The following is a 57671-nucleotide window of genomic DNA, read 5'->3' as shown; positions in this document are numbered from 1 at the left end:
TACAGAGCGTGCTATTGATAGTTTAAAAGAACATTCTTGGCCGGGTAATATTCGTGAGCTCGCTAACTTAGTTGAGCGTATGGTTATTATGTTCCCAGACAAGGTGGTGGATGTTCCTGACTTACCTAATAAATACCGCTACATTGAAGTTGAAGCCTATGAGCCACAGTACCCAGAAGAACTGATGGAGCGTGATGCATTTAATGATATTTTTAGCGGCGGATTTAGTGAAGATGAAATAGATCTAGAAGATGACTTTGCTCAGGCCGCACCTGGTTTATTGCCCGATGAAGGTATTGAGCTTAAAGAGTACTTAGCTGAGCTTGAAATTAACTTAATCACACAGGCATTAGAGCGCTTTGATTACGTTGTCGCCCGTGCTGCCGAGGTGCTTGGCGTAAGGCGAACCACTCTGGTCGAAAAAATGAAAAAATATAACCTATCGAGAGATTGAGAGCTAAGGGCAGGTTTCAGGTATTAGGTTAGAAAAACTAAACACCGCGTTTAATGCAAACTCGGCGCTATACTTGTCAGCGGGTTAACCCCGCGTCTCGTAACCCGTAACCCCCACCTAGCCTAGCTTTTTAACTTCTTCTTTTCTAAAGCAATTATTACTATGATCGTTAACCATTCCACACGCCTGCATGTAGGCATACACTGTGGTTGGGCCTAAAAACTTAAAACCGCGCTTTTTTAAATCTTTTGCAAATAACGTTGATGCTTCAGTAACTGCAGGGTAATCCGCAAGCGTCTCTAAATCGTTTACCTGAGGTTTATTGCCAACAAACCGCCACTGGTAATCACTAAAGCTGCCAAACTCTTTTTGAATAGCAATGAAGCACTTTGCATTATTAATTTTTGCGGCTATTTTTAAGCGGTTGCGAACAATTCCCTCATTTTGCATTAATGTTTCTAGGTCCTGCTCAGTAAAGGCCGCTACTTTATTTACATCAAAGTTTGCAAAGGCGTTTTTATAATTAGCGCGCTTTTTTAATATGGTGTACCAACTTAACCCTGCTTGTGCCGATTCTAACGTTAAAAACTCAAAAAGTAGGTGATCGTCATACACAGGTACGCCCCATTCATGGTCATGGTAATCCACGTAGTCGGGTTTTGAAGTATCTAACCATGGACAGCGACACTGAGCTTCTTCTTTCATGCTTATTCCTTAGCGCGTCATTTTTACGGCACGTATTTTAACTATTTAAATTGTTGATATTATTATGAAATAATTTTGGTACATATTGTGCATTAGCCACTACATCTACATTAATTTAGAGAGTTGATTATGGCCCTTGCAAGTGTGCTAAAACCCCAGTTTATTTCTGCTAATCAGTATAACCCATGTTTACTGCAAGAGGAGTATGTTGGTGAGTTGAGTGATTTGCGTCAACAAGCAAGTTGGCTCTCTCATCTGGTTGATACCATGCCTGCGGGCGTGATTGTACTCGATGGTAAAGGAATGATCGCCAAAGCGAATCAAATTGCCATAGATATGCTCGGCGAGCCATTAGAAGGAGAGAAGTGGTTTAGCGTTATTCAGCGCTCATTTCGTCCTCATCAAGATGATGGTCATGAAGTGTCGTTAAAAGATGGACGCTTAATTAAGCTCGATATTACTGCACTCGCGCCTGAGCCTGGGCAACTTATACTAATGACCGATTTAACCGAAACCCGACGCTTACAAAAGCGAGTCGCGCATATGCAGCGTTTAAGTGCCTTAGGTAAAATGGTTGCGTCTTTAGCTCATCAAGTACGCACACCGTTATCAGCGGCTATGTTGTATGCCGCAAATTTAGGCTCAAAACGCTTACCCGAAGCGTCTCGCGGCAGTTTTCATACTAAATTAATGTCACGTTTAAAAGATTTAGAAACCCAAGTAAACGACATGCTGTTATTTGCTAAAAGTGGTGATCAGCAAGTTGTTGAGCAAGTGTCGATGCAACAGCTACTAAGTGAAGTTAAAGCCGGTGCCGATGCTATGGTAGCGCTCAATGATAGCGAATTAAATGTGAGCTTACCTGAACCCGATATTGAAATTATGGGTAACAAAACAGCATTGGCAAGCGCAATTCAAAACCTAATTCATAATAGTATTCAAGTCATTGGCAGTGGTGCACAAGTACATCTTAGTGCTTTGCGTGATACGCAAGACCCTGATTATGTCCGCATTAGTGTTAGTGATAATGGCCCTGGGCTTGATTTAGCACAAACTGAAAAAATATTTGAACCCTTTTATACCACTAAAAGCCAAGGTACTGGTTTAGGACTTGCCGTTGTAAGTTCAGTGGCCAGTGCACATCAGGGACGTGTTGAAGCAAACAACAACCCACAAGGGGGAGCAATTTTTAGTATGTTGCTACCTATTAGTGTCACATCTAAATTAGGGGAGTCACAATGAGTAACACTATTTTAGTTGTAGAAGATGACGCCGGACTTCGTGAAGCATTAATTGATACGCTTGAAATGTCAGGTATAGCCTGTATGGCCGCCAATAGTGCCGAGCAAGCCATGGTGCTACTAAAAAAAGAAGCATTTTCATTGGTGGTCAGTGATGTACAAATGGGCGCAATGAGCGGCTTGGATTTATTACGTAGTATTAAATTAAATTACCCTGATTTACCCGTACTAATGATGACGGCCTACGCCACTATTGATGATGCTGTAGAGGCTATGCGTTTAGGCGCGATTGATTATATGGCCAAGCCATTTGCACCAGAAGTGCTATTGAATATGGTGAGTCGTTACTTACCAGAAAAAGAAAAAGAAACAGACGGGCCCATTGTCGCCGACCCTAGTAGTATTCAATTACTCGAACTTGCTAATAAAGTTGCTCGATCAGATGCCAGTGTGATGGTGCTTGGGCCAAGTGGCTCTGGTAAAGAAGTACTGGCGCGTTATATTCATGACAAATCAAAACGCTGTAATGAACCATTTGTAGCAATTAACTGTGCTGCTATTCCAGAAAACATGCTCGAAGCTACTCTATTTGGCTACGAAAAAGGTGCGTTTACCGGTGCGATTCAGGCCTGCCCAGGTAAGTTTGAGCAAGCACAGGGGGGAACCATTTTACTTGATGAAATCACCGAAATGGATTTAGGCTTGCAAGCCAAACTATTGCGGGTATTACAAGAGCGCGAAGTTGAGCGTTTAGGTGGTCGAAAAACTATTTCGCTAGATGTGCGTGTGCTTGCAACCAGTAACCGCGAATTAAAAGAGGCTGTTGCTGATAATCAGTTCCGCGAAGATTTATATTATCGACTCAATGTATTCCCTTTGCTGTGGCGACCACTGTGTGAGCGCCCAGGGGACATTATTGTGTTGGCTAAGCATTTGATTGAACGTCACTTAAGTAAAAGCAAAGAGCCAATGGCGTATTTAGATAGCAGTGCAGAGCAAAAACTGCTTAGCCATAGCTGGCCCGGTAACGTACGCGAACTAGATAACGTTATCCAGCGAGCATTAATTTTACGCAGTGGAAATAGTATTGATGAGCATGCTATTTTTATCGAAAATCTAGCCCCAACGCATTTTGTGGCAGAAACTAAAGCTGACATTGAGCCTGTAAAAAGTAGTCTCAGTAACGCTTATTATGATGAAAAAGCAGCGCCTGCAGATGAGCAAAAAAATGATTTGTTAGCCGTCGATACTGGTAGTTACAAAGATGAGCTTAAAGATAAAGAACATCGTATTATTTTAGAAACCTTGGCACGCTGCCAAGGAAAACGCAAAGAGGTCGCCGAAACCTTAGGTATTAGCCCGCGTACTTTACGCTACAAATTAGCACAAATGCGTGATTTAGGTATTTCCCTCCCAGCATAACCCCCATAAGCCCTAAGTTCAATCACTTGAATTTAGGGCTGTCAAAACTCTGACTGCTCAATTATTTTACTTAAGTCTTTGTTTTAATTGACTTTAATTTTTGGCATGTTTTGTGCTTTATTCTCTTTAAGAGTTTACTGCATTATCAGAGACAATTATGAAAATTCAAAACAGTGCTTTATTTCAAGAAATGCAATCAATGGCTGCAGAGGCCACACGTAGTAATCAAGTTAATAACTTGCCAACGCAAGTGCAATCAACCTCTACAGCACAGTTTGGTGACATGTTGAGTAATGCCCTTAATACAGTGCATGAACTTCAGCAAGACACAGGACAAAAAGTAAAAGCGGTAGAGAATGGCGACAGAAGCGTATCACTTGCTGAGGCTATGATTGCTTCGCAAAAGTCTTCTGTGGCATTTGAAGCTACGGTACAGGTTCGTAATAAGCTTGTTGAGTCTTATAAAGAAATTATGAACATGCCTGTTTAACTAGGTAGTGGAGAATTATTGTGGCGCAATCTAATCAATCTACAGATCTGGCACTTGCTGATGGCATGATGGAGCAAAGTGAAAACGAAGATCAACAAGAGCAAAAATCAGGCTATTTCAGTGCCCTTGGTGGTGTTGATGTTTTACGTCAAATTACCCTGATTGTTGCATTAGCTATTTGTTTAGCCATTGCTATTTTCGTTATTATTTGGGCTCGTCAGCCAGATATGCGCCCTTTAGGTAAAATGCAAACTGAAGAGTTAATAGAAACACTCGACTTTTTAGATGCACAAAAAATTGACTACCAACTTGATGGCAATGTGGTCTCGGTGGATGAAACTGAATATCAAAATATCAAGTTATTGATGACCCGTGAAGGTTTAGATCAAGGGCCTACATCAGGTAGCGACATTATTATGCAAGACATGGGGTTTGGGGTAAGCCAACGTTTAGAGCGTGAGCGCCTTAAACATGGCCGTGAGCAACAACTTGCCCGTACTATAGAAGAGCTAAATAATGTTACTCGCGCCAAAGTATTGTTAGCGATTCCCAAAGAAAATGTGTTTGCCCGTAGAGAGAAAAAACCCTCTGCAACTGTTGTACTTACTCTTAAACGCGGTCGCTCTCTAGATGGCGAAGAAGTTGACTCGGTTGTTGATATGATAGCTTCAGCGGTACAAGGGCTTGAGCCTTCGCGCGTTACTGTGACCGATCAAAATGGTCGTTTATTAAATTCAGGCTCGCAAACCTCTTTAGCTGCACGCTCACGTAAAGAATACGATATAGAACGTAAACGTGAGCAAGAATACCTAGAAAAAATCGACAGTATTCTGATCCCCGTGGTTGGATTAGGTAATTACACCGCACAAGTAGATTTAAGTATGGACTTTAGTGCGGTAGAAGAAACACAAAAACGTTACAACCCAGATTTACCTGCGGTAAGAAGTGAAACGACCTTTGAAGAAAATAATATTGGTGGCCTAGCGGTTGGTATTCCAGGCGCGCTTACTAATCAGCCACCAGTTAACTCAACTATTCCTGAAGATGCGATGGCGGGCGGTGCAGGCACTGCAACCTCACCGAGTAGAACTCACAAAGAAGCCACTCGTAACTATGAACTCGATACCACTATTTCACATAAGCGTCAGCAAACTGGAGTGATCCGCAGAATAAGCGTCTCTGTTGCGGTTGATTACCTGCCTACGGTGGGTGAAAATGGTGAAACAACTATGACGCCACGCTCGGTTGAAGCCCTGTCAAATATTCGTCGCTTGTTACAAGGTGGCGTAGGCTTTGATATGCAACGTGGCGATGCACTTGAAGTAGTGACCGTACCATTTGTTCGTGAAGACTCAGCGCTTGATTTTGAGTTGCCTTTATGGGAACAAGATTGGTTTATGAAAATGATGCGCTTAGTATTAGGTGCACTGGTTATTATTGTACTGATTTTAGCTGTCGTTAAACCTATGCTTAAACGCTTAATCTACCCAGATAATACACTTGAAGAATACGATGAAGATTCTCTTAGTTCAGGTGTTGATCTTGGTGACAGCACATTAGATATGCTAAATAATGACTTTGATTCTGCTTCTGTTGGCTTCTCAAGCGATGGTACACTACGCTTACCAGACCTACACGGCGACGAAGACTTACTCAAAGCGGTTCGTGCCCTTGTAGCCAATGAACCAGAACTATCATCACAAGTAGTGAAAGCGTGGTTAACAGAAGATGACTGATCAAGAACAAAAACAACTACCTCAAGCGTTTGATGTTGATAAACTTGATGGTGTAGATAAAGCCGCAATATTATTGCTGAGCTTAACTGAAGAAGATGCAGCGCAAATCCTCAAGCACTTAGAGCCAAAACAAGTGCAAAAGGTCGGTATGGCTATGGCGGCAATCGATGATTTGTCGCAAGCTAAAATTAGCGCGGTTCATAATTTGTTTATTGAACAAATTCAAAGCTTTAGTACGATTGGTTTTCAGTCTGAAGACTTCATCAAAAAAGCACTTACAGCCGCATTAGGTGAAGATAAAGCCGCCAGCTTGATAGACCAAATAGTGATGGGCTCAGGCGCTAAAGGTCTTGATTCATTAAAATGGATGGACTCTAAACAGGTGGCTAACATTATTCGTAATGAGCATCCACAAATTCAAACAATTGTTCTCTCTTACCTAGAGCCTGAACAGTCGGCTGAAATTTTAGCGCAATTTCCTGAAAAAGTGCGCCTCGATTTAACCATGCGTATTGCTAATTTAGAAGAAGTACAACCGGCAGCATTGCAAGAATTGAATGAAATTATGGAAAAACAATTTGCCGGTCAAGCGGGTGCACAAGCTGCGAAAATGGGTGGCTTAAAAGCTGCGGCAGATATCATGAACTACCTCGATACCAATGTTGAAGGGCAGTTAATGGATTCAATCCGTGAGCATGACGAAGAAATGTCGCAACAAATTCAAGACTTAATGTTTGTCTTCGAAAACTTAATGGATGTAGACGACAGAGGCATTCAAGCAATCCTGCGTGAAGTGCCGCAAGATGTATTAATGAAAGCCATTAAAGGAACCGATGATGCCCTTAAAGAGAAAATTTTGGGTAACATGTCAAAACGTGCCGCTGAAATGCTCGCTGATGATTTAGAAGCTATGGCTCCTGTGCGCATTAGTGAAGTAGAAGCGGCGCAAAAAGAAATTTTATCAACAGCACGTCGCCTTTCTGATTCAGGTGAAATTATGCTTGGTGGTGGCGGTGGTGAGGAGTTCTTATAACCTATGAGTCACTCTAAAGGTCGCCCATTACATGCAGATGAAGCTGATGAGTTATTAAAAAATTGGCCAATTCCTGATGTTGCTCCCGATGAGCGAAGCTTTCGCAATCGCTCTACGGCTTATGGCACACCCTTAGCCGAGCTATACCGTAAAGAAATAGCAAAAGAACAAGTAGAAGAACCGGAAGAACCAGAGCTGCCTTCATTAACTATGGTAGAGCTGGAGCGTATTCGCCAAGATGCCTACGAAGAAGGCCTTAAACAAGGGCACGAACAAGGCTATATAGATGGCTTTGACAAAGGCGTAACCGAGGGTAAAGAGGCGGGTTACAAAGAAGGTGTAGAGCTGGGTAAAACACAAGGCCAAGAAGACGTTAAACCATTAATTGATGAGCAGTTGACCAGTCTGCGTGGTTTACTAGATAGTTTAAGCGACCCGCTTAAAAAAGTGGACGAGCAAGCAGAAAAACAGCTGGTACAGCTAGCCACTATGCTCAGTGAAGCGATTATTTATCAAGAAGTAAAAACATCACCTGATATTATTTTACATACTTTGAAAAAAAGCATTGATGCACTTAATGCAGAACAAGAAAAAGTTCGAATTCATCTTCATCCAGATGACTTATCGCTGATAAAAGCCAGTTATGGCGAACAAGCTATTGAAGATAATCATTGGCAATTAATTGCAGAACCCACTCTAGAGCGGGGCGGTTGTGAAGTTAAAACAACGTTATCATCTTTAGATATGACCTTGAAAACCCGTGTCAAAGAAACGTTGGATAGCTTTTTGCATAACAGTGGTATCTAACTTTTTTATTGGCGTGTCATGTCTGTGAGCGATACTTCATTAAGCGAACGCTTATCTCAATACCAACGGCATATTAAAATTCCAGCGCCTGCAGTCGCGGGAGTTTTAACGCGTGTGGTTGGTTTAACACTGGAAGCCAAAGGTTTGCGCGCTCCGGTAGGCAGCCAATGTAAAATTGAAACAATGAACGGCTTTGTTGACGCTGAAATTGTTGGATTTAACGATCAAACTTTGTATTTAATGCCTAACGACCACATTTCAGGCGTACTTCCTGGTGCGCGAGTTATCCCCCAAGTTAATGACACAGGTTTGCCTGTTGGCATGAGCTTACTTGGTCGAGTGGTAGACGGCTTAGGCAGACCTTTAGATGGCTTAGGTAAAATTAATGCAGAACATACACTCAAATTTGCTCAAAATGCAATAAACCCTCTTGCAAGACGCCCCATTAGTAAGCCTATGGATGTGGGGGTACGTGCTATTAACTCGGTGATTACTGTCGGCCAAGGCCAGCGCATGGGCTTATTTGCAGGCTCTGGTGTGGGTAAATCAGTATTATTAGGCATGATGACCCGAGGCAGTGAAGCCGATGTGATTGTAGTGGGTTTAGTCGGTGAGCGTGGTCGAGAAGTAAAAGAATTTATTGAAGAAATACTGGGTGTTGAAGGGCGTAAACGTTCAGTTGTTGTTGCAGCCCCCGCTGATGCCTCACCATTAATGCGATTAAAAGGCTGCGAAAGTGCGGTAACCATTGCAGAGTATTTTCGAGATCAAGGTTTAAACGTATTGTTATTACTCGACTCGGTGACGCGTTATGCTATGGCACAGCGTGAAATCGCGCTGGCTGTGGGTGAGCCCCCTGCAACAAAAGGCTACCCACCTTCAGTATTTGCTAAATTACCTGCGCTGGTGGAAAGAGCGGGTAACGGCGGGGAAGGACAAGGCTCTATTACTGCCTTTTTTACCGTACTGAGTGAAGGCGATGACATGCAAGACCCGATTGCTGATGCTGCACGTGCCATACTTGACGGACATATTGTTTTATCGCGTGATTTAGCCGACAGCGGCCATTATCCTGCCATTGACATAGAAAAATCGATTTCTCGAGTTATGCCTCAAGTGGTGTCTGAGTCGCACATGCAACAAGCTCGGGTGCTTAAGCAAGTGTATTCAATGTATCAACAGAACAAAGATATGATCACCTTGGGCGCTTATCAAAAAGGCAGTGATCAAATGCTCGATCAGGCAATAAACATGATGCCACGAGTGAACGCATTTTTACAACAAGGGATGCGTGATGTGATTAGCTATGATGATGGCCTTCAAGGGCTAGCGCAATTATTAGGACAAGCATAATGGCAAAAAATAAACTGCATTTGTTGCTCAGGCTTGAAAACGAAAAAGAAGAAACGTTACGCATGAGCTACTTGCAAGCTAATCAAAATTTGCAAGTAAATCAGCAAAAGCTGCAGGGCTTAAATGACTTTCGACTTGAATACACGCAGCAACTTCATATTAAGGGGCAGTCGGGTTTATCAAGTGCCGGATTTAGTCAGTATCATGCATTCATTGCTAAGATTGAAGAAGCGATACGTCAACAAGCAAGCACTGTTAACACTGCAAAGCAGGTGGTTAGCCAGCGTAAAACCTTGTGGTTAAAGCAACAAGTAAAAGCGAAAGCGGTTGCTAAGTTAATTGAAAAACAACAGATAAAAGCGGATATGTTGGCCGCTAAAAGTGAGCAAAAAATGCTCGATGAATTTTCCTCTAATCAGTTTTATCAAAGGCATAAAGCACTATAAGGTAGGCATGCTAATTGCTTAGATTCTACAAGAGCAATGATTTTTAGGATTGTGCGGTGGGCTGTTGCCGCTTTTATTAGGTGATTTATGGCGATAAATGATATTTCAATGTTAGCGGTATCTGAGCAAGACTCATACTTAGTTAAAAAAGACAGTGATAAAACAAAGCTAGATAGCAGTAATGATGCTGGCTTTTTTGATCAATTAGCCCTTGCTAACCAAGCTTCTGAAACACACAGTACGCAAGCTAAAGCGCCAAACAAACAATCAGCAGATGAACAATCCGATCTAAAAGAGCAAAGTAGCGAAGAAAAGCCTTTGAGCGGTGAAGATATGCTGGCGCAAATTAATGCGGCACAAGTCATCGATACCTCAGTAAAAAATAACCCCCATGGTGGTGCGCAGTTAATAGACAAAGACGCTGTTAAAATAAACGCTAAGCCTGAAGATAAGCTGGCACCTATTGTTATTAATTTACCAAGTGATGAAATTGTTGATGATACGGCCATTGTGCAGTCACAAAAGACTGTAGGTTCTGAATCAGCAAGCAAAGCTGCAGCTGAGTCTTCACAGCTTGACACGAAACCTTTAGCTACAGCTGCCCCAACCGGACAGTATGAGGCTGTTACAAATGAACTCGCGGCTGCTAAACCATCGGATAAGCCGACCGAGACTATGAACATTAAAGCATCGCTAGATGCTTCCGTTTTGGCGCTGTTATCAAAAGATGATAATGCCATTAAAGCAGATAAATTACTGGCAAATTTAACACCTGCTCAGCAAGGTGAATTAGCCACTGAGCTTAATGCGATGAGCAAGCCAATTAATAAAGATAACTTAGCGGATTTAAAGCAATTACTCAGTAAGTATGTGAGTGAAAGTGAGAAGCCGCAAACATCTCAGCAGACCATTAATGCGCAAATAAGTACGTTAACTACCTCAGAAAAACAGGCCTTACTCAATCAGTTGCAGGGTTACGTTAAAAATGAATCTTTATCAACGAAAGAACTTACCTCGCTAAAAGGAGTAATCAGTGATTTAGAGACCGCGATTAACGCGGACAGCTTGTTTAGCGCCAAAGATAAGCCACTATTTTCAAATAATGCTTTGGCGGGAGCAATAGCGCCAAAAGCACAGGCTGGTACTGAATCAGCCAATGTAAAACCTGAGCTAAAATTAGAGAGTTCAAAATCGGTAGCTGATAACCCTGAAGAGCTTGCCAAACAGTTAGACGCATTACAAAAAGAGAGCATGCGCGGCACTAATGCTGAGCAAATGCCACCGCGTGCAGCACAAATTTTCTCTCAGATCATTAATATATTTGACAAACAGTCGCTTAGTAGTCTCGCTAAATACGATACTTTAGGGTACGAACAAGCTATTATTGAAGCGCAAAGCTTGCAAGCAGGACAGTTACAAAGTACAGCACAAGCGAAACAAGTAAGCATTGATCCTGCCACGTTACAGGCTTTAAACATTATTAAAAGTGATGCGGCAAAAATGCTACAAGAGCGGGTTAGCTCAATGTTAAGTATTAATAATAAAGAAGCTGAAATTCGCCTAGATCCGCCAGAAATGGGCAGCATGCAAATTCGTATTAGAAGTGATGCTGAGCAAGCACAAATCAACTTTGTAGTGCAAAACCAGCAAGCCAAAGAAGCGCTGGAGCAGTCTTTACCTAGGCTTAGAGAAATGCTGATGCAGCAAGGTTTAGAACTAGGTGAAAGCAGTATTTCTTACGGTGATTCCTCAGGTGAGCAAGCACAGCAACAAGAAGGTGATGCACAAGGGCAAATGGCCAATAATCGCTCTACAGATGAGACAAATAGTGAGCAACCAGATAAGCAAATACAGGGTTCTGGACAACAAACGTCATCATCAATAGATTACTATGCCTAAGTCCTGCTATTATAATAGTTAAAACAAGCAAATACCTTTGCAAATAAAGGAAATACAATGGCTGAAGATACTAATTTAGAAATAGAAGAAGTAAGTAAAAGTAAAAGCAAACTCATAATAATTATTGCCGCTGTATTACTTATTGTTGGCGCTGTGGCAGGGTACTTTTTATTATCAGGTGGTGATGAGCCAGTAGAAACCCTTGCAGATGATGCTGCCAATGGTGAGGTAGCTGCTGCGCCAACAAGTTCTTCGGCAACGGTTGGCAGTGCTTTATATGTTGCGATGCCTAGACCGTTTATTTTTAATGTGCCAGGGGCTAGTCGCGATAGAATTGTACAGATTAAAGTGCAATTATTAGTGCGCGGCGATGGTAATGAAGAAACGGCTAAAAAACACATTCCACTGATTGAAGGCACACTCCTGAGTGTATTTTCCATGACAACGGCTGATGAACTTAGCACCAGTGTAGGCAAAGAAACACTGCGTTTTACTGCACTTGATAAAGTACAGGCCGCTATGATGGATGTTGAAGGGAATAAAGTAATTGAGCGGGTACTATTTACCGGCTTTGTGATGCAATAAGGGGCCAGTGTGAGCGATTTATTATCCCAAGACGAAATTGATGCGCTATTACATGGTGTCGATGAAGTCGAAGAGGAAGATATACACGACGGTGAAGATGGTGAGGGAAGTACATTACAGTACGACTTTTCTTCGCAAGATCGCATCGTGCGTGGTCGCATGCCGACACTTGAAATTGTTAACGAGCGATTTGCCCGTCATATGCGAATTAGCTTATTTAACATGATGCGCCGCACCGCTGAGGTGTCAATTAACGGCGTGCAAATGATCAAGTTTGGTGAGTACATACATACCTTGTTTGTACCAACGAGTTTGAATATGGTGCGTTTTCGCCCACTAAAAGGCACCGGCCTTATTACCATGGAAGCACGCTTAGTATTTATACTGGTAGACAACTTCTTTGGTGGCGATGGCCGTTATCATGCCAAAATTGAAGGACGTGAATTTACCCCAACAGAACGCCGAATCGTGCAAATGCTGCTGAAAATAATCTTTGAAGATTACAAAGAAGCATGGGCACCAGTGATGGATGTGTCGTTCGAGTACCTCGATTCTGAGGTAAACCCTGCGATGGCTAATATTGTTAGCCCAACCGAAGTGGTGGTTATTAGCTCTTTTCATATTGAGCTGGATGGTGGCGGGGGAGACTTCCATATTGCGCTACCTTATTCAATGCTCGAACCGATCAGAGAGCTATTGGATGCGGGTGTTCAGTCTGATACTGAAGATACCGATTTACGTTGGAGTAAGGCGCTTCGTGACGAAATAATGGACGTAGAAGTCGATTTATCGACCCAGCTACTTGAAGTTGATTTAAGCTTAAAACAAATAATGGAGCTCAAGGCGGGGGATATAATTCCAGTTGAAATGCCTGAGCATATTACCGTATTTGTGGAAGAACTCCCTACATTTAGAGCTAAAATGGGTCGTTCACGTGATAACGTTGCGCTACAAATTAGTGAAAAAATTAAACGCCCTGATTCAGTTAAATCTGAGCTGCATGTCTTTACCAAAGGCGGCAAAAAAATTGATTCAGATGCAGAATTAGCAGAACTAGAAGATGATTTACACCTTTCAAACGGTGTAGACTTAGACTGGTAATTGATTAAAAGGTTAAAAGTATGAGCGATGATCAAGATACAATGGACGAATGGGCAGCAGCACTTGCTGAAGCTGAAGGCACTGACGATAGTCCTGAGGTCAAAGTAACCGAGCTTGATGAGCTTGATGATTCAAAGCATGAACTCAGCGGTGAAGAAAAACGTAAACTCGATACTATTTTAGACATTCCCGTTACTATTTCTATGGAAGTAGGGCGTTCTAAAATTAATATTCGTAATTTATTACAACTTAACCAAGGTTCGGTCGTTGAGCTTGACAGGGTTGCTGGCGAACCGCTTGATGTATTAGTTAATGGTACTTTGATTGCGCATGGCGAAGTGGTTGTAGTAAACGATAAGTTCGGTATTCGTTTAACGGATGTAATTAGCCAGGTTGAACGGATCAAAAAGTTACGATGATAGCACTAGCCAGTTTAAGCAATTCGGTGTTTGCAGCAACCGATGCTGCAACACCGACCACAGATATCGTATCCATGGTGTTATCTTTGGGTATGGTTGTGGTGTTAATTTTAGTGTTGGCTTTTTTTGTAAAAAAGCTCAATCCAAATTTAACCAATAACGATGAGTTTAAAGTGATCCGCAGTCTTCCGTTGGGATCACGCGAGCGCTTAATGGTGGTTGAAATAGATAATGCACAGCACCTATTAGGGGTTACTCCACACAGTATTAATTATCTACACAAGTTAGAAACCCCCCTAACAGAAAAAGAGTTACCAGAATTAGCGAAGCGGTTTGGCAAAATGTTGAATCCGCAACTTAATCAAAATAAAAAGAACTAATATTATGACTAAATGGCTGCTTTTCCTATTTGCCATGCTGTTCGTCCCAGGGGTCAATGCCGAGGGGATTGACGCGCTGACGATCACCACTAATTCCGATGGCACCCAAGACTACTCAGTGACGCTACAAGTGTTGGCGATCATGACGGCTATGAGCTTTATTCCAGCCGCCATTATCATGATGACCTCTTTCACTCGAATTATTGTTGTTTTAGCTATTTTGCGCCAAGCCATTGGTTTGCAGCAAACGCCTTCGAACCAAGTATTACTAGGTATGTCGCTGTTTTTAAGTATTTTTATTATGGCGCCAATTTATGAGCAAATAAATGAGCGAGCTATCGAACCGTATTTAAGTGAACAAGTAACGTCACTTGAAGCACTTGATTTAGCCAAAGAGCCAATGAAAGCGTTTATGCTCTCACAGGTACGTATAAAAGATTTAGAAACCTTTGCTAAAATAGCAGGTTACGATCAGCTTGACTCGCCTGAAGCAACGCCAATGGTTGTGCTTATTCCTGCGTTTGTGACCAGTGAGCTACAAACCGCTTTTATTATTGGTTTTATGTTTTTTATTCCCTTTTTGATTGTCGATTTGGTGGTTGCATCGGTATTGATGGCCATGGGTATGATGATGTTATCGCCCATGATTGTGTCGCTACCGTTTAAGATTATGTTGTTTGTATTGGTTGATGGGTGGAGCTTGGTGATGGGTACACTCGCTAAAAGCTTTGGCTTGGGCACGTAGTTGTGCACTCTTCATTGAACCAATCACACTAGGAGTCGTCCATGGAACCTGAAGTATTTGTTGATATTTTAAGTGGAGCCCTATTTTTAGTGATTAAGCTGGTGTCTGCCATTGTGGTACCTGGCTTAATTATTGGGTTGGTTGTGGCTGTGTTTCAGGCAGCAACCTCAATTAACGAACAAACACTGAGTTTTTTACCGCGTTTATTAATCACCATCAGTGCCCTGATTGTGGGAGGACATTGGTTTACTCAAGAGCTAATGGACTTTTTTAATCGCTTAGTGCTGCTTATCCCCGAAATTGCAGGTTAACAATGGAATTTCCATTTTCCGTTGTCATTCAATGGTTAAGTGATTTTTTACTGCCCTTAGTGCGCATCAGCTCTATGATCATGATCATGGCGGGTATTGGCGCAAAAAACGTACCTGCTCGAATAAAAATGGGCTTGGCTGTTGTGGTCACCTTCTTAGTTGTTCCTGTTCTTCCTGCTGCTACATTTACTAATCTATTTTCTTTTGAAATGATTTTAGTGGTACTCCAACAAATGTTGATTGGTGTCGCAATTGGTTTTGCGTCCACACTATTACTCAATACGTTTGTGTTAGCCGGTCAAATTCTTGCTATGCAAACCGGTTTAGGTTTTGCATCTGTTGTTGACCCCTCTAATGGGATGAGTGTGCCTGCAGTGGGGCAATTTTATCTAATATTAGCTACCTTATTATTTTTTGTGTTTAATGGTCATTTAATGATGATTCAAATGGTGGTGCACAGTTTTGAAGTACTCCCGATTGATGGCAATTGGTGGGCGGTTGATCATTACTGGGACATAGTGACATGGGGTGGTTGGATGTTTACCACTGCATTAGTGCTGTCATTAGCACCATTAACCGCCATGCTGGTTATTAATATGGCATTTGGTATTATGACCCGTGCTGCACCGCAGTTAAATATTTTCTCGATAGGCTTCCCGTTTACCTTAGTGGCAGGGCTCGTTATTATTTGGGCAACGCTCGGTAACTTTGTCACTCAGTTTGAGTTCCAATGGCTAAAAATGGTTGAGTTGATGTGTACTCTAGTTGGTTGTTCCCCTTAGGAGAGCGTAATGGCTGAAGATTCCGGACAAGAAAAAACCGAAGAACCCACCCCCAAAAAAGTTGATGATGCTAAAAAGAAAGGTCAAATAGCGCGTTCTAAAGAGTTAGGTACCATGTTTGTGCTTATTTTTTCTGCTATTTCCTTATTAATGTATGGGCCTGAAATTGGCAAAGGCTTGTACCGCATTATGGGAAGAATGCTGAGTCTTAACCGCAATGAAACCTACGACACCACCAAAATGTTTGCCGTATGGGGAGAGGTGGCCGACGTACTGTTATTTCCTATGTCGATGTTTGTACTCATTATTGTATTGGCTGCATTTATCGGTAATACCATGCTTGGCGGCTTTAATTTTAGTTGGCAAGCAGCTGCGCCCAAAGCCAGTAAAATGTCGCCAATGAAAGGCTTTACCCGCATGTTTGGTCCACAAGCGGCTATAGAATTGCTTAAGTCATTATTAAAGTTTGGCTTGGTGGCCGCATTTGCTATTTTTTTAATTAATACGTTTTTTGATGAAATCTTACATTTAAGTATAGAAAGTGCGCCTGGCAATATTGTTCATGCTTTGGAAATTTTAGCGTGGATGTTTTTAGGCATGTCTTGTACCTTAATTATTATTGCTGCTATTGACGCCCCATTTCAAAGCTATAGTCATAACAAACAGCTTAAAATGACTATGCAAGAGGTAAAAGACGAATATAAAAACTCAGAAGGTGATCCGCAGATTAAAGCGCGCATAAGGCAAACCCAACGTCAAATGTCGCAAAAGAGAATGATGCAGGATGTGCCAGACGCCGATGTTATTGTTACCAACCCTACTCACTATTCCGTAGCTTTAAAATACGATACAGAGCGAGCAGGCGCGCCTATTGTATTAGCCAAAGGTGTGGATGAGCTCGCCATGCAAATTCGTAAAATTGCATTGGGTAATGACGTGCCTATTGTTGAGTCTCCAACTTTAACCCGAGCGCTTTATCATACTGCAGAAGTGGGTGAGCAAATCCCCGATCAGCTCTTTACTGCGGTTGCTCAAGTGCTTGCTTATGTGTTTCAGCTTAAACGGTTTAAAAAAGGTCGTGGAAAACGCCCTGTTGCCCTTAATAAAAAGCTGCCTATCCCCGATGAATTTAAGTATTAACTGCTAACCAACTAACTTGGAATAGTTATTGCAATTTCAGCGTAGTGTCAATTTTTTGAAATTGTAGAGTTATGGAATTTAAAGCGGTATTACAACAACTTAATAAAGATAAAAAAGAATATGCGAAGGGCGTTGGTACACCGCTTTTGGTGTTGGCTGCGCTGGGCATGGTTATTTTACCGCTGCCTCCATTCCTGCTTGATATATTATTTTCGTTTAATATCGCGCTTGCGTTAGTTGTATTACTGGTCACTGTATACACCATGAAGCCGCTTGAGTTTGGTATGTTCCCAGCGGTGCTGTTAATTGCAACCATAATGCGCTTAGCACTCAATGTGGCCAGTACCCGGGTGGTACTGCTTGAGGGCCATAACGGTGGGGATGCTGCTGGTAAAGTCATTGAAGCATTTGGTTCAGTGGTAATCGGTGGTAACTACGCCGTGGGCTTGGTGGTGTTTTTAATTCTGATCATCATTAACTTTGTGGTAATCACCAAAGGTGCTGGTCGTATTTCAGAAGTATCAGCGCGTTTTACTCTAGATGCTATGCCAGGTAAGCAAATGGCCATAGATGCAGATATGAATGCCGGTTTTATCAGTGCCGAGCAAGCCAGAGAACGTCGTGAGGAAGTAACCCGTGAAGCTGACTTTTACGGTTCTATGGATGGTGCTAGTAAATTTGTAAAAGGCGATGCTATTGCTGGCATAGTCATTTTAGTGATCAATATTGTGGGTGGCTTATTTGTTGGCATGATCCAACATGATTTAAGTTTTTCACGCGCTATGGAAGTGTACACACTATTGACCATTGGTGATGGCTTAGTCGCGCAATTACCTTCATTACTACTTTCAATTGGTACTGCAATTGTTGTAACCCGTCAAAATGAATCGCACAACATGGGCGATCAGTTTAAGAAGCAATTAGGTAACGAAAAGTCGTTATTTATTGCCTCAGGTATCCTTATTACTATGGGCTTAGTCCCAGGTATGCCACACCTTGCATTTTTAAGCTTAGGGGCGCTTTTAGGTTACCTTGCATACTATACTCAACAAAATAAACTGAAATTAGCCGCTGCAGAAGCAGAAGAAGCCGAAAATGCGGCCTCAGGTACCGGAATTGCGGCTAAACAAGAGCAAAAAGAACTGGGTTGGGATGATGTTCAACAAGTTGATGTTATTGGTTTAGAAGTCGGTTACCGACTCATTCCTCTCGTTGACCAATCACAAGGTGGCGAGCTGTTAAACCGTATTAAAGGAGTGCGTAAAAAACTATCTCAAGAGCTGGGCTTTTTAGTGCCGCCGGTGCATATACGCGATAATCTAGAACTCGACCCAAATGCATACCGCATAACCATGATGGGTGTATCAAGTGGTGAGGGTGAGCTTAAACATGGTGATGAATTAGCGATTAACCCAGGCCAAGTATTTGGCCCGCTAAAAGGAATTGAAACTAAAGATCCTGCGTTTGGTTTAGATGCGGTTTGGATAAAACCAGATCAAAAAGATGAAGCACAGTCTTTAGGTTACACGGTGGTTGATTCGGCGACCGTGGTGGCAACCCATATTAGCCAGTTACTCACCAATAGCGCCGCATTATTACTCGGACATGAAGAAGTACAGAACTTATTAGATATGTTAGGTAAGAGTCACCCTCGCTTAGTTGAAGGACTTGTACCTGAGGTATTACCGCTGACCACCATCGTTAAAGTACTACAAAATTTATTAAACGAAGGGGTGGCAATACGAGATATGCGCTCAATTGTTCAAACCCTTGTTGAGTATGGCCCTCGTAGCCAAGACCCAGATGTATTAACGGCTGCAGTGCGAATATCACTGCGTAGATTAATCGTTCAAGATGCCGTTGGTATGTCTTCTGAAATCCCTGTCATAACCTTGGCGCCTGAGTTGGAACAGATGTTGCATCAGTCACTTCAAAATGCAGGTGATGAAGGTGCCGGAATAGAACCAGGGCTTGCTGATAGACTTCAAACATCATTGAATGAAGCGCATCAAAATCAAGAAATGGCCGGTGAACCTTCAATATTGCTAACGTCAGGAATGTTACGCACTGTGTTATCTCGATTTGTTAAATACACCATTCCAGGATTGCGAGTGATGTCTTATCAAGAGATACCAGATGAAAGACAGATCAAGATTGTCAGCTCTGTAGGCCAACAATAAGATTTTAAAGGGGTTTGAATTATGAAAATTAAACGTTTTTTTGCTAAAGACATGCGCACTGCACTAAAAGAAGTAAAAGAAGAGTTGGGTGTTGATGCGGTTATTATGTCAAATAAAAAACTAGCTAATGGCGTTGAAATTGTTGCTGCAGTTGATTACGACAAAGCAGCGACAAAACCGCCAGAGCAGCCTCAAAGCCAACCTGCTGCAAGAGCTTCATTTGCACATACTGAGCAAAGTTCACATAATTTTGTTAAACCAGAACCGCAACGCGCTCAACCTAAGCCACAAGCAAAGGTTGCAGATAGCTTACAAGCCTTACTAGAGCGTCAGTCTCCACGTCCTCGTTCAGCAGAGCTTGCTTCAATGTTTTCACACTCTGGTATTGACACTTCTGTTCACTATCAAGAACAAGAGCCTGTGCAATCACGACCTAAAAATATGTTTGAACGTGAACAAAGCGCGCCAGTGCGTCCTCGCACCCAAGCCGATAGCTTAGGTTTTGACGACTTAGACAGTGGCTTTGACGATTTAGATTCACCCAGCGCACCGCGTCAGCAAACAATGCATAAAGAATCCAGTGACATCAGCACAATGCGTGAAGAAATGAACGCAATTCGTCAACTATTAGAGCACCAAGTATCAGGTTTAATGCAGCAAGATATGGCACGTCGCGACCCGACCCGTGCATGTATGATTGACCGCTTAGTCGGTATGGGGATAGAGAAAAATGTTGCTGAGCAAATGGCATGTTTTGTACCAGACGATGTGTCTCGCCAACAAGGCTGGAAAGCTTTATTGAACATGGTTGAAGATCAAATGCAAACCACGAACAACGAAATACTTCGCCAAGGCGGTGTTTTTGCGTTAGTCGGACCTACTGGCGTGGGTAAAACCACCACAGTTGCAAAACTGGCAGCATTGGGTGCACAAAAATACGGTGCCGATAAAGTAGCGCTTATTACTACCGATACCTACCGTATTGGTGCTTATGAGCAGCTAGCAACGTATGGTCGTATTATAGGTTGTGGCGTTAAACAAGTTAAAGATGCAAATGAATTAGCAGAAGTTTTATACCATTTACGAAATAAACGTCTAGTCTTAATTGATACAGCGGGAATGAGTCAACGTGATTTACGCTTAACCGAGCAGTTAAACACCTTGATGCGTAATCAGCGTGTTGATATACGTAGTTATTTAGTATTAAGTGCGACGGCGCAAATTAATGTATTACAAGAAACAGTAAGGCACTTTAAAAAAGTACAGCTAAGCGGATGTATTTTTACTAAACTTGATGAGTCATTGAGTTTAGGTGAGATTATTAGTATTGCGATTCAAAATCGTCTCCCAATAGGGTATCTTACTAACGGTCAGCGAGTACCAGAAGATATTAGAGTGGCAAATGCCGAAAAACTAGTAAAAAAAGCTGAGCAATTGTATTTAAAAAGAATAAAAGCACAACAATCACGACACCAATCAGTGGCGTCGAGCACAGTAGAGATGTATGATTAACACAGTTTTAGATCAAGCAAGCGGCCTTCGCAAAATGAGCAAGAATAATAATAACGGCGTAAAAGTTATCGCTGTCACCGGCGGCAAAGGTGGAGTGGGTAAAACGAACGTATCCCTTAACACGGCAATCGCGTTAGGCCAACAAGGCAAACGTGTGCTTGTACTAGATGCTGATTTAGGATTAGCGAATTGTGATGTGATGCTTGGACTGCGCGTTGAGCGTAATTTATCTCATGTTTTATCGGGCGAATGTGAACTTGATGATATTTTAGTCGAAGGTCCCGCAGGCATAAAAATAGTGCCTGCAACATCGGGTTCGCAAAGTATGGTTGAGTTATCACCCTCAGAGCACGCTGGACTTATTCGTGCATTTAGTGAACTTAACACCGACTTTGATATTTTAATTGTTGATACCGCTGCGGGTATTTCCGATATGGTGCTGAGTTTTTCTCGCGCAGCGCAAGATGTGGTTGTGGTGGTATGTGATGAGCCTACATCAATTACCGATGCCTATGCTTTAATTAAAGTACTTAGCCGTGAGCACGGCGTTTATAAATTTAAAATTGTTGCCAATATGGTGCGTAGTTTACGCGAAGGGCAGGAATTGTTTGCAAAACTTTCAAAGGTTACCGACCGATTTTTAGATATATCAATGGAGTTGGTTGCAACGGTTCCATATGATGAAAATATGCGCAAATCAACGCGCCGCCAAAAAGTAATTGTTGAGGTTTTTCCTGGGTCGCCTGCTGCAATTGCTTTTAAAACACTGGCTACAAAAATTGCTAAGTGGCCAACACCTAGTCAAGCCTCGGGTCATTTAGAGTTTTTCATTGAGAAACTAGTTAGTAACTAACAATGACAATACCGGTGAATAGAGCTATGGGATATCAGTCAACACAGAATTTAAATATGATTGTTGAAAAGCATGCCTCATTAGTCAAGAAAGTGGCGTGCCATTTAATTGCTCGTTTACCGGCCAGTGTGCAGCTAGATGATTTAATTCAATCGGGTATGATTGGTTTAATTGAAGCTTCAAAAAACTTTGATGCAAGCAAAGGCGCAAGCTTTGAAACCTTTGCCGGTATTCGTATTCGTGGTGCGATGATAGATGAAATGCGCCGAGGCGATTGGGTTCCACGTTCAGTTCACAGAAAAAGCCGTTTGGTTGCAGAGACTATTGTTGCGCTTGAGAACAGTTTAAACCGTGAACCTAAAGATAGTGAAGTTGCTGAAAAACTTGAAATTTCGCTAAATGAGTACCATCATATTTTAAACGATGTAAATGTAAGCAAAGTGTTAGGCATTGAAGACCTTGGTATAGATGATGATGTGATTACACCTCATGGCCAAGATTTAGCACTAGACAAACCGTTCAATAATGTTAAAAATGAACGGTTTAATGAGTCTTTACTCAGTGCAATAAAGTCGTTACCGGAAAAAGATGCAATGGTGCTTTCTTTGTACTATAACGATGAGATGAATTTAAAAGAAATTGGGCATATACTCGATGTAAGTGAATCGCGTGTAAGTCAGATACATGGTCAGGCGATGATTAAGCTTAAAGCAAAAATCAATGACTGGATAAACTAGAAGTAAGTAAATAAAGGTTCAGGCCTCACTGGAGGATGTTTTGGATAAAAACATTAAAATTCTTGTTGTTGATGATTTCTCAACAATGAGACGTATTATTAAAAACCTGTTGCGCGATTTAGGTTTTACCAATGTTCAAGAAGCAGATGACGGGTCAACTGCTTTGCCTATGTTGCAAAATCAAGCGTTTGATTTTGTTGTAACAGATTGGAATATGCCAGGCATGCAAGGTATTGATCTTTTAAGGGCAATTCGAGCTGATGAAAAATTAAAGCATATTCCTGTTTTAATGGTTACAGCAGAAGCTAAAAAAGAACAAATAATTGCTGCGGCCCAAGCAGGTGTTAATGGTTATATTGTTAAACCATTTACTGCAGGTACATTGAAAACTAAATTAGAAAAAGTGTTCGAACGCTTAGGTTAATGAGAGGGAGAGGCTTATGTCAGCACCTGCTGCGCCTCAGATTACTTTAGAACAAGCTCGCCAGTTAGTTGTTTTTTTAGAAAATGGTGAGCAAGATAAAGCGAATCAGTTAATTTTAGAAACAGCTTCACAAGAGCAATCACAGTTATTTGCTGAGGTGGGTAAGTTGACGCGTCAACTGCACGAAGCTTTAAAAAGTTTCGAGTTAGACACGCGTTTAACAGACATTACCACTGATGCCATCCCTGACGCAAAAAAACGCCTTAACTATGTCATGGAAATGACAGAAAACGCAGCCAATAAGACAATGGATGCGGTTGAAGCAAGCTTACCATTAGCACAAGAAATCGCTGACGAAATAGCTGATATCAAGCCAACGTGGGATCGTTTAATGAACCGCGAAATAGAGCTTGGTGAGTTTAAATCACTTTGTCATAGTATTGATAAGTTTATGAGCAGTTCTCATCACAAAACCGATGAGTTACAAATGCTGATGACTAATGTGCTGATGGCTCAAGACTATCAAGATTTAACCGGTCAGGTTATTCGCCGTGTTATTGAACTTGTCCGTGAAGTTGAAGAAAGTTTAATTCACCTGTTGACTGCATTTGCAGCGCAAGGTGGTGAGGTTGAACCAACTGAACAACCAGAAAAAATAGAAGATCCCATTGTTGCACAAACACTAGCAGGTCCCGAAGGGCCTATTATTGATAAAGAAACGCGTAATGATGTTGTATCTGATCAAGATGAAGTTGATGATCTATTATCAAGTTTGGGCTTCTAATAGGAGAGTACTGCATGAGCTTTGAAGTCGATGAAGATATTTTACAAGACTTTTTAGTAGAGGCCGGAGAAATCCTTGAGCTTTTATCTGAACAGTTAGTAGAACTGGAAAATAACCCAGATGATACTGAGCTACTAAACGCAATATTTCGCGGTTTCCACACTGTAAAGGGTGGCGCTGGCTTTTTGGCTATGACAGAGCTTGTTGATGCATGTCATGGTGCTGAAAATGTGTTTGATTTGCTGCGCCAAGGTGTAAGAACAGTTAACTCTGAATTAATGGATGTGATTTTACAAGCACTGGACACCATTAATGAAATGTTTGCCACGATTAAAAATCGTGACCAGCCAGAGCCTGCTGATCCAGAATTACTTGCAGTACTTCACAAACTTGGGCAGCCACCGACAGCAGAAGAGCTTGCCGGCGATTCTGTGGTTGAAGATATAGCTCCTGTGGAAACCCCATCGGTAGAGCCCGAACCAGTTGCAGAGCAACCGAGCAACGATGCTGAAGAAGACCCGTTTGCTTTTGATGAATTATTTAGCGGCCCAGATAGCAGCAGTACTGAGTCTCAGATTGATGAAATAACCGAAGACGAATTCGAAAGCCTACTTGATGAACTTCATGGAAAAGGGCAAGCCCCACAAGAAAAACAATCATCATCAAGTGGCAATGATGTCAGTGGTGATATAACTGACGATGAATTTGACAGCTTATTGGATGAACTTCATGGTGTAGGCAGCTTTGGCGAAGTGAGCCAAGCAACCGCAAGTACACCACAACAAACACCATCAGCTCCTGTGGCTCCACCAAGTAACGAGCAAAGCTCGGGCGATGATGAAATAAGTGACGACGAGTTTGAAGCGTTACTTGATGAACTTCATGGTAAAGGTGCACCTAAGTCGATAGAAACACCGGCTCCTGTAAGTAAACCTGAACCAGTGGCAGCTAAAAAGCCAGAACCAGTTGCTGCAGCTAAGCCACAGCCTAAACCAGAGCCAGCTAAGCCGGCTCCTGCGGCACAAGCAGCTAAAGCTGCGCCGCCCAAAAAAGCAGCGCCTCCACCGGCAGAAACAACTGTACGTGTTGATACCAAACGCCTAGACCAAATAATGAACATGGTGGGCGAGTTAGTACTTGTGCGAAATCGCTTAGTGAGTTTGGCGACTAACTCTGATAGCGAGGCTATGGGTAAAGCTATTTCCAACTTAGATGTTGTTACTGCTGATATCCAAGGTGCAGTAATGCAAACACGAATGCAGCCGATTAAAAAAGTATTTGGCCGTTTTCCTCGTGTTGTACGTGACTTAGCACGAACACTTAAAAAAGATATTAATTTATTACTTGTCGGTGAAGACACCGATTTAGATAAAAATTTAGTGGAAGCATTGGCCGATCCATTGGTGCATTTGGTTCGCAACTCGGTCGACCATGGTATTGAAATGCCCGATATTCGTGAAGCATCGGGTAAACCTAGAACAGGTACGGTGACTTTATCAGCTTCGCAACAGGGTGATCATATTCTACTTACCATCCAAGATGATGGTGCCGGTATGGATGCTGAAAAGCTTAAAAAGATTGCGATTAGTAAAGGGGTGCTTGATCACGACCAAGCGAGTCGTCTTTCTGATACTGAAGCTTATAACCTTATTTTTGCACCTGGGTTTTCAACCAAAGAAGAAATCTCAGATATTTCTGGCCGTGGTGTTGGTATGGATGTGGTTAAAACAAAAATCACTCAGCTCAATGGCTCGGTTAACATAAAATCAGAAATGGGCGTAGGGACTACTTTAGAAATCAAAGTTCCACTAACACTTGCGATATTGCCTACCTTAATGGTGGTGGTGGGAGAGCAAACCTTTGCCTTGCCGCTAGCGGGTGTAAGTGAAATATTCCACTTAGATTTAACAAAAACTAATGTGGTTGATGGCCAGCTAACGATTATTGTTCGTAAAAAGTCGATTCCATTATTCTACCTTGAACATTGGCTTATAAAAGGCGCTGATAGAGGTCAGCGAAAAGCACAAGGGCATGTCGTTATTGTGCAAATAGGGACTCAAAAAGTAGGGTTCGTTGTTGATTCACTAATAGGTCAAGAAGAAGTGGTGATCAAGCCTCTAGATGCATTATTGCAAGGTACGCCGGGTATGGCGGGTGCGACTATTACCTCTGATGGTGGAATTGCACTGATATTAGATGTACCGAGTATGCTAAAGCATTACGCTGGATAATAAAAAGTAGGTATAAACTTTATGCCTACCCATTCATTGAATAAGAGAGCGAAATGGCTGTTAAAGTTTTAGTAGTTGATGATTCAAGCTTTTTTCGCCGCAGAGTGAGTGAAATTCTTGAACAAGACAGCGGCATTGAGGTAATAGGCTTTGCTGTAAATGGCCGAGAGGCCGTCGAAAAAACAGCTCAGTTACGTCCTGATGTTATCACCATGGATGTTGAAATGCCGGTGCTGGATGGTATTAGTGCTGTGAAAGAGATCATGGCGAGTAATCCAACACCTATTTTAATGTTTTCATCGTTAACACGAGCAGGGGCATCTGCCACTTTGGATGCGCTTGATGCTGGGGCGATGGACTTTTTACCTAAAAAGTTTGAAGATATTGCTCGCAATAACGATGATGCAATTAAGTTATTGCAAAATAAGGTTAAGGAAATAGGCCGCCAGCGTATTGGAAGAATTACGAGAACGGCCCCATCTCCAAGTATTAGTAAACCAGCGTCAAACAGTTCTGAACGCTTTTCTAACCTTGCTAAAAAGCCGATAGTTCAACCTGATCGTAGCTTTAATAATGCGAGTCCTGCACCTACTAACAGCAGTGCCTCAGCGCGTGCCAGTGGTAAGCAGTATCAGTTAGTTGCTATTGGTACATCCACAGGTGGGCCGGTTGCACTGCAAACTATTTTGACGCAATTACCTGCTAATTTTCCACACCCTATTTTACTCATACAGCATATGCCTGCTGCATTTACCCCGGCCTTTGCTACTCGCTTAGATGGCTTGTGTAAGATTAAGGTAAAAGAAGCGCAGCAAGGCGATAGATTACAACCTGGGTGCGCTTATTTAGCGCCAGGTGGCCAGCAAATGATGGTAGAAGGACGTGGCTCTAATAGAACCCTTCGTGTGTTTGAAGATAAAAATGAACGAGTAAACTATAAACCAAGTGTTGATATTACCTTTGCCAGTGCGGCCAAAGCGTATCAAGGTGATGTGCTTGCCATTATTTTGACAGGCATGGGTGCAGATGGTCGTGATGGTGCTCGCATGCTTAAGCAAACTGGCGCTACAATTTGGGCTCAGGATGAAAAAAGCTGTGTTGTCTATGGTATGCCTCAGGCGATAGCCAGTGCAGGTTTAGCGAGCGAAAGCATTAGCCTTCATGATGTGGCTGCACGTTTAAAAAGAGAGGTTGGCTGTGGATAAGCTTTCTGTTTTAGGATTACTGGTTGCATTAGGTGCTATTGCAATCGGTTATTCTTTAGAGGGAGGTGTGGTATCTGCGCTGTTTAATGGGCCTGCACTAATTATTGTATTAGGCGGTACATTAGGTGCGGTGATGCTACAAACATCAGCCAATACATTTAAAAAAATGCTTAGTATTACTCATTGGGTTTTTGTTACCGACGACCATGATATTGAAGATGCTATTGAGCAAGTAAAACGCTGGTCGCATAAAGCCCGTCAAGAAGGCTATTTAGCATTAGAAAACGAAGCACTTGCGCATTCAGATCCCTATGCTGCCAAAGGACTGAGTTTATTAGTTGATGGCTGTTCAGAGCAAAAACTACGCGATACCCTCGAGATTGACTTATTACTTGAGCGAGAACGATTACTTGAGGCTAGCCGGGTATATGAAGCAATGGGTGGGTATAGCCCAACTATTGGTATTTTAGGTGCGGTACTTGGGCTTATTCAAGCCATGTCATTTATTAACGATCCTGAGCAGTTAGGAACGGGTATTGCCACCGCGTTCATTGCAACTATATATGGTGTTGGTTTGGCTAATTTATTATTTTTACCTATGGCCAATAAGCTAAAGCAACGGGTTGAACAAAAGATGCTTTATCACGAAATGTTAGCGGAAGGTGTAATTGCTATTAGCCAAGGTGAGAGCCCTATTAATATTGAACTAAAGCTTGAAGCCTACCGCGTTGAACGTCCAATTTTACAGGCCCATTAGCGCCTATGTTACGCCGTCGCTTACGTCATCACCAATTAAAGAGCCAACATACTGAGCGTTGGTTAGTTTCTTATGCGGATTATATGACCATAATGTTTGCATTTTTTGTTGTATTGTATGCAATTGCGATAAACAAAGAAGACAACATCAAGGTTTTATCTGATTCTCTTGAGCATGTTTTTGATAAGTCTGCAAAACAATATTCTCAGCAGGGTAACGGGGTAAATGGTGATGCTTTATTGCTTGAAAGGGTGACCCCTGAGGCTGAAATACTCTATGGCGAAAGTATTCAAGAGCAAGAACAAGGCCCAATGTTACTCGATGGTCAAAGTGACAATAGCAATATTAGTCAACGCCACTTAGGTAAGCCGCTGGATAGTTTATTGGCTAAATTACAATCGTCGCTGATTGATGAGATACTCAGTGGCGAGGCTAGCTTAGAACTAAGCCAAGACTGGTTGGTTATTGAGCTCAATTCCGGATTGTTGTTTGCCAGTGGTAGTGCTGTTGCACATAACAAGGCCAAAGAGATTGTAAAAAAAATTGAAGCAATCATCGCATCAGTCGATAACTATATAAGAGTACGCGGGTATACAGATAACGAAACCATACGAAATGAAATATTTCGTTCTAATTGGGAGTTATCAGTGGCGCGTGCAACCTCAATATTAGTTGAGCTAGAGCGTTTGGGCATTGAATCCGCGCGCATGGCCATTGAGGGGTATGGTCAATACTCGCCCTTTGCCGATAATGATACCGAAGCTGGGCGTGCTGAAAACCGTAAAGTCGTGATTGCACTTTCTAAATATGGTTTAGCACCAGAGCCCTCTGATGAACAAACGAAATCATCAATTTCAGTATCAGAGCAAAGTCAGCCAGAAATTGAGCTACCTGCCCAAGACGATACAATAAAAATAATCCGTTTACCGCATGGTGGCATCCGTGTTACCACGCGCAACGAACAGTAATTAGGATGTAATGTGAAAGTTTGGACAGTAGCCAATCAAAAAGGGGGAGTAGGCAAAACCACTACAGCGGTTAGCCTTGCAGGGATCCTTGCGCTTCAAGGCAAGCGCGTGTTATTGATTGATACAGATCCTCATGCTTCACTAACCTATTACTTTGGTATTGATTCAGAAGATTTAGAGGTCAGTGTTTACGATATTTTTACTCGCGGCTCGAGTATGAAAAGTGAAGAAATACTGCAAGCATTATGCCCCTCAACAATTGAAAACCTTGATATTTTACCTGCAACTATGGCGATCGCGACACTTGACCGTAGCATGGGTAATAAAACGGGAATGGGCCTGATTTTAAAAAAAACACTGGCTAAAATTAGCGAGTATTACGATTATGCAATTTTAGATTGCCCACCTGTTTTAGGTGTGCTGATGGTCAATGCGCTTGCCGCCTGTGAAAGAGTGTTAGTGCCGGTGCAAACTGAGTTCTTGGCGCTTAAAGGGCTCGATAGAATGATGCGTACTATGGAGTTAATGCAAACCTCTCAAGCGAAAAGCTATGAATATACTATAATTCCAACTATGTATGATAAACGAACCAAAGCATCGCTTGAGGCCTATAAAACATTACAAGAAACGTATAAAGAAAAAGTATGGCCAGGCGTTATTCCTGTTGATACTAAATTTAGAGATGCAAGTTTAGCGCAAAAAGTACCGGTAGATTTTTGCCCAAATGCGCGTGGAGTCTATGCTTATAAAGCATTACTTAAATATTTAATAAAACAAGGTTAATAAATGAGTAAGCAATTATTTGCTAATGAAAAAGTAGTCACTCAGTACTTAGGGGCGTTATTATCTGATGACGAACCAACAAAAGACCTTGAGCCTGTTGCTAAACTGCTTGAGCAGGTAACGTATGAAGAGCAAAAAGAACAACCAGTAATAGTTGAGCCTGTTGTTGAAGTTGAAAAGCTTAATAAGCAAGTATCGAATGTAGAAATTGACACCCACCAAGAGCAACACGTCGTGCCTGAGCAAGAGGTGGTTGTAGGTGGTGAAGCTGACTACTTTGATGGTGAGTTTCAAGCGCTGTTTTTTGAAGTGGCAGGGCTTACTTTAGCGGTGCCGCTAAAAGCCTTAGGTGGCATTCATGAGCTTGGAGAAGTAAATCATTTATTTGGCAAGCCTAAGTGGTTTAAAGGGGTTATGATCAACCGAGAAGAAAAACTCAATGTTGTTGATACCGCTCGCTGGGTTATGCCTGAAAAGTACGATGAGCAGTTAGAGGCATCTTTAAATTATCAATATCTCATCACTTTAGGTGATAGCCAATGGGGTTTATTAGCAGAAAAACTAATAAATAACATTACATTGAGTAAAGAAGATGTAAAATGGCGTACAAATAACAGTAAGCGCCCATGGCTTGCTGGAGTAATTAAAGAAAAAATGTGTGCTTTAATAGATGTTAATAATTTAAACGCACTATTAGAGAAAGGCTTAGATAGCCGTCACAAGTAATGACCATTACGAGGTAAGAGCATGAGTGAAGATAAATTACTGTCAGCTAACAAAAATGCAGATAATAATGATGAGATTTTGCAGTGGGTTACGTTCAAGCTAGAAGATGAAACTTATGGCGTAAATGTAATGCAAGTGCAAGAAATACTGCGTTACACCGAGATTGCTCCTGTACCAGGTGCGCCTTCGTATGTGATTGGTATTATTAACTTACGTGGTAATGTTGTTACCGTTATTGATACTCGCTCTCGTTTTGGTTTACCTGATATTGAAGCGACGGATAATTCACGTATTTTAATTATTGAAGCAGAAGAGCAAGTGATTGGCATTTTAGCCGATAGCGTTTCTGAGGTTGTTTACCTACGTAGCTCTGAAATTGACAGTGCGCCAAATGTAGGTACAGAGGAAAGTGCTAAATTTATTCAAGGTGTATGTAACCGCGACAATGAGTTACTTATTCTGGTTGATTTAAATAAACTACTTAGTGATGACGAATGGGATGAGTTAAGCGATATATAAGCTTCTCTACATAAAACTATGTTATTACTTGGTATTGCTATTGCGGGTTTAGTTTTTGGACTATTCTCGCTGATTTTAATTGTGATGTTCAAAAAGCGCTATGCGAGTGAGCTTGGCGCGCAATTACAACAGTTTAAAGATTCATCAGAGCAGATTAATATTTTACGTAGCGAAGTGTCAGAGTTGCGAACCGGTTTACTGAGTATTGGTAAGCGTGTGCTTGAGGTAGAACAACAAAACCAAGAGCTGATACAGCAACAAGCAGCTCAAAAATACGATGACCCCGATGCTAAAATATACTCTCGTGCAGTAAAAATGGTTGAGTTAGGTGCTGATTTAGATGAGGTTATTCGCGAATGTGAATTACCCCGCGCCGAGGCTGAACTGTTGTTTTCATTACACAAACAAAAAGGCGCTTAGCGCCTTTTTTGCTTTTATAACACTGCGTTATGCTTTTATATTTAGCTTTCCCTGAAAGTCTTGCCAACCAGGCGGAAACTTTCCTCTAACCACGTATGAAAACGCAATGAGCTCAGCAATAACAAAGTACAACTCTTTGGGGATCTCTTCTGCGAGGTCTAGTTTCGATAGTGTATTTGCAAGTGCTTCATCTTGATGGATTAAAATTCCTTTTTCTTTGGCTAGGGCAATAATTTCATCCGCCAGTTCACCAAACCCTTTAGCACTTACAATGGGTGAATGTCCCGCCTCGTAGAGTAGTCCAATTGCTGAATTGCTTTTTGATGACTCAGTCATGACTAAACCTTAATATTAATAATGGCATGCGATTGGTAAAATGCTTGATGGTTATCATCCGCTCGTTTTAGTTTAAGCTCACCCACTTGTAAGCCTTGTTTTGCCAGTTTTGAGCGTAAATTATCAAGATGTGGATGAGCTAAAGCGCTCACCGCTTGGGTTGAGGCTAACAACTGACAATCTAAAGCTTTATCCATGAGTTCTGCTATTATTCGTAGCTTACCCAGCTCGGCATAATCAAAGTTGAGCCTAACAAACCAGACATTTTTATCCGCTAGTTTACCGCTACTGTGCTTTTTATACTGCCCTAAAGTTATTTCTGTTTGCGCCGCTTCAGCAGGCAGCTTCATCGGTAATAAAAATTGCACCAAGGCGTTTGTGTCAGGTTGTTGACTAATAGCAGGCGTTTGTACTTGGCTTAATGTGTTCTTAATTTGGGTTAATTCACCTGCTAATACTTGTACTTGTGGTTGCTGTAATTGTTCCAACAATTTATTGGCGCTATTACCCACTTTAAACGTCGGTAATAAAACCTGCAGTAAAGCTTCTAAACCCGTTTGATTATTAATACTCACTGCACTTGGATTTTGGTTAATGATAGGCGCGGCTAAAATGCTTAATGAAAGCTGTTCAACACCTCTATTAAACGAGCTCTGTAAAATGTCGCTTTGAAGTTGTGTGGGCTTTATGGTGCTGAGTATTTCGCGCTGTATGGTTGCTGGGTGTAAATTAGTATCTGACAACATGCGATTAAAAGCGTGATTAACTAAACGGTTTAAATCGGTTCCTTGATCAGTCAGTTTGCTTGTAATGGTATTAAGTTGGCTGCTTATTATTTGGTTGGTCGCATCTTTTTTTTCTATTGAGGTGATTGGACTGTGTTTTATAACCGTCGCTAATAAGAGTTTTTCTAAAGGCTGTAAGCTCTGACCAAATGTAACTGCGTTAGTTGGTGGGGATGAAAAAGGACTCACTAAAGGAGATAAAGTGTGTGCTACTAACGGTTGTTGTTGCCACATAGAAACGCTTGATTTTATTTGCTGGGTAAATTGCATTAGGGGCGGCGCTAAATTTGACACGTTTTTTAATTGTGTGATGTCAATTTTTTGCATTGAGGTGAGCCATTTTTGCTGATCATTGCCAGTAAATTCTGGTTTTTGAGATGAGCTTAAGGAAGTCGTAAATGGCTTGCTTTCAAAGTACTTTACCGCATCTAAAATACGTGTTTTAAAATCAGCAAAACTGCTTTTTAACCATGATTGTATGGGACTGTTTATCGTGCTGAGCGGATGCTGTTTACTTGGCGAGGGATCAATTAGGCCTTGCGACTGTTGCAAAGAGAGCATCTCATTAAACGGTTTACTAAATGAGTTTTTAAGGCTCACAGTCATAGTGTGATAAGCGGTTTTGATCAGTAATTTATCTGCTTGGTGAGTAATGTTTACCTTAGTCGGGATGGTAGGTAGTTCACTTAATTGTCGATGACTTAGGTTAATAGTTAATGAGTCTTTAAAACAGTTTGGGCTTAATACCGCAAACTTAGGCATAGCATGAAGCTGAGCAGGGCTTAAATTACTGGCAAGCAACTGTGTTAGTTTGGCTTGGTTTATTGGCTGTGAATGCACTATATCAGCAAAACGGTTAATAATATTAAGTCGTGTACCTTTGCTATCCGTTTCAATCATCCCCTTTATTAAAGGCTCATCTGCGAGTAATTGTGCAACGTGTTTATTAATAGCAATACTGGCATTAAATTTTTCAATGACCAACTTTGGTGTGGGTTGTAATACCACCTGAAGTGATAGTGGGCTGTTTTGAATATCACTTTGGGTGTTTATAAAATTTAAAAATCGTTGCAACTGAGCCGGTTGTTTAATTGTTAACGTTGTATTGTTAGGGATGATGGTTAAGCTTTTACCATCTGCACTTAACTGTATGTTAGCGCTTGCTATTTTTTCAACGTTTGTGAATGTCTCAGTTGTCCCAAGGCGAATCGTTTGCCAATGCTTATTCATAAACACATCAAGCGTGACTGAATCTTTAGAAAACTGAATATTTTTTGCCGCCAGCACTTCAGGTGGCAGTGTTGCTAACGCAGCCTTACCTGAATCAGTTGTTTGATTACTAACCTGTGGGTTAGACAATGTGATGTGCGTTGGTGTATTCATTATTTTATATCAAGTTTTCTTTATTTTAAGTAAATCGATTCTAAAGCAATATTCGTATTACCCTATCATTATGGTAGACTTACGGCTAATTTTTGGCAGAGAGAATCGTCATCTTGTTACACATTAAGTCCGTTACTTGTATCAAGCAAGAGCGTTGTTTGTTTGATGAACTTAATTTTAGCCTTAAAAGCGGTCAAATCATGCAGTTAGCCGGCCCTAATGGGGCTGGTAAAACATCATTATTGCGCATTATTGCTGGTTTTTCGCTGCCGGATGAAGGTGATATTTTATACCTAAATCAATCTATCAAAAAATATTATGACGAATATGCCAGAGACTTATTATTTATAGGCCATAAAACCGGTGTTAACGTACAACTTAGTGCACTTGAAAATGTAGCACATTGGTTGGCTATTAATGGTTATGTTGATACTCCTGACTTATACCCTTTATTAAGTAAGTTAGGTTTAGTGGGGCTGGAAGATGTGCCTGTAAGAATGTTATCTGCGGGTCAACAGCGGCGGGTGGCACTCGTTCGATTATGGTTATCTGAAGCGAAGTTATGGATTTTAGATGAACCTTTCACGGCGCTAGATAAAAGCGGGGTTGCCTTTTTACAGCAACGTTTTACTGAGCACTTATCAAAGGGGGGCGCTATTTTGTTAACAACACACCAAGATTTAACCACCCACTTTAGTGACTTACAAACGTTGACTTTGGAGTACCGCCACTAATGATACGACAGCATTCATATTGGCAGTTATTTGTCGCGGTATTTAGCAAAGACGTTAAGCTCGCTTTTCGTCAGCGCGCTGAAATAGTTAATCCTATCTTGTTTTTTTTAATTGTTATCTCACTGTTTCCATTAGCCATAGGGCCTGAGCCAGGCTTGTTATCAAGAATGGCACCGGGCATTATTTGGGTGGCGGCTTTATTATCGACCATGCTTGGCCTTGATAAACTGTTTAGAGATGATTACCACGACGGCTCTTTGGAGCAGCTCATTGCTTCGTCATACCCCTTATCATTAACGGTGCTGGGCAAAGTAGCCGCACACTGGGTGATCACCGGCCTCCCGTTAGTGCTAATGACTCCTTTATTTGCTTTACTACTAAATTTAGATACGACGGCCCTAATGGCTACGTTATTAACGCTATTATTGGGTACGCCTTTATTAAGCTTCATAGGCGCAATAGGGGCGGGCTTGACTGTGGGATTACAAAAAGGCGGCATTTTAATGAGTCTGCTCGTTTTGCCTTTGTATATTCCGGTTTTAATTTTTGCAACTTCCGCTATTGATACCAGCACTATGTCGCTGGATTACAGTGGTCAGCTTGCAATCCTTGGTGCGATGTTAGTCGTTGCGACTATCAGTGCGCCAATTGCCATATCATCAGCATTAAAAGTGAGTGTAAGTTAATATGTGGAAGTGGTTACATCCGTATGCGAAAGCAGAGCGAGCATATCAATTATGCAATACTCTACTGCCATATTTTGCAGTAGTAACGGTTATTAGTATGATTGTCGGTTGGGTATGGGGATTAGGTTTTGCTCCTGCCGATTACCAACAAAAAGACAGTTACCGTATTATTTTTATTCACGTGCCCTCCGCTATTTTATCTATGGGCGCCTATTCATCAATGGCGATTGCTGCCATTGTTGCGTTGGTATGGCAATTACGCAATGCAGAGCTTGCGGTGATTGCAATAGCACCCGTAGGTGCCTGCATGACCGCAATAGCCTTAATCACCGGTGCTGCGTGGGGTAAACCTATGTGGGGTGCTTGGTGGGTATGGGATGCACGACTGACCTCTGAACTCATTTTGTTATTTTTATATCTAGGGGTGTTGTCTTTGTACCATGCCTTTGAAGATAAAAAATCAGCCGGTCGCGCCGCGTCTATTTTAGCTATTGTTGGGGTTATTAACTTGCCTATCATTCACTTTTCGGTGGAATGGTGGAATACCCTGCATCAAGGGGCAAGCATCACTAAGTTTAACCGCGACGCGGTAGATCCAAGTATGTTTTGGCCATTAATGATTAATATTTTAGCCTTTGCCGCGTTTGTTGGTACTGTGACTTTAATTCGTCTTAAAAATGAAATTTTACACCGTGAAAAGCACCGCCCATGGGTGCGACAGTTGTTAACTAAGGGGTAATTATGCAGTTTGACTCGTTTTCAGATTTTATTGCAATGGGAGGCTATGGCTTTTATGTATGGCTTTCTTTTGGTACATGCGCATTAATTTTATTAGGCATTTTATTTAGCTCGTTACGCGACAAAAAACAAATTTTAGCGTCGGTAGAGCAGCAAATTGCGCGTGAAACTCGAATTAAAAATTCTAAGCAGGAGCAAACCTCGTGAACCCTAGACGTAAAAAACGCCTTTTGGTTATTATTGCCGTACTCTTTGGTATTGGTGGATCAATTGGTTTAGTGTTGTACGCCTTACAAGAAAACATTAATTTGTTTTACACCCCCAGTGAATTAATTGATGGTAAAGGCCCGAATAAAGAAAAGCCTCATATAGGACAAAAGCTCCGCATTGGCGGTATGGTTGTCCCTGGTACAGTGCAAAGAAATGAGCAAAGCTTACAGGTAAGCTTTAAGTTGATTGATACTGGCCCATTGGTCACGGTGCGTTATCAAGGAATTTTGCCTGATCTATTTCGTGAAGGGCAAGGAATTGTTGCACAAGGTGTGTTAGTTGAACCTAACGTCATTGAAGCGTTTGAAGTACTGGCTAAACATGATGAAGAATATATGCCAGCCGAGGTTGCCGAGGCAGTAAAAGGAATTAAGCACGAGAAACCAAAATACAATTTAGATAGTGGGAGCTAATATGATCCCAGAACTTGGTTATTTTTCCCTAACATTGGCCATGGTACTGAGTATTCTGTTGTGTATTTTCCCACTTTGGGGTGCACACACAGGAAACCTTCGTTTGATGCGCGCTGCGCCATCACTTGCTATTGGTCAGTTTGCATTTGTTGCTTTGTCTTTTGCTGCGCTTATTTATGCCAGCTTAACCGATGATTTTACCGTATCTTATGTAGCGTATCACTCAAGTAGCACCTTGCCTTGGTATTATAAAATAACCTCAACATGGGGTGGCCATGAAGGCGCTATTTTACTGTGGTTATTAATGCAGGCCGGTTGGACCGCCGTTGTTGCTTTGCGTTCAAAGTCACTGCCTTGGGTACTTCGTGCTCGCGTATTAGGTGTGCTTGGCTTTTTAGGTGTCGGATTTATGATGTACACCTTGCTACTTTCAAGTCCGTTTGAACGTTTACTGCCCTATTTCCCTGTTGAGGGACGCGATTTAAATCCATTATTACAAGACCCGGGGATGATCATTCACCCTCCATTACTTTATATGGGGTATGTCGGTCTTTCTGTTGCTTTTGCCTTTGCTATTGCCGCGTTGTTAACCGGCAAGCTTGATAACACCTGGGCAAAATGGTCACGCCCATGGACAATGACGGCATGGGGCTTTTTAACCTTAGGTATCACCATAGGTAGTTGGTGGGCCTATTCAGAGCTAGGCTGGGGCGGCTGGTGGTTCTGGGATCCTGTTGAAAATGCATCACTCATGCCATGGTTAGTCGCAACCGCGTTACTGCACTCTTTAAGTGTGACTGAAAAACGTGGCGTATTTAAATCATGGACAGTGTTACTGGCTATTGCGGCATTTTCATTAAGTTTACTAGGCACCTTTATCGTTCGCTCAGGAATTATTGTTTCGGTGCATGCCTTTGCAACAGACCCTGATCGTGGCTTATTTATTCTTGGCTTTTTGGCCGTAGTTGTTGGCGGCGGTTTAGCGTTATATGGCTTGCGTGTCTCACAAGTTAAAAGTGAAGGGCGTTATAAATTTGTATCGCGTGAAGTGGCACTTTGGTTAAACAATATTTTCTTAGTGGTTGCTACGTTAATTGTACTGTTAGGTACATTATTACCTATGGTGCACAAGGAAATGGGGCTAGGCAGTATTTCAATTGGCGAACCTTTCTTTAATAAAATGTTTGCTATTTTACTGGTGCCATTTGCTATTTTAATGGGCATTGGACCTTTCCTGCGTTGGAAGCAAAATAAGTGGGCCTTTTTACAAAATAAAATATTTGTAGGCGCATTAGTCAGTATTATCATTACCTGCGCATGGTTATTTAGTAGCTATGAGGTAGTGACTCCATTAACACTTTTAGCAACCACGCTAGGTGTATGGATATTTATTGCCACTTTTATTGATTTATATACCAAAGCAGCTGTTCATGGCTCGCTTAAGCTCGGTATAAAGCGTTTAGGTTTAAGCTATTGGGCAATGGTGCTGGGGCATGTTGGTTTAGCCTTCGTTATAGCGGGCATTACACTCACCTCGGCGTATTCAGTTGAGCGTGATGTATCGATGAAGCAAGGCGATATCGTGCAGCTTAACCAGTATCAATACCGCTTTGAAGGTGTGAAGACTATTCGTGGTGCAAACTACAGTGGTCATGCTGGTGTCGTGACGGTATTAAAAGGGAATGACACTGTAACGCGTTTATATGCAGAAAAGCGTCGTTACGATATTGGTATGCAATTTATGACCGAAGCCGCTATTGATGCCGGATTCACTCGTGATTTATATCTTGCGCTTGGTGAGCAACTAAGTGAAGGGGCATGGTCATTACGCATTTACCATAAGCCGTTTGTACGTTGGATGTGGATTGGCGGTATTCTGATCTCACTCGCTGGTTTTGTGATTTTATTCGATAAGCGCTATCGCGCCTCACCGCGAAAAGATGAAATAGAGGGGGCAGTATGAACCGTAAACTTATCGCAATTGCCCCTTTATTAATTTTTATCTTTATTTGTGTGTTTTTATACCAAGGGTTGTTTGCCAACCCGCGGGAAATACAAACAGGGCGAATTGGTCAAACGGTGCCTGCGTTTAATTTACCTGATTTAATGCAAGACGATAAACGTTGGACTGATGAGCAGCTAAAGGGTGACGTGTATTTACTAAACGTATGGGGCACATGGTGTCCGACGTGTTTAGCTGAGCTTGGCTATTTAACTAAGCTACGCGAGCAAGGGGTTAAAATTATCGGCTTGTATTATGTACAAAGTTACGACGCCGATTTTGATGGCCCATTTGATATGCAAGCGCTGCGTGATGATGTGAGTAATATGCTTTCACGTGCGGGCGACCCTTATCAATTTAATATTTTAGATTTAGAACGTTCATTGTCTTTAGATTTAGGGGTGTCCGGTGCACCAGAGACATTTTTAGTAGATAAAAATGGCACCATTTTGTTACATCACACTGGTGATATAAACCCTCGAGTTTGGCGTGCTAAGTTTGCGCCTATTATGCAGGAGCTGCAGCCATGAGATTGTTTTTATTAACCCTTAGCTTGTTTGTTAGTGTAGCTGCGTTTGCTCAGCAAGACCGTTATCAATTTGATAGCAACGAGCAAGCTGTTCGCTTTGAAGAGCTAACAAAAGAATTACGTTGCCCGAAGTGTCAAAATCAGAATATTGCTGACTCTGATGCCGTTGTCGCAAAAGACTTGCGCGAGCGAGTGCTGGCGTTGGTAAAAGATGGCAAAACCAAAGATGAAGTTATTGATTACATGATTGATCGATATGGCTATTTTGTTCATTACGATCCACCGGTAACACCTGCCACGTTAATACTGTGGGTACTTCCGGTACTCATCGTAATAATTGGGTTTGGCTTTATTGTGATTCGCCAACGTAAAGCGTCGGTAAAACAAACCTGGAGTGACGCTGATGAAGTGATGCTCAATAAGCTGATTAAACAAAATAAACATCAGGAGCAAAGTTAAATGATTTTAATGTGGGCGTCTTTTGCTTTACTCACACTCATTGCATTGCTGTTTATTATTGTGCCTTTTTTAAAAAAAGAGCGCGTAGTAACCATCACTCATAACGCCAATGCACAGCTTATCAGCATTTATGAACAGCGTTTAGTTGAATTACAGGCAGATTTAGATAATCAACGTATAGACTCGCAAAATCACAGCGAAGCTATTATTGAATTAAAACGCCGCTTACTTAATGAATTATCGCCAGAGAAGTCACTAAATAGTCGTGGTGACAATCGTATATTTGCTTTAACAGGGGCAGCGTTTTTAATTGCATTAGCAGGTATTTTTTATGCAATGACAGGCAGCCAGCAACAAATTGCAGCTTGGCATGATGCAATGGATAACTTGGCCGATTATGGTCAGCGCGCCGTAATGCAAAAGGGCGAGCCATTAACTAAAAATGAGTTACAAGCGTTTGCCCTAGCACTGCGTACTAAGTTAAGCCAAAGCGGTGATGATGAAGTGGCTTGGATGTTGTTAGGGCGTGTTGCTTTAATGCTAAATGAATTTGATATGGCGAAACAGTCATTCGATAAAACATTAAAAATAAACCCTGATAATATGCAAGCGCTTGTTAGCTACTCTCAGGTGCTATTACTTGAGGGCAGTGAAGAGAACATGACTCGTGCAGCGGGTATGCTTTCTAAAGTACTGCAAGCTCAACCAAATAACCTTGATGCGATTTCGTTACTTGCACTGATCGCCTTTGAGAGAAAAGACTGGCTACAGGCAAAGGCAGCGTTTGAGGTGCTACTTGCAAGTATGGATGAGTCTGATACGCGCTATGCTATGATCAACCAACGTATTAGCGAAATCGATCTACAAATTGCTCAGCAAAACGTGGCAACCAGTGGCGATCAGTTAGCGGCTCAAAGTATTCAAGTTACCGTTGATATCGATAGCCAACTTGCAGACAAACAGCCCAATAATGGTATTTTGTTTGTGTTTGCTAAAGCGGCTAAGGGATCACCGATGCCTTTAGCCGTGGTCAAACTAACAGACTATAGCTTTCCAATTACGGTTGAGCTGAGCGATGCTAATGCCATGATGGCAGGGCTAAACTTATCGAGTGCGAGTGAAATTATCATTTCTGCGCGTATCTCTAATGATGATTCAGTTATGCCAAGCACTGGGGAGCTTGAAGGGCATTCTCAAGTGCTTGCTTCTAAAGAGGTGCGCCAAGTGCAACTGAACATTGATACATTAATACCTTAAGGATTTGAGATGTTAAAACAAGGCTTACTTTTATTATGTTTACTCACGTTATCGGGTTGTGCTCAAGTGCCTGAGAGTAAATATGATGAGCGCGATCCCATACAAAGTGTAAACAGACCTATTTATGACTTTAATATGGACGTACTTGATGCTTATATTTTAAGGCCTGCGGCAGTGGGTTATATAACAGTAACCCCACAGCCTGTGCGTCGAAGTATTGTGCATTTCACCGATAATATTACAGCACCGGTTGATATTATTAATGCGGGTCTGCAAGGAAAGCCAAGCAGTGCCGGAATTAATTTTGCGCGCTTTTTAGTGAATTCTACGGTGGGAGTGTTTGGCTTATTTGACGTTGCAAGTTCGTTAGGGCTTGAAGTAACTGATGAAGATTTTGGCCAAACCTTAGGTGTGTGGGGAGTAGGCGATGGTGCCTATTTAATGATCCCGGCAATGGGGCCATCAACTGCACGTAACTTAACCGGTGATGTTGTTGATAATGTGGTTTTACCTGAAATTGCACTGACTACACCACAAACAATCTTAGTGTTTGCGTTAAAGGCGGTTGAGGCAAGGGCGTCTTTAATGGCTCAAGAGGGTTTATTAAATGATTCATTAGACCCATACCTGTTTGTTAAAGACATTTACTTTCAGCGTCAGTTATATGAACTCTACGATGGCAATCCGCCAATAAAAGAAGAGCCTGAAGATTTTGACGAAGATTTCTTAGAAAGCCTTTGATAAAAATAAAAACGCCAGCAAATGCTGGCGTTTTATTTTTAGTTATTAATTACTAATGAGCGCTTTAATTATCAATCATTATCTGCATTTGTTCACTAACCCAATTAAGTGCTTCGTGGTAAGCATCAGGCACATCATCACCTAAGTTAAGCTGTTGGGCTTTATCGTTAGCAGCGTGCCAGTTACCCTGCTCATAGAGGGTTACTAAGTTTAAATACTCAGCAAGCAGCCCTTCATTGTTTAACAGTGCCGCTTTTATCTCATTTGAAAGCGGTAGCTTAAGCATTACACTGTCCATCTCTTCATCTAGTATGGCATCCATAAGCGACATCATGCCGGTTAAAAATGCTATTCCTGTATCTCTAAGTTTGCCATGTGAAATTGCTAAAAGCTCACAAAAACGCGCGCGTGTTAGCGACAACCTAATAAGCTCCAGAGGTTTGTCTGCAGAGACTTGTGCGGCAAATAATAAAGAGAGTAGTTTTTTTATTTCAGCCGCGCCCAATACAATAAGCGCTTGTTTTATTGTGTTTATTTCAGAGCGGCGAGCAAATGCTGCCGAGTTTGAGTAGCGTAGCAGCTTATACGATAAGTTAACATCACGCTCAAATACATCGGTGATTTTTTTAAGATCCATTTCTACGCTGGATGTTTCATAGAGTAGCTCAGCCAGTGCCATGCCCGATGGCGGTAATGCCTTGCTTTGCACCATTTCTGGTTTTGAAAAGAAAAAGCCTTGAAAGTATTCAAAACCTAGTTCAAAAGCTTGATTGTAAAGCGCGTAAGTTTCAACCTTTTCAGCAAGTAATTTTATGTGTGGATAAGGTTTTAAATCCTCTATGATCGTTTTAATGTTTTCAATATCACAAGTTAAAAAGTCGACTTTAATAATATCGATAAACGGATAAAAGTGCCGCCATACAGGTTGATGTGCATAGTCATCTAGCGCTAGCGTATACCCTTTTTCTTTTAGGTCTTTAACAATTGCCAATAAGCGTTTACCTGGCTGGACGGTTTCGAGTATTTCAATTACCACCCCATCTTTGTTTAAAAGGGTTGGGTAGCCTTTTAACAAGGTGTCTAAGGTAAAGTTAATATAAGCGGGTTTATTATCAGTTAAATCTTCTAAGCCAAAGTTAAATTGACTGCCTTCAATCAGTCGAGACGTGGCTTCATCGCCGTCAATATTTGGAAATACGTTATCAACTCCATCACGAAATAAAAGCTCATAGCCAATTAGTTCTTTATTGCGATCTAAAATAGGTTGCCGAGCAGCGTAAAAATACATATAAGATTCCGAAAGAGTAGAAATTGATTAACATTGTAATAATATATTGGAAAACATTCAAAATAGCATCGGTAAAATGAATATTATTAATAAAATACTATGGTTGGTTTGGTATTTCTTAATCTAATTTTATTGTTTTTCATTTTATTTGTTGCAAAAGTGAGCTAACCGATGGTTTTTTATCTACTTAAATGAGCGGGTTGGAGTTATTAGCAATTACCGTGTTATAGTTCAGTAGAAAGCTTTTATTCCAATACTGTCTTAATTATAAGATTTCAAGAGTCATTATTTGGATTAAAAGCCTGTTATTACTTATTTAAGTGGAGGCAAATTTGGAAACAGGAATGATTATTTCACTGGCATTATATTTTATTGTAATGCTGGGAATAGGACTATACGCATATAAGCAATCTACCAGCGATATATCAGGGTATATGCTAGGTGGTCGTAATTTAGCCCCCAGTGTTGCTGCCTTATCAGCGGGTGCATCAGACATGAGTGGTTGGTTACTTATGGGCCTACCTGGCGCAATGTACTTGTTTGGGCTTAGCAAGGTTTGGATTGCTATTGGCTTAGTGTTAGGCGCATGGGCAAACTATTTCTTAGTCGCCCCAAGACTGCGTGTTTATACTGAAAAAGCAAATGACTCTATTACCATCCCTGATTATTTTGCAAATCGTTTTGATGATAACAAGAATATCCTTCGTGTGATCTCTGCAATTGTTATTATTGTGTTCTTTACTTTGTATACATCATCAGGCGTTGTCGCCGGTGGTAAGTTATTTGAAAATTCATTTCAGATGAGTTACGAAATGGGTTTATACATCACCACGGGTGTGGTTGTTGTTTACACCTTATTTGGTGGCTTTTTAGCGGTTAGCCTAACAGACTTCGTGCAAGGTTGTATTATGTTTATCTCCTTGCTTGCAGTACCTATCGCTACTTATATGATGCTTGATCAGCCATTTATGGATACTTTAGCAAATGCAAATTACCAGCAGTTGTTAAGTTCACCAAAAGCCAGTGAAATCCATTCATTGAATATGCTTGATTGGTTTGCTGGTGGTTCTACCATTGCTATTATTTCTGCGATGGCTTGGGGCTTAGGCTACTTTGGTCAGCCACATATTATTGTTCGCTTTATGTCTATTCGCTCAGTAAAAGAAATGCCAACTATGCGTCGTATTGGTATGTCTTGGATGACACTATCTGCGATTGGTGCGGTATTTACTGGTTTATTTGGTGCTGCCTTTATGATTGAAAACCAAATGCCTATTGCCGATAAAGAGACCATTTTCTTAGTATTAGCTGAACTTATTTTCCACCCATTAATTGCTGGTTTCCTACTGGCTGCTATTTTAGCTGCGATTATGAGTACGATTTCATCGCAATTATTGGTGTGTTCAAGCTCGCTTACTGAAGACTTCTACAAGATTTACTTAAACCGCGATGCCTCGCAAACTGAGCTGGTGTTAGTAGGGCGTATTAGCGTAATACTGGTTGCGTTATTTGCTATTTACCTAGCGTATGACCGTAATAGTTCAATACTTGATTTAGTTAGCAACGCATGGGCTGGTTTTGGTGCTGCATTTGGTCCACTTGTCTTGTTTAGCCTTTACTGGAAACGTATGAACTTAAAAGGGGCTATTAGCGGTATGGTTGTTGGTGCTTTAACAGTGCTTGTATGGATTTATGCGCCTATTACCATTAATGGTGAGAGCTTAAGCAGTGTAATTTATGAAATCGTCCCAGGTTTCATTTTAGCGAGTATTGCTATTGTGGTAGGAAGCCTTGTGACAGCTGAACCGAAAAAAGAAATTACTGATCTGTTTGATGAAGTTGAATCGTCATTGTAACTGATTAGCTAACGTAAAGTGTTGGTTTTTATAAATGCCAATCAGTTTAACTGGTTGGCATTTTTTTATTGGCTGACCTTTAGAAAAGACCATTCATCTCGTTTAATCACCGATTACTTGCCTTTAGCTATTATTATTTAAAGGCATAAAAAAACTGAATTCGAATACCGAATTCAGTTTTTTAACAATTACTATTGAGCTTTTAAAAGTACTAACTCGCTGCTTTATCTTTTATATCCGCAACGTTATCTGACTTTGTTTTTTTAGCTTTAGTGGGTACTTCTTTACCACCTTTAAGTACGGCCATAAAGTCGTCTTTACTTTTTGCAATCTCCAGCGCGAGCGACTCAACCTGTTGTTCACTTAGTGGCACATCTACTTTTTCAAGCATGAGTTCTAGTGACTCGGCAATATCGAGCATTTTGTCATAGGCATCAGCTTCTTTTTTAGTAGTAAACGTCATGCGCTCGACTCCGTTTCGTTCTACAACATATTTAACAACAACAGCCATGATTTCTCCTGCTTACTTACGTGGCAATATGATTATTTTAAATCATTAGATTACTGTTTTTATATACAGTACAAGCTTGCGCGTGGTTTTGCAAGCTTTAGCCTTAGTTTATCTGCAGCTTGGTTGACAATAAAGAGTAACTCTACTTTATTTATTAAGTCACTTTATAACGCGTTGCAGTAAAGGAGTCGCAAGGAGTGATTGTTACCGTTAGTACTTAGTAACCACAACGTTATGTAAAAGTGCTGGGTGTAAATAATCAACGAATGTTCATGTAAGAACACAAAAGGAAATAGTATGAAATTAATTAAAATCATCTCATTAGCCGCTGCTTTATGTTTATTACCTATGGGTACCACCTTTGCGCAAAGCGATATGCTATCAGAGCAGATGCAATCAGCTGTGGTTAATATTAATACTGCTGATTTAAAACAGTTAATTAAGTTACCAGGTGTTGGCAAGAAAAAAGCACAGGCAATTATCGATTATAGAGAAACAAATGGTGATTTCGCATCACTTGAAGATCTAGCTAAAGTAAAAGGGGTGGGTAAAAAAATGCTAGCCAAACTTGATGGAAAGGTGGCGTTTTAACTTAAAAGGGCGCTATGCGCCCTGATCAAACTGTTTTAAGGCAGCACCAAGGTGCTTTTTAGCAAAATTAACATCTACGGGGGCGGTTAGTAGCGGGTAGCTTAAACCAGCCACAATCAAAAAGGGCACGAGTAGCCATCCTTCAAAAAGGGTAAATATTAAAAAAAATGGGCTTAGCAGCATAAGCTTTACAATACGCATTAACACTCTGTCACTAGGAGAGAGCATACTTAACGAGATCGCAATAACGGTTTGTCTTTGACGAACTTTTAAGTGTTTAAGTTCGTCAACGTGGCTTGAAAAAAAAGTAAACATATTAAAGTGACTTTTTAGAGATTAATCGACTGGCCACTAACGCAAAAAGTGTGGCGGTAAACAATACAAAAATAACTTCCATCCATGCTGGCATACTTAAGCCTGCAAATTGCCAATCTATGTTTCCGCAATCACCGGTTGCCTCAAAAAATTGCGGTATCCAATGATGTAATGGCATAAACTCTGGAAAATTCGGCTCAAACTCACAGCTAAATGCAAAGGGGTCAGTGGTTGTTTGCATTTCAATGTGTTCACGAGCTATTAGTAACCCCCATACACTTGAAACCCCCCACACTGTATAAGCGACAATACGGACTACGAGGTTGTTTGGTTTACTGGCGCCAATAATACCGGCAAAAAGTAAACCTAATACCGCGGTGCGTTGGTAAATACACATAATGCACGGTGCTAATCCCATGTTGTATTGAAAAAAGAGCGCGATGACTTCAAGCAGAAAAACAATCCCACTGAATAATAACCAAGGTGTACGTTGAGTACTTAGATTAGCAAGCCAGTTCATAACAAATCCGTATTTAAATAAGGGCTTAGATTATGACGTAGGATAAACAGCGGAGCAAGTAAAAGGGAAAAAGTGAGGAGCTATGAAATTTCCTAGCTCCTCAAAGTCGGGGAAGCTCTTAATGCCCAGAATTCGCTACAGGGATGTGGTGTTGTATTATCCCCCAGTCATAAAACAAACTGGTTATTTCACTCAAGCCAAAATAAGTCGCGCTTAACCCAACAAAGGTAAGCACAAAAGTGTAAGGTAAAGCCATATACACCATTCGACCGTAAGATAGGCGTAACACGGGAGCTAGTGTTGATGTAAGTAAGAATAAGAAAGCAGCTTGACCATTAGGGGTGGCCACGCTGGGTAAGTTTGTGCCGGTGTTTATCGCCACTGCAAGTAAATCAAATTGGTCTCGAGTTATTTGACCTGCTTTTAGAGCTGCAGCAACTTCATTTATATATACAGTGCCGACAAATACATTATCACTGACCATTGAAAGCAATCCATTAGCGATAAAAAACATCACCAATTGTAAGTGCCCTTCAAATGTTAGTACCCAAGTAATCACAGGAGTAAAGAGTTGTTGATCGATGATTACTGCAACCACACTAAAAAATACACAAAGTAGTGCAGTGAAGGGGAGGGCCTCTTCAAAGGCTTTACCGAGTTGGTGCTCTTCTATTATACCGGCAGACGACGTGGCTAAAATAATCACCGATAAGCCAATTAAGCCTACGGTTGCTAAATGTAACGCTAAGCCAGTAATTAACCAGATAGCGATTAGTGCTTGAATTGTGAGGTTAACTCTATCGCGTTTGGTGCGCTTTTTATCAAGTGTTTGTGCATGGTTTTTTAAAATAGCATGAATTGTTTCTGGCAGTTTTGCCCCATAGCCAAAGGTTTTTGTTTTTTCTAATAAAAAGGTTGTTAATAAGCCCGCAAAAAGCACGGGTAAAGAAACGGGCAGCATTCTTAAAAAGAACTCTCCAAATAGCCAACTTGCTCGCTCTGCAATAATTAAATTTTGTGGTTCACCAACCATAGTACACACGCCGCCAAGTGCGGTCCCAATCGAGGCATGCATCAGTAAATTACGTAAAAAAGCACGAAACTCTTCAAGCTCTTGACGGTTTACCTCTTTTACTTGGTTATCATCGTTAATATCGTGCTCACTAATAAAATCTTTTCCTGAGGCCACCTTGTGATAAATACTATAAAAGCCCATGGCCACCGCAATAACAACCGCCATTACAGTCAGGGCATCCAAAAAAGCTGATAAAAACGCAGCAGCTATTGCAAAGGCAAGCGATAAAACGGTCTTACTTCTTACTGAAACCACTAACTTGGTAAAAATATACAGCAGCAGATCTTTCATGAAATAAATACCGGCAACCATAAAAATAAGTAATAAAAGCACATCTAGGTTTTGTGCTATTTCATGTTCAACTTGCGTGGTTGATGTCATACCAATTAATAGTGCCTCAATGGCAAGTAGACCACCAGGTTGCAGTGGGTAACATTTGAGCGCCATGGCCAGTGTAAAAATAAACTCAATAACCAGTACCCAGCCAGACAAATAAGGGTTTAATTGAAACAGCAGCGGGTTAATTATTAAAAATGCAATAATGGTGTATTTATACCATTGAGGTGCTTTACCTAAAAAATTTATAAATATTGCAGATGGGACACTCTGTTGCATGATTTTTCCCTAGGGAGGCGTTTAATAGTCTGGTTAATGTCATTAACTTAGTCCAGCTTATAGAGGGTGTAAACAACTAAATAATAATAGTCAAAGTGTCTGGTATGAATAATAGGTTGGCATTCATATTGTGTTTAAAACCTATCGGTAAAACTAGCGAATCATACAAGTAAAGTTGCCTTTTTAATCACATACCTAGGTAATTTAACTTACTTTACTTGTTAGTTGTGGCTTGTCTGGTACAATCAGTCAGTTAATCGTATGTAGCGATGTGATGTGAATTAATTCGAGTAGGAATTGAATGAGAATTTTTAAAGCGAAAAGCCCAGCAGGATTTGCTGAGGAATACATAGTAGAGTCAATCTGGAATGGTGATTTTCCTCCAGGTTCAATTCTGCCTGCTGAGCGTGAACTCTCAGAGTTAATTGGTGTTACTAGAACCACATTACGAGAAGTATTACAGCGATTAGCTAGGGACGGTTGGTTAACAATACAACATGGTAAACCTACTCGCGTTAATAACTTTTGGGAAACCTCAGGATTAAATATCCTTGAAACACTGGCACGTTTAGATGAAGATAAAATGCCAGAGCTAACCGATCAGTTACTCTCAGCACGTACTAATATCAGCGCAATTTATACCCGTGCAGCTATAAAACTTGCACCAGAGCGTGTTATCGAAATTTTATCACAAAGCGATGAATTAGAAGACAGCGCGCAAGCGTTTGCAGATTATGATTATAAAGTTCATCATGAATTAGCTGTTGCTGGTAACAATCGCATTTATGTGCTCATCCTTAATGGCTTTAAAGGTTTTTATTCTAAGATTGGCTGCCATTACTTTTCAGATCCTCGCACTCGCGAGCTTGCACGCCAGTTTTATAAAGACTTAACTAAGCTTGCTGAGAATAAAGAGCACGATGGTGCAATATTCATGATGCGTAAATATGGTCATCAAACCGGTGAAATATGGCAACATATTCGCGGTGATATGCCTAGCGATATTATGGATTAGTAAAAGAAACCTGCTTAAAGCAGGTTTTTTTATGATTAAAAATTAGTCCATTTATCAAGCGTTCGCTATTTTAGAACGGTGCTATCTATAAATACGATTGTTAATTTATTTTTGATAGCCATAGAATAACGTTTAATTAAATATGGTTGCTATTGTAATTTTAAAATTAGTGCCCATATTAGTAATCAGTATTGCGTAAGCAATTGACAATAAACTCAAAATATTTGGAGAATAAAATGGGTGTATTAGTAGGCCGCCAGGCACCAGACTTTACCGCTGCAGCTGTTCTAGGTAACGGTGAGATTGTAGATAGCTATAACCTTCACGAAAAAATCAAAGGTAAAAAAGCAGTAATCTTTTTCTACCCACTAGATTTCACATTTGTATGTCCTTCTGAGCTTATTGCTTTTGATAAGCGTTATGCAGAATTCCAAAAACGTGGCGTAGAAGTAATTGGTGTTTCTATCGATTCACAATTCTCACACAACGCATGGCGTAACACGGCTGTAGCAGACGGCGGTATTGGTAAAGTTCAATACGCACTAGTTGCAGACGTTAAACACGAAATCTGTAAAGCATACGACGTTGAGCACCCAGAAGCGGGCGTTGCATTTCGTGGTTCTTTCCTAATCGATGAAGAAGGTAACGTACGTCACCAAGTAGTGAACGATTTACCACTGGGTCGTAACATCGACGAAATGATCCGTATGGTTGATGCACTAGCATTCCACAGCGAGCACGGTGAAGTATGTCCTGCTGGTTGGACTGAAGGTAAAAAAGGAATGGACGCAAGCCCTGAAGGCGTTGCTAAATTCTTATCTGAAAACGAAGGCGAGCTATAATTTAGCCCTTTAGTTTAAGAAAAAAAACCGCCAAAATGGCGGTTTTTTTATTATTTTAAATTAAAACGAAAAGCTAACTTTAGTGTAAATGTAACGACCACGAGGGTTGTGTACACCCGATGCGTAACCATACAGATCTGAATCACCGTCACCAATTGCAAACGGTGGCTCTTCATCAAATAAGTTGTTCACACCTAGTGATACTTTTGCTGACTCAGTAATACGGTATGATGTTTGTAAATCTACCAGTACTTGTGAATCAACAGTACGCGATGTATTACTATCGAAGTCTAAGTTACCATCGAAGTCGATATCTGGCGTATCTTCAAACTCACCTACATAACTAATGTTCATGTTTGTGTTGAACTGACCAATTTCCCAGTTAGTTGAGAAAATCCAGCGATGCTCTGGGTAACCATATTCACCGGTATAATCGCGGCCGTCTTTTTCAAATTTATCTTGGTAAGCCCATTCTAAATTGAATTTTAGTAAGCCTAAGTCATCCAGTGAGTGATTGTAGTTTGCTGAAATATCAACGCCCGAAACTTCTTGTGATGACACGTTTTCAAAAGTACTGAAAATCTTTTGAATAGTCCCTAAACTGTCTGTACCTGACGGAGGTAAGCGAACACATACGGTACTATTTTGGTTATTACACTCAGAGTTGTAAATTGGACCAAACTCTTGCTCATCAATTTTATTGTCTTGGGTGATACTCCATACATCTACACTCAAACCAAAGTCAGTTGTAGGTGCCCAAATAAAGCCGACGTTCCAAGATTCAGACTCTTCAGCCTCTAAGTCAGGATTACCAGCAAATTCAATGTTGTAATCTAGTGCATCACAATCTTTACCCGTTGCGTCACAACGGTAATTATCGATAAAGAACTGGCTCTCTTGAGATGGCCCTAAACCTACTTGTGCAAGTGACGGTGCTCTAAAGCCTTGTGCCCAAGAACCACGCACTGTGATTTCATCTGTAGGTGCCCAGCGTAAAGCGACTTTAGGGTTGGTTGTGGTACCAAAGTCACTGTAATCATCGTAACGACCAGCAAGTTGTAGCTCTAAGTTCTCAGCAAGTGGAATTGAAAACTCTACATAGGCAGCGTATTGGTCACGCTCTGCTGCAGCTGACACAGACTCGGTACCAAAGATTAATCCTCGTTGGAATTGATCATCTGGCGTATCCGTTACGTCCTCTTCGCGGTATTCAATACCGGCCGCCATCATGACAACATCATCACCAAAGCTAAATGCTTCACCTGAAATGTTAGCATCGAACGACGTCATATGAGACTCGCCTTGACGAACCAAGCTCGTAGTAATTCTATCAATTACGGCCGGATCGTTGTAAGTGCCGCCAAATGGGTTGTAGTTACCGGCATCAATTTCTTGTTGTAAGAAGTCGGTACGTACCCAACCTTGTGAGCGATCTCCAGTTTGTAATGACTTACTACGTCCTTTTTGTACCGCTGTTTCCCAGCTCCAATCGTTTATTTCACCTTTTAAACCAGCAACAAAACGTAATGTGTCTGATTCGATATCCCATTGACGCGCACCCGCATCTACGGTTCTGTAACGACCTATTTCAATATCTTGGCCGAATGGGTTATTAGGGTGACTACCTGGTACTGTTAAACCAGCATCTTCATCAAGTGGCGTTGGGGCACCCGCTGCAATTGAGCTGTTATGCTGAACGGCCATTTCTAAGAAGCCCGTTATGCCATTATCAAAGCGGTATTCAAATTGTGAAATAGCGCCCACACGTTCTGATGCCGGTGCAATATAGCCGAATGGGCCATAGTCAAATAAACAACTGCCACTTGATGTTGCATTTTCTGCAGGACACGCAGGGTCAATCGTTTTAACGCCATCAACATAGAAGTAGCCAGGGAAACCACGTGATGAACGGAAATCTTCACCACCATACGGAGACTGGTTAGCGGTACCTAAACGGCCCATTTCATCTGATGATAAAGAGGTGTTTTTAAAGTAATCGATAATAACGGATGCACTACTTTTTGCACTAGTAGTACCCCAAACAATACTGGCTGTAGTTTCTTCATAGTTAGGGCCATCTGTGCCGCCGTAACCTAGGTTTACTTCAATACCGTCAATATCTTTTTTCAAGATAACGTTTACAACACCCGCTACGGCATCAGAGCCATAGATTGCTGACGCGCCATCTTTTAAAATATCAATACGTTCGATTGCTGAAACAGGAATACTGTTGATATCAACGAATGAATTTGTGATCCCCTCAGCAAACGCACTAATAGCAACGCGACGACCATTAATAAGCACTAACGTAGCATCAGCACCTAAACCACGAAGGCTAACTGCAGCTGATCCATTTGCGGTTGAATCTTGGTTATTTCCACGGGTTGAAAAGGTACCATTACCCGCAACAGGCATTCTTTCAAGAAGCTGTTGTAGGTTGTCATAACCCATGTTTTCGATGTCTTCTTTATTGATTGATTGTACCGGAGACGGGCCTTCTATGTCCGAACGCTTGATACGAGAGCCTGTTACTTGAATACGTTCTACTTTTTCTGCAGTTTGCTGTGCAGCATAAGTTGTTGTACTAAAACCTGCTGACAATGCGATAGTAGCACCGATGATTAAGCTCGGTGTAAATGCAATTGATTGCTTCATCCTTAAGTCCTTGTTGATATGTTATAATTTACTTGTTTTTACAAGTCGAATTATTAATACCATGTAACTTAAGTGTTATCAATTGGCCACAAAGATGATTTTGTTATTCGTACTAATATGTGCTGATTTTTTTAATAAACGTCAATAACGAAATGCACGTCATATGGCGCAAAACCGTGTTTTAGTGATTATTTTAAAACTAAACGCTAACGGGCTTTATTTTGTAATAATTTGTACTTTGTTCAAAAAATCAGCCAAAAAAAAGCCTAACATGATGTTAGGCTTTTTTTTATACTTTATGTTTCATTAAACGTTCTTTTTCACGGGACCAATCTTTATTTTTACCGTCTTCACGTTTGTCATGCATTTTCTTACCTTTGGCTAAATGGAATTCAAGCTTCACCCAGCATTTTTTCCAATACATAGCTGTGGCAATTAATGAATAACCATCACGCTCAGTTGCACCAACTAAACGGTCGAGTTCACGTCTGCTTAGTAGTAACTTACGATAACGCAGCGGGTCACAAATAACATGGGTCGATGCACTATTTAAAGGCTGAATGGTACTACCTAATAAAAATGCTTCACCGTTTTTAAGATGAATATAAGTTTCAGAGATATTCACTTTACCAGCTCGGATACTTTTTACTTCCCAGCCTTGGAGTTCAACACCTGCTTCAAACTTGTCGTGTAAAAAATACTCGTGTCGCGCTTTTTTATTTAGCGCGATGGTATTACTTGTCGATTTTGATGAATTTTTCTTAGCCATAGTGCCCTATAATATACGTTATACGAGATGTTTTACATCGATTTTTTTAAATTATACATGCAAAAGCGAAGGATTCATTTAAGCGCGATGAAAGTTTGGGGAAACGCACAAAGCTTGCTAAAATTCCTGCACACAGTTGGGAGTGAGTATGCCACAAATAGAGAAAAGTGCGCTGGTTATGTACAGCACTAAAGAGATGTTTGATCTAGTCAATGATGTAGAAGCTTATTCGCAGTTTTTACCTAATTGTTCAGACTCAAAAATTATTAAGCAGCATGATAATAACATGACCGCCAGTTTAGAAATATCTAAAGCCGGTATAAAAAAATGGTTTACCACTGAAAATACGCTAATTGATGAGCAAACAGTGATGCTTCGCTTGGTCGATGGGCCTTTTAAAACCTTACAAGGTCGCTGGCATTTTCAGCAATTAGATGCGCATGCGTGCAAAGTGCATTTACAGCTAGACTTTGAATTTTCTAGTAAGTTAATAGAACTTGCGTTTGGTAAAATTTTTAATGATGTGGCTAAAAATATGGTGAGTGCCTTTACTCAACGAGCAAAAGCGGTATATGGAGAGCGAGCATGATCAATATTGAAATTGTGTTTGCGTTACCAACGAAAGCAACCACGCTAAATATAGAGGTATTCCAAGGTACCACCGCAGAGCAAGCAGTGATCCAATCAGGTATTATTAAGAAGTGCCCTGAAATTGATGCAACCGCTTTAACTTTAGGTGTATGGAACAGAACGGTAAAGCTTAATCATGAGCTTAAAGACGGCGATAGAGTTGAAATTTACCGCCCATTAATTGCCGACCCTAAAGATGCCCGCAGAAAGCGCGCCGAAAAAGCCAAAGAAGAGGGCCGCGCAAATAAAGTAACCGGTGGCCGACCGTTAGATCGTTAGATACAAAAAAGGTGAGCCATGCTCACCTTTTTCAATTAAACCCAAATGGCTTATTGCTCTAAAGGGGTTGTAAAGTTTTCTGGTTGCTCATAGTCACCAGAGACCGTTACCAACTTTTCATTTTCAAAGTTTAATACTAATGATTTATATTGTTCATTAGCGCGCCCTTTATTAAAGCTGTAAACGTAACGCCAAGTATTTTTATCGAAGGCGTCTTCGGCAATCGGTCTGCCTAGTACATAAATTACTTGCTCGCGAGTCATATTAACGCGAAGCTTATCAACGTCTGATTGTTCTAAAAAGTTACCTTGAGGGATGTTGATTCTGTACACCCAGCTAGAACAACCTGCGGCTGAACTAAGCGTTAAAGCGACGATAAGCCAAAGAGAAAAAGTTTTTAACGACTGCATTGTTAGTTGTGATCCTTATTTTTTATAATCTGCATGATACCGATTAGTCACTCAAGGTAAAACCCTTTTGAGTAATTGTTTTTGTTTAGCGCGTTAAGGCGAGGTTTTGACCATTAATAATCAAAAAAGTTTAAACGATGAGTTGTGCAATAGTAAAAGTAAACCGGCTGTTTGGTCACTGTATATTGTGCAAACACGGCTTGGTCATTGGTATACCGGTATTACAGTTGATGTAGCGCGTCGTTTAGCAACGCACCAAGCGGGTAAAGGGGCAAAAAACCTCAAAGGGAAAGGACCGCTGGTGCTCATTCATCAGCAACAAGTTGGGACTAAAAGCGACGCAAGTAAATTAGAATATGCGATTAAAAAACTTCCACGGGCAAAAAAAGAGGCTTACGTTGCTGCTTTTAAAGGGGGACTGAATACCTCAGGGTTTGTCAAAAGCTGATTAATAAATGCCTCAATTAGCAATACTGCTTCTTGATAAAGAGCAGTATTAATATTTTCGAGCGTATCTTTTGCTGTGTGAAGATAATTATCGGCGCCCATCGAAAAGTACACATACGGAATTTTCTGTTTAGCGAATGAATAATGGTCGCTGGCTCTGTGCCAGTCTATTTGTTTCGTGTTGGTTAATCTGCTCATTTTTCGTGATGAGTAAACGGGCTTTAATTCGACACTCGTATTTTTTATTTGGCTAAATAGTGGAGTGAGTTGACCTTTTAACGAACGACTTGTTAGCGCGTATAACCGCTTATGCGATTTTTTAATTGCCAACATATCTAAGTTAATATTTAAAGCAACAGGGAACTGGCGCATTGTTTTGGCAAAGTGCTCACTGCCGTGTAAACCGTTTTCTTCAGCGTCTGTTGCAACAAACACAAAACCATAGGATGATTGCACCTTTAAAGCGTTCGATAAGTATAGTAATGCGGCAACACCCGAGGCATTATCGTTAGCGCCAGGGTGTAATTTTCCGGCTTTTAGGCCTAAATGGTCGTAATGCGCTGTAATAACAATAACAGGCAAATTTTTTGCTGTTTTGGTCGCAACAATATTTACGCCTTGCGCCTTAGAAAACAGCCCTGATGGATAAGTAAAAGGTTGTTCTATAACCGTCAGTTGATGCTCTTTAAAGCGTGCTTTTAAATATTCTCTGGTGAGTAAAGCCGAGTGACTATTCGTTTTTCTGCCTGCTAATTTAGAGCTGGTTAGCGTTGTTAAATCAGTGAATAACTGCGGCTCAATCGGCTTTGAGAGTCCACTCCAACTTATAAAAAATACAATGCAGGTTAAGCTAAATAATTTAATAATGATTCGCCTTAACGATAAGTGATTTTAATGCGATGAGTTTATTATCATAGCGTTGTTTGTCATGTGTAAAGTCTGCTTTTTTTCTGGCTTTACGCAAATGAAATTCCGCCCTAGCTATATTATTTAACTCAAAGTAACTTCGCGCCAGTCCAAAGTGGCTTTCATGTAAGGTTGGTGACATAGCGTTCGCTTTTTTATAGTGGCTAATTGCGCCTTTAAAATTACCATTTACATACTCACTGTTACCAAGCGAGATATGATAGTAAGGATTTTCTTGGCGTTTTTTGTCAAGCTCAGCCAATAGCTTTTCGCCTTCGGCCACTCTATCTGTGAGTGTGTATAATAATGCTAAGTTACCTTGTGCAGTATTATTATCAGTATTTAAGGCAATAGCATAGCGATACATTTGCTCCGCTTGCTTTAAATCATCTAATTGTTTAAAGAGTACCCCTAAATTGCCCCAGCTAGCACTAAATGAAGCGTCCGTATTGATTGCTGCTTTGAAATAGCTAAACGCTAAATCATAGTGTTTATTTACCAGTGCCTCACCCCCTTTATTATTATAAAACATGGCGGTCACCCTTTTTTTTGAAAGCAATGAGGTTGCAAAACGGGCTTGTCGGCTATTGGGGTCAAAATCAATGATTAAACGCTTATTACGCTGATAAACAAGTGAGCTATCTTTGAGTTTCGTTTTATTGTCTATGGCAAGGTTGATGTGTCCCGTGAGTAAATTAAATCCCTGATTTAGAGACCAATACTCCGGAATGTGTACTTTTTGAAAGCGAGCTTTAAGCCCTAAATACTCAGCTAAACTATATGCTAAAATTGATAGTGACAAGCAATTGGCGTTTAAGTTTTGATAGCTCTGAGATGCGGTTTGTGTCGTGGTGGATTGATAAGATAAAGCGCTATCGCCATTTGTGAGTAAAAAACTAAGTAGGCTATACGCTATTTCATCAACTGATTTACTCGATTGCACGTAAGCATTTAATTGCTGTTTGAGGCTATCGTCGAGTTGAAATATTTGTTGCTCAGACTCTACCAGCTGCTGTTGTAATTGCATGGGAGGAGTAATAGTGGGGATTGGCACGCTTATATTGGCGTTATCTGTGGTGCTACAAGCACACAGAGCCAGCAGACACACAATCAGTAAATAATGTTTACCTTGGAGAGCATTCATACACACCTCTGTACAAAAAACACACTTAAGTATAGTGGTTATTTTGTACAGAGGTTATTTTTTAATGTAACACTCTATTTAACGTTGCTGATTAAACGTTGCAACGAGTGCATCAAGTGTTTGTGCGCTGGTGGCTAAATCACGAATTGCTTGTTCTGTATTGATTTGTTCACTCATTGATTTATCACTGATCTCACTTATTTGCTCAATACTACGACCTACATCATTCACAACGCTACTTTGCTGTTCGGTGGCGGTGGCAATTAAGGTCGCCATATCGTTAATTTCATTGGCTGTTTCAGTAATGGTATTAAGTAACTCA

Annotated in this window: 63 protein-coding genes (2 of these 63 only partly in view); 49 read left to right on the top strand and 14 right to left on the bottom strand. The window is 41.1% G+C overall.

Annotated elements, in window-relative coordinates; translation table 11 throughout:
* Positions 1-454, top strand: partial view of a sigma-54 dependent transcriptional regulator gene (locus BM380_RS11685; RefSeq protein ID WP_016899225.1) — the 3' end only. 983 nt of this gene lie to the left of the window's left edge; 454 of the gene's 1437 nt are visible here — the last part of the coding sequence; its start codon lies off the left edge, out of view; the stop codon is at positions 452-454.
* Between the two features lie 117 nt (positions 455-571).
* Here BM380_RS11685 and BM380_RS11680 read toward each other — a convergent pair whose 3' ends face one another.
* Positions 572-1159 carry a DNA-3-methyladenine glycosylase I gene (locus tag BM380_RS11680; RefSeq protein ID WP_090494445.1) on the bottom strand — a complete coding sequence of 196 codons (588 nt, stop codon included), beginning with the start codon at positions 1157-1159 and terminating at the stop codon, positions 572-574.
* A 129-nt stretch (positions 1160-1288) separates the two neighbouring features.
* Between BM380_RS11680 and BM380_RS11675 the strand changes: the two genes are divergently transcribed.
* The 31 genes from BM380_RS11675 to BM380_RS11525 all read left to right on the top strand — a co-directional run bounded on the left by BM380_RS11675 (position 1289) and on the right by BM380_RS11525 (position 31148).
* Positions 1289-2401 carry a sensor histidine kinase gene (locus BM380_RS11675; RefSeq protein ID WP_090494443.1) on the top strand — a complete coding sequence of 371 codons (1113 nt, stop codon included), beginning with the start codon at positions 1289-1291 and terminating at the stop codon, positions 2399-2401.
* Entirely contained in the window at positions 2398-3822 is a 1425-nt protein-coding gene (locus tag BM380_RS11670; protein ID WP_090494441.1) for a sigma-54-dependent transcriptional regulator, read from the top strand. Before BM380_RS11675 ends, BM380_RS11670 begins: the two co-directional genes overlap by 4 nt.
* 157 nt (positions 3823-3979) lie before the next feature.
* Positions 3980-4312: a flagellar hook-basal body complex protein FliE gene (fliE, locus tag BM380_RS11665; protein WP_016899229.1), complete on the top strand. Its 333-nt coding sequence runs from the start codon at positions 3980-3982 to the stop codon at positions 4310-4312.
* Between the two features lie 20 nt (positions 4313-4332).
* Positions 4333-6048, top strand: a complete 1716-nt coding sequence (fliF, locus tag BM380_RS11660; protein WP_008112179.1) for a flagellar basal-body MS-ring/collar protein FliF — start codon at positions 4333-4335, stop codon at positions 6046-6048.
* Positions 6041-7081 (top strand): flagellar motor switch protein FliG, encoded by a 1041-nt coding sequence (gene fliG, locus BM380_RS11655; protein ID WP_013465559.1) that lies wholly within the window; start codon positions 6041-6043, stop codon positions 7079-7081. Before fliF ends, fliG begins: the two co-directional genes overlap by 8 nt.
* A gap of 3 nt (positions 7082-7084) precedes the next feature.
* A complete protein-coding gene (gene fliH / locus BM380_RS11650) occupies positions 7085-7888 on the top strand; it encodes a flagellar assembly protein FliH (protein WP_016899230.1) in 804 nt (267 codons plus the stop codon).
* Between the two features lie 18 nt (positions 7889-7906).
* Positions 7907-9241 carry a flagellar protein export ATPase FliI gene (gene fliI / locus BM380_RS11645; RefSeq protein WP_008112184.1) on the top strand — a complete coding sequence of 445 codons (1335 nt, stop codon included), beginning with the start codon at positions 7907-7909 and terminating at the stop codon, positions 9239-9241.
* Positions 9241-9687, top strand: coding sequence for a flagellar export protein FliJ (gene fliJ, locus BM380_RS11640; protein ID WP_008112186.1), 447 nt, complete (start codon positions 9241-9243; stop codon positions 9685-9687). Before fliI ends, fliJ begins: the two co-directional genes overlap by 1 nt.
* Positions 9688-9774: 87 nt before the next feature.
* The gene (locus BM380_RS11635; RefSeq protein ID WP_090494440.1) at positions 9775-11586 is read left to right on the top strand and encodes a flagellar hook-length control protein FliK; all 1812 of its coding nucleotides are present in this window, start codon (positions 9775-9777) and stop codon (positions 11584-11586) included.
* 57 nt (positions 11587-11643) lie between these two features.
* Positions 11644-12171, top strand: coding sequence for a flagellar basal body-associated protein FliL (gene fliL / locus BM380_RS11630; protein ID WP_013465555.1), 528 nt, complete (start codon positions 11644-11646; stop codon positions 12169-12171).
* 9 nt (positions 12172-12180) lie between these two features.
* Positions 12181-13272, top strand: a complete 1092-nt coding sequence (gene fliM, locus BM380_RS11625) for a flagellar motor switch protein FliM (protein ID WP_010387912.1) — start codon at positions 12181-12183, stop codon at positions 13270-13272.
* Positions 13273-13292: 20 nt separating this feature from the next.
* The gene (gene fliN, locus BM380_RS11620) at positions 13293-13691 is read left to right on the top strand and encodes a flagellar motor switch protein FliN (protein WP_013465554.1); all 399 of its coding nucleotides are present in this window, start codon (positions 13293-13295) and stop codon (positions 13689-13691) included.
* On the top strand, positions 13688-14071 hold the full coding sequence (gene fliO, locus BM380_RS11615; RefSeq protein ID WP_024602027.1) for a flagellar biosynthetic protein FliO: 384 nt from the start codon (positions 13688-13690) through the stop codon (positions 14069-14071). The genes fliN and fliO overlap by 4 nt, the downstream gene beginning before the upstream one ends.
* A gap of 4 nt (positions 14072-14075) precedes the next feature.
* Positions 14076-14816, top strand: a complete 741-nt coding sequence (gene fliP, locus BM380_RS11610; protein ID WP_090494438.1) for a flagellar type III secretion system pore protein FliP — start codon at positions 14076-14078, stop codon at positions 14814-14816.
* Between the two features lie 41 nt (positions 14817-14857).
* On the top strand, positions 14858-15127 hold the full coding sequence (locus tag BM380_RS11605) for a flagellar biosynthetic protein FliQ (protein WP_010387922.1): 270 nt from the start codon (positions 14858-14860) through the stop codon (positions 15125-15127).
* A gap of 2 nt (positions 15128-15129) precedes the next feature.
* The gene (fliR, locus tag BM380_RS11600; RefSeq protein WP_013465551.1) at positions 15130-15909 is read left to right on the top strand and encodes a flagellar biosynthetic protein FliR; all 780 of its coding nucleotides are present in this window, start codon (positions 15130-15132) and stop codon (positions 15907-15909) included.
* Between the two features lie 9 nt (positions 15910-15918).
* A complete protein-coding gene (gene flhB, locus BM380_RS11595; protein WP_090494436.1) occupies positions 15919-17049 on the top strand; it encodes a flagellar biosynthesis protein FlhB in 1131 nt (376 codons plus the stop codon).
* Positions 17050-17120: 71 nt separating this feature from the next.
* Positions 17121-19229, top strand: coding sequence for a flagellar biosynthesis protein FlhA (gene flhA, locus BM380_RS11590; protein ID WP_008112204.1), 2109 nt, complete (start codon positions 17121-17123; stop codon positions 19227-19229).
* A 21-nt stretch (positions 19230-19250) separates the two neighbouring features.
* The gene (gene flhF / locus BM380_RS11585) at positions 19251-20741 is read left to right on the top strand and encodes a flagellar biosynthesis GTPase FlhF (RefSeq protein WP_090494434.1); all 1491 of its coding nucleotides are present in this window, start codon (positions 19251-19253) and stop codon (positions 20739-20741) included.
* Positions 20734-21594 carry a MinD/ParA family ATP-binding protein gene (locus BM380_RS11580; RefSeq protein WP_010387928.1) on the top strand — a complete coding sequence of 287 codons (861 nt, stop codon included), beginning with the start codon at positions 20734-20736 and terminating at the stop codon, positions 21592-21594. The genes flhF and BM380_RS11580 overlap by 8 nt, the downstream gene beginning before the upstream one ends.
* A gap of 26 nt (positions 21595-21620) precedes the next feature.
* The gene (locus BM380_RS11575) at positions 21621-22331 is read left to right on the top strand and encodes an RNA polymerase sigma factor FliA (protein ID WP_008112209.1); all 711 of its coding nucleotides are present in this window, start codon (positions 21621-21623) and stop codon (positions 22329-22331) included.
* Positions 22332-22371: 40 nt separating this feature from the next.
* Positions 22372-22755 carry a chemotaxis response regulator CheY gene (gene cheY / locus BM380_RS11570; RefSeq protein WP_008112210.1) on the top strand — a complete coding sequence of 128 codons (384 nt, stop codon included), beginning with the start codon at positions 22372-22374 and terminating at the stop codon, positions 22753-22755.
* Positions 22756-22771: 16 nt separating this feature from the next.
* Positions 22772-23539 carry a protein phosphatase CheZ gene (locus BM380_RS11565; protein WP_010387932.1) on the top strand — a complete coding sequence of 256 codons (768 nt, stop codon included), beginning with the start codon at positions 22772-22774 and terminating at the stop codon, positions 23537-23539.
* 14 nt (positions 23540-23553) lie between these two features.
* Positions 23554-25770 (top strand): chemotaxis protein CheA, encoded by a 2217-nt coding sequence (locus BM380_RS11560; RefSeq protein WP_090494432.1) that lies wholly within the window; start codon positions 23554-23556, stop codon positions 25768-25770.
* Between the two features lie 53 nt (positions 25771-25823).
* Positions 25824-26975, top strand: coding sequence for a protein-glutamate methylesterase/protein-glutamine glutaminase (locus tag BM380_RS11555; protein WP_008112216.1), 1152 nt, complete (start codon positions 25824-25826; stop codon positions 26973-26975).
* Positions 26968-27732 carry a flagellar motor protein gene (locus BM380_RS11550; protein ID WP_028833993.1) on the top strand — a complete coding sequence of 255 codons (765 nt, stop codon included), beginning with the start codon at positions 26968-26970 and terminating at the stop codon, positions 27730-27732. Before BM380_RS11555 ends, BM380_RS11550 begins: the two co-directional genes overlap by 8 nt.
* Positions 27733-27737: 5 nt before the next feature.
* Entirely contained in the window at positions 27738-28700 is a 963-nt protein-coding gene (locus tag BM380_RS11545) for a flagellar motor protein MotB (RefSeq protein WP_090494430.1), read from the top strand.
* A 12-nt stretch (positions 28701-28712) separates the two neighbouring features.
* A complete protein-coding gene (locus BM380_RS11540; protein WP_008112222.1) occupies positions 28713-29483 on the top strand; it encodes a ParA family protein in 771 nt (256 codons plus the stop codon).
* 3 nt (positions 29484-29486) lie between these two features.
* Entirely contained in the window at positions 29487-30209 is a 723-nt protein-coding gene (locus BM380_RS11535; protein ID WP_008112224.1) for a chemotaxis protein CheW, read from the top strand.
* Positions 30210-30230: 21 nt separating this feature from the next.
* On the top strand, positions 30231-30728 hold the full coding sequence (locus BM380_RS11530) for a chemotaxis protein CheW (RefSeq protein WP_090494428.1): 498 nt from the start codon (positions 30231-30233) through the stop codon (positions 30726-30728).
* An 18-nt stretch (positions 30729-30746) separates the two neighbouring features.
* On the top strand, positions 30747-31148 hold the full coding sequence (locus tag BM380_RS11525) for a DUF2802 domain-containing protein (RefSeq protein ID WP_090494424.1): 402 nt from the start codon (positions 30747-30749) through the stop codon (positions 31146-31148).
* Positions 31149-31175: 27 nt separating this feature from the next.
* On the opposite strand, the gene BM380_RS11520 is transcribed toward BM380_RS11525, so the two are convergent.
* Both BM380_RS11520 and BM380_RS11515 read right to left on the bottom strand, forming a co-directional pair.
* Positions 31176-31484: an EscU/YscU/HrcU family type III secretion system export apparatus switch protein gene (locus BM380_RS11520; RefSeq protein WP_010387940.1), complete on the bottom strand. Its 309-nt coding sequence runs from the start codon at positions 31482-31484 to the stop codon at positions 31176-31178.
* 2 nt (positions 31485-31486) lie between these two features.
* Entirely contained in the window at positions 31487-33652 is a 2166-nt protein-coding gene (locus tag BM380_RS11515) for a flagellar hook-length control protein FliK (protein ID WP_090494422.1), read from the bottom strand.
* 92 nt (positions 33653-33744) lie between these two features.
* Here BM380_RS11515 and ccmA point away from each other — a divergent pair, with 92 nt between their 5' ends.
* Genes ccmA through BM380_RS11465 form a run of 10 tightly spaced genes read left to right on the top strand, consistent with a single transcriptional unit; the run spans position 33745 to position 41481 of the window.
* On the top strand, positions 33745-34386 hold the full coding sequence (gene ccmA, locus BM380_RS11510) for a cytochrome c biogenesis heme-transporting ATPase CcmA (protein WP_231893539.1): 642 nt from the start codon (positions 33745-33747) through the stop codon (positions 34384-34386).
* Positions 34386-35072 (top strand): heme exporter protein CcmB, encoded by a 687-nt coding sequence (ccmB, locus tag BM380_RS11505; protein ID WP_090494420.1) that lies wholly within the window; start codon positions 34386-34388, stop codon positions 35070-35072. The genes ccmA and ccmB overlap by 1 nt, the downstream gene beginning before the upstream one ends.
* Before the next feature lies 1 nt (position 35073).
* On the top strand, positions 35074-35811 hold the full coding sequence (locus tag BM380_RS11500) for a heme ABC transporter permease (RefSeq protein ID WP_029609912.1): 738 nt from the start codon (positions 35074-35076) through the stop codon (positions 35809-35811).
* A gap of 2 nt (positions 35812-35813) precedes the next feature.
* A complete protein-coding gene (gene ccmD, locus BM380_RS11495; protein WP_008112240.1) occupies positions 35814-36017 on the top strand; it encodes a heme exporter protein CcmD in 204 nt (67 codons plus the stop codon).
* A complete protein-coding gene (gene ccmE, locus BM380_RS11490; protein ID WP_008465420.1) occupies positions 36014-36493 on the top strand; it encodes a cytochrome c maturation protein CcmE in 480 nt (159 codons plus the stop codon). Before ccmD ends, ccmE begins: the two co-directional genes overlap by 4 nt.
* Position 36494: 1 nt before the next feature.
* On the top strand, positions 36495-38456 hold the full coding sequence (locus tag BM380_RS11485; RefSeq protein ID WP_036953653.1) for a heme lyase CcmF/NrfE family subunit: 1962 nt from the start codon (positions 36495-36497) through the stop codon (positions 38454-38456).
* On the top strand, positions 38453-39025 hold the full coding sequence (locus BM380_RS11480; protein ID WP_013465537.1) for a DsbE family thiol:disulfide interchange protein: 573 nt from the start codon (positions 38453-38455) through the stop codon (positions 39023-39025). The genes BM380_RS11485 and BM380_RS11480 overlap by 4 nt, the downstream gene beginning before the upstream one ends.
* Positions 39022-39483, top strand: coding sequence for a cytochrome c-type biogenesis protein (locus BM380_RS11475; RefSeq protein WP_013465536.1), 462 nt, complete (start codon positions 39022-39024; stop codon positions 39481-39483). Before BM380_RS11480 ends, BM380_RS11475 begins: the two co-directional genes overlap by 4 nt.
* Complete coding sequence (gene ccmI / locus BM380_RS11470) at positions 39484-40740, top strand: c-type cytochrome biogenesis protein CcmI (protein WP_033104089.1); 1257 nt, start codon at positions 39484-39486, stop codon at positions 40738-40740.
* 9 nt (positions 40741-40749) lie between these two features.
* Entirely contained in the window at positions 40750-41481 is a 732-nt protein-coding gene (locus tag BM380_RS11465; RefSeq protein ID WP_028834001.1) for an MlaA family lipoprotein, read from the top strand.
* Positions 41482-41545: 64 nt separating this feature from the next.
* Here the strand turns inward: BM380_RS11465 and BM380_RS11460 are convergent, their stop codons facing one another.
* Positions 41546-42769 (bottom strand): EAL and HDOD domain-containing protein, encoded by a 1224-nt coding sequence (locus BM380_RS11460; RefSeq protein ID WP_090494418.1) that lies wholly within the window; start codon positions 42767-42769, stop codon positions 41546-41548.
* 344 nt (positions 42770-43113) lie between these two features.
* Between BM380_RS11460 and putP the strand changes: the two genes are divergently transcribed.
* Positions 43114-44625: a sodium/proline symporter PutP gene (gene putP / locus BM380_RS11455; protein WP_008113313.1), complete on the top strand. Its 1512-nt coding sequence runs from the start codon at positions 43114-43116 to the stop codon at positions 44623-44625.
* A 211-nt stretch (positions 44626-44836) separates the two neighbouring features.
* Here putP and BM380_RS11450 read toward each other — a convergent pair whose 3' ends face one another.
* Entirely contained in the window at positions 44837-45136 is a 300-nt protein-coding gene (locus tag BM380_RS11450; protein WP_013465532.1) for a YebG family protein, read from the bottom strand.
* Between the two features lie 297 nt (positions 45137-45433).
* Here BM380_RS11450 and BM380_RS11445 point away from each other — a divergent pair, with 297 nt between their 5' ends.
* The gene (locus tag BM380_RS11445; RefSeq protein ID WP_024602041.1) at positions 45434-45727 is read left to right on the top strand and encodes a ComEA family DNA-binding protein; all 294 of its coding nucleotides are present in this window, start codon (positions 45434-45436) and stop codon (positions 45725-45727) included.
* Between the two features lie 12 nt (positions 45728-45739).
* On the opposite strand, the gene BM380_RS11440 is transcribed toward BM380_RS11445, so the two are convergent.
* The 3 genes from BM380_RS11440 to nhaB all read right to left on the bottom strand — a co-directional run bounded on the left by BM380_RS11440 (position 45740) and on the right by nhaB (position 48252).
* On the bottom strand, positions 45740-46042 hold the full coding sequence (locus BM380_RS11440) for a DUF6170 family protein (protein ID WP_024602042.1): 303 nt from the start codon (positions 46040-46042) through the stop codon (positions 45740-45742).
* 1 nt (position 46043) lies between these two features.
* Positions 46044-46562: a disulfide bond formation protein DsbB gene (dsbB, locus tag BM380_RS11435; RefSeq protein ID WP_058155084.1), complete on the bottom strand. Its 519-nt coding sequence runs from the start codon at positions 46560-46562 to the stop codon at positions 46044-46046.
* A 118-nt stretch (positions 46563-46680) separates the two neighbouring features.
* A complete protein-coding gene (gene nhaB, locus BM380_RS11430) occupies positions 46681-48252 on the bottom strand; it encodes a sodium/proton antiporter NhaB (protein ID WP_013465528.1) in 1572 nt (523 codons plus the stop codon).
* A gap of 301 nt (positions 48253-48553) precedes the next feature.
* Here nhaB and fadR point away from each other — a divergent pair, with 301 nt between their 5' ends.
* Both fadR and BM380_RS11420 read left to right on the top strand, forming a co-directional pair.
* On the top strand, positions 48554-49267 hold the full coding sequence (gene fadR / locus BM380_RS11425) for a fatty acid metabolism transcriptional regulator FadR (RefSeq protein WP_008109093.1): 714 nt from the start codon (positions 48554-48556) through the stop codon (positions 49265-49267).
* A gap of 236 nt (positions 49268-49503) precedes the next feature.
* A complete protein-coding gene (locus BM380_RS11420) occupies positions 49504-50109 on the top strand; it encodes a peroxiredoxin (protein WP_008109095.1) in 606 nt (201 codons plus the stop codon).
* A 60-nt stretch (positions 50110-50169) separates the two neighbouring features.
* On the opposite strand, the gene BM380_RS11415 is transcribed toward BM380_RS11420, so the two are convergent.
* Positions 50170-52764, bottom strand: coding sequence for a TonB-dependent receptor (locus BM380_RS11415; protein ID WP_033104092.1), 2595 nt, complete (start codon positions 52762-52764; stop codon positions 50170-50172).
* Positions 52765-53053: 289 nt separating this feature from the next.
* Positions 53054-53533 (bottom strand): SsrA-binding protein SmpB, encoded by a 480-nt coding sequence (gene smpB, locus BM380_RS11410; protein ID WP_090494416.1) that lies wholly within the window; start codon positions 53531-53533, stop codon positions 53054-53056.
* 148 nt (positions 53534-53681) lie between these two features.
* Here smpB and BM380_RS11405 point away from each other — a divergent pair, with 148 nt between their 5' ends.
* Together BM380_RS11405 and BM380_RS11400 are read left to right on the top strand one after the other, a co-directional pair.
* Positions 53682-54122 (top strand): type II toxin-antitoxin system RatA family toxin, encoded by a 441-nt coding sequence (locus BM380_RS11405; RefSeq protein WP_013465525.1) that lies wholly within the window; start codon positions 53682-53684, stop codon positions 54120-54122.
* Entirely contained in the window at positions 54119-54442 is a 324-nt protein-coding gene (locus BM380_RS11400) for an RnfH family protein (protein WP_013465524.1), read from the top strand. The genes BM380_RS11405 and BM380_RS11400 overlap by 4 nt, the downstream gene beginning before the upstream one ends.
* A gap of 50 nt (positions 54443-54492) precedes the next feature.
* Here the strand turns inward: BM380_RS11400 and BM380_RS11395 are convergent, their stop codons facing one another.
* Positions 54493-54852, bottom strand: coding sequence for an outer membrane protein assembly factor BamE (locus BM380_RS11395; protein WP_013465523.1), 360 nt, complete (start codon positions 54850-54852; stop codon positions 54493-54495).
* 106 nt (positions 54853-54958) lie between these two features.
* Between BM380_RS11395 and BM380_RS11390 the strand changes: the two genes are divergently transcribed.
* Positions 54959-55300, top strand: coding sequence for a GIY-YIG nuclease family protein (locus BM380_RS11390; RefSeq protein ID WP_024602045.1), 342 nt, complete (start codon positions 54959-54961; stop codon positions 55298-55300).
* Here BM380_RS11390 and BM380_RS11385 read toward each other — a convergent pair.
* The 3 genes from BM380_RS11385 to BM380_RS11375 form a co-directional block, all read right to left on the bottom strand.
* Entirely contained in the window at positions 55246-55965 is a 720-nt protein-coding gene (locus BM380_RS11385) for a M28 family peptidase (RefSeq protein ID WP_302847039.1), read from the bottom strand. The genes BM380_RS11390 and BM380_RS11385 overlap by 55 nt on opposite strands.
* Before the next feature lie 193 nt (positions 55966-56158).
* Positions 56159-57349 carry a tetratricopeptide repeat protein gene (locus BM380_RS11380; protein ID WP_090494412.1) on the bottom strand — a complete coding sequence of 397 codons (1191 nt, stop codon included), beginning with the start codon at positions 57347-57349 and terminating at the stop codon, positions 56159-56161.
* Positions 57350-57427: 78 nt separating this feature from the next.
* On the bottom strand, positions 57428-57671 hold the 3' portion of the coding sequence (locus BM380_RS11375; protein ID WP_090494410.1) for a methyl-accepting chemotaxis protein. Its footprint extends 1676 nt past the window's final position; only the last 244 of its 1920 coding nucleotides appear in the window; its start codon lies beyond the right edge, outside the window; its stop codon occupies positions 57428-57430.

The sequence above is a fragment of the Pseudoalteromonas sp. DSM 26666 genome (assembly GCF_900116475.1).
Classification (GTDB): Bacteria; Pseudomonadota; Gammaproteobacteria; order Enterobacterales; family Alteromonadaceae; genus Pseudoalteromonas; species Pseudoalteromonas tetraodonis.
This window is presented reverse-complemented; position numbering and strand designations above follow the sequence as displayed.

Excerpts from the sequence above, each read along its gene's own strand:
- BM380_RS11675 (WP_090494443.1), top strand. The coding sequence starts at position 1,289 with ATGGCCCTTGCAAGTGTGCTAAAACCCCAGTTTATTTCTGCTAATCAG.
- BM380_RS11400 (WP_013465524.1), top strand. The coding sequence starts at position 54,119 with ATGATCAATATTGAAATTGTGTTTGCGTTACCAACGAAAGCAACCACG.
- BM380_RS11535 (WP_008112224.1), top strand. The coding sequence starts at position 29,487 with ATGAGTAAGCAATTATTTGCTAATGAAAAAGTAGTCACTCAGTACTTA.
- BM380_RS11460 (WP_090494418.1), bottom strand. The coding sequence starts at position 42,769 with ATGTATTTTTACGCTGCTCGGCAACCTATTTTAGATCGCAATAAAGAA.
- fliJ (WP_008112186.1), top strand. The coding sequence starts at position 9,241 with ATGGCAAAAAATAAACTGCATTTGTTGCTCAGGCTTGAAAACGAAAAA.
- BM380_RS11450 (WP_013465532.1), bottom strand. The coding sequence starts at position 45,136 with ATGGCTGTTGTTGTTAAATATGTTGTAGAACGAAACGGAGTCGAGCGC.
- BM380_RS11580 (WP_010387928.1), top strand. The coding sequence starts at position 20,734 with ATGATTAACACAGTTTTAGATCAAGCAAGCGGCCTTCGCAAAATGAGC.
- BM380_RS11500 (WP_029609912.1), top strand. The coding sequence starts at position 35,074 with ATGTGGAAGTGGTTACATCCGTATGCGAAAGCAGAGCGAGCATATCAA.
- ccmB (WP_090494420.1), top strand. The coding sequence starts at position 34,386 with ATGATACGACAGCATTCATATTGGCAGTTATTTGTCGCGGTATTTAGC.
- BM380_RS11560 (WP_090494432.1), top strand. The coding sequence starts at position 23,554 with ATGAGCTTTGAAGTCGATGAAGATATTTTACAAGACTTTTTAGTAGAG.
- fliH (WP_016899230.1), top strand. The coding sequence starts at position 7,085 with ATGAGTCACTCTAAAGGTCGCCCATTACATGCAGATGAAGCTGATGAG.
- fliL (WP_013465555.1), top strand. The coding sequence starts at position 11,644 with ATGGCTGAAGATACTAATTTAGAAATAGAAGAAGTAAGTAAAAGTAAA.
- ccmD (WP_008112240.1), top strand. The coding sequence starts at position 35,814 with ATGCAGTTTGACTCGTTTTCAGATTTTATTGCAATGGGAGGCTATGGC.
- putP (WP_008113313.1), top strand. The coding sequence starts at position 43,114 with ATGATTATTTCACTGGCATTATATTTTATTGTAATGCTGGGAATAGGA.
- BM380_RS11520 (WP_010387940.1), bottom strand. The coding sequence starts at position 31,484 with ATGACTGAGTCATCAAAAAGCAATTCAGCAATTGGACTACTCTACGAG.
- fliG (WP_013465559.1), top strand. The coding sequence starts at position 6,041 with ATGACTGATCAAGAACAAAAACAACTACCTCAAGCGTTTGATGTTGAT.
- BM380_RS11445 (WP_024602041.1), top strand. The coding sequence starts at position 45,434 with ATGAAATTAATTAAAATCATCTCATTAGCCGCTGCTTTATGTTTATTA.
- BM380_RS11670 (WP_090494441.1), top strand. The coding sequence starts at position 2,398 with ATGAGTAACACTATTTTAGTTGTAGAAGATGACGCCGGACTTCGTGAA.
- smpB (WP_090494416.1), bottom strand. The coding sequence starts at position 53,533 with ATGGCTAAGAAAAATTCATCAAAATCGACAAGTAATACCATCGCGCTA.
- fliE (WP_016899229.1), top strand. The coding sequence starts at position 3,980 with ATGAAAATTCAAAACAGTGCTTTATTTCAAGAAATGCAATCAATGGCT.
- BM380_RS11525 (WP_090494424.1), top strand. The coding sequence starts at position 30,747 with ATGTTATTACTTGGTATTGCTATTGCGGGTTTAGTTTTTGGACTATTC.
- BM380_RS11405 (WP_013465525.1), top strand. The coding sequence starts at position 53,682 with ATGCCACAAATAGAGAAAAGTGCGCTGGTTATGTACAGCACTAAAGAG.
- fliI (WP_008112184.1), top strand. The coding sequence starts at position 7,907 with ATGTCTGTGAGCGATACTTCATTAAGCGAACGCTTATCTCAATACCAA.
- BM380_RS11380 (WP_090494412.1), bottom strand. The coding sequence starts at position 57,349 with ATGAATGCTCTCCAAGGTAAACATTATTTACTGATTGTGTGTCTGCTG.
- BM380_RS11605 (WP_010387922.1), top strand. The coding sequence starts at position 14,858 with ATGGAACCTGAAGTATTTGTTGATATTTTAAGTGGAGCCCTATTTTTA.
- BM380_RS11530 (WP_090494428.1), top strand. The coding sequence starts at position 30,231 with ATGAGTGAAGATAAATTACTGTCAGCTAACAAAAATGCAGATAATAAT.
- BM380_RS11475 (WP_013465536.1), top strand. The coding sequence starts at position 39,022 with ATGAGATTGTTTTTATTAACCCTTAGCTTGTTTGTTAGTGTAGCTGCG.
- BM380_RS11575 (WP_008112209.1), top strand. The coding sequence starts at position 21,621 with ATGGGATATCAGTCAACACAGAATTTAAATATGATTGTTGAAAAGCAT.
- BM380_RS11480 (WP_013465537.1), top strand. The coding sequence starts at position 38,453 with ATGAACCGTAAACTTATCGCAATTGCCCCTTTATTAATTTTTATCTTT.
- BM380_RS11420 (WP_008109095.1), top strand. The coding sequence starts at position 49,504 with ATGGGTGTATTAGTAGGCCGCCAGGCACCAGACTTTACCGCTGCAGCT.
- fliO (WP_024602027.1), top strand. The coding sequence starts at position 13,688 with ATGATAGCACTAGCCAGTTTAAGCAATTCGGTGTTTGCAGCAACCGAT.
- flhB (WP_090494436.1), top strand. The coding sequence starts at position 15,919 with ATGGCTGAAGATTCCGGACAAGAAAAAACCGAAGAACCCACCCCCAAA.
- BM380_RS11415 (WP_033104092.1), bottom strand. The coding sequence starts at position 52,764 with ATGAAGCAATCAATTGCATTTACACCGAGCTTAATCATCGGTGCTACT.
- BM380_RS11680 (WP_090494445.1), bottom strand. The coding sequence starts at position 1,159 with ATGAAAGAAGAAGCTCAGTGTCGCTGTCCATGGTTAGATACTTCAAAA.
- BM380_RS11565 (WP_010387932.1), top strand. The coding sequence starts at position 22,772 with ATGTCAGCACCTGCTGCGCCTCAGATTACTTTAGAACAAGCTCGCCAG.
- fadR (WP_008109093.1), top strand. The coding sequence starts at position 48,554 with ATGAGAATTTTTAAAGCGAAAAGCCCAGCAGGATTTGCTGAGGAATAC.
- flhA (WP_008112204.1), top strand. The coding sequence starts at position 17,121 with ATGGAATTTAAAGCGGTATTACAACAACTTAATAAAGATAAAAAAGAA.
- BM380_RS11465 (WP_028834001.1), top strand. The coding sequence starts at position 40,750 with ATGTTAAAACAAGGCTTACTTTTATTATGTTTACTCACGTTATCGGGT.
- fliR (WP_013465551.1), top strand. The coding sequence starts at position 15,130 with ATGGAATTTCCATTTTCCGTTGTCATTCAATGGTTAAGTGATTTTTTA.
- BM380_RS11515 (WP_090494422.1), bottom strand. The coding sequence starts at position 33,652 with ATGAATACACCAACGCACATCACATTGTCTAACCCACAGGTTAGTAAT.
- BM380_RS11395 (WP_013465523.1), bottom strand. The coding sequence starts at position 54,852 with ATGCAGTCGTTAAAAACTTTTTCTCTTTGGCTTATCGTCGCTTTAACG.
- flhF (WP_090494434.1), top strand. The coding sequence starts at position 19,251 with ATGAAAATTAAACGTTTTTTTGCTAAAGACATGCGCACTGCACTAAAA.
- nhaB (WP_013465528.1), bottom strand. The coding sequence starts at position 48,252 with ATGCAACAGAGTGTCCCATCTGCAATATTTATAAATTTTTTAGGTAAA.
- fliP (WP_090494438.1), top strand. The coding sequence starts at position 14,076 with ATGACTAAATGGCTGCTTTTCCTATTTGCCATGCTGTTCGTCCCAGGG.
- BM380_RS11440 (WP_024602042.1), bottom strand. The coding sequence starts at position 46,042 with ATGTTTACTTTTTTTTCAAGCCACGTTGACGAACTTAAACACTTAAAA.
- dsbB (WP_058155084.1), bottom strand. The coding sequence starts at position 46,562 with ATGAACTGGCTTGCTAATCTAAGTACTCAACGTACACCTTGGTTATTA.
- fliN (WP_013465554.1), top strand. The coding sequence starts at position 13,293 with ATGAGCGATGATCAAGATACAATGGACGAATGGGCAGCAGCACTTGCT.
- BM380_RS11635 (WP_090494440.1), top strand. The coding sequence starts at position 9,775 with ATGGCGATAAATGATATTTCAATGTTAGCGGTATCTGAGCAAGACTCA.
- ccmI (WP_033104089.1), top strand. The coding sequence starts at position 39,484 with ATGATTTTAATGTGGGCGTCTTTTGCTTTACTCACACTCATTGCATTG.
- BM380_RS11485 (WP_036953653.1), top strand. The coding sequence starts at position 36,495 with ATGATCCCAGAACTTGGTTATTTTTCCCTAACATTGGCCATGGTACTG.
- BM380_RS11555 (WP_008112216.1), top strand. The coding sequence starts at position 25,824 with ATGGCTGTTAAAGTTTTAGTAGTTGATGATTCAAGCTTTTTTCGCCGC.
- BM380_RS11545 (WP_090494430.1), top strand. The coding sequence starts at position 27,738 with ATGTTACGCCGTCGCTTACGTCATCACCAATTAAAGAGCCAACATACT.